We start from the raw sequence: 56,890 nt of genomic DNA, 5'->3' as shown, positions 1-56,890 counted from the left end.
ACCGTTGACGCGAACACGGTCACCACCCAGACCCCTGACGGGGTGCCGTTGCTGTTCATGGAGGGCGCGGACGGTGCTTGGGCCGAGGTGGAGACGAACGCCGTCGACGGTGAATACCGAGTCGATCAGGGCGGCCCTCGACGGTTGTGGGACCAGGTGGAACAGACACACCAGTGGTGGCAGGAACACGGACGTCCGGACTGGAGTGCCTTCGGTATCACCGCCACCCCAGAGAGTCAGACCGTTTGGTTCGAATCACCGGACGGGCCGGACCACTGGGCGCTGCCGGTCCCTGTGACGTCCACCCCATAGGTCTCCGCCCCGCAGTAGTCACACACGCAAGGGCTTCGCTCGGTCATCCGGGTGAGGCCCTTCGTTCTGCACGACGACCACGGCTGACCACCGGGCCCATGGAGGCGGTACTCCCCCACGGGACGCTTCCCTTCTCCCTGTCCTCACATGGCACTGCACGCCTTGAACAAATGACATTAATTCTGACATCGGGGACTGTTGGGACAGAGTGACAGGGGAAGCGAGGACCCTTTTACTTGCACCCTGACCTGCGATGATGAAGACCACCCGAGATTACCCCGGAGTAACTCACAGAAAGGTTCGCATCCGCTCCAGTCCTGCTCTAATCTGGCAGCGTTCCCACAACTCAATCCACACAATGACCCCGCGACGGTTAGCACCGTCCGGGGCCGTGGCCAGCAACTTCCAACCTTTTAGAGCAAGGATTGCCGACATGCGCAAGTTTAGCGCTGCGGTCCTGATCCGTGCCATCGGCATGGTCAAGGCCCTCTTCGCCTCCCCGTGCGGACGCCACTCCTCCGTCTGTGGCCGTCGCCGCCGCTCCACCCGGGTCCGCCGCTACGTCCCGGTTCCCGCCCCGGTCGAGGCCACCACACCTCCCATGCGGACCAACCGGGCCCCCGAGCACTCCAAGCTCCCCGCTCCCGTCCCCGCGCCCCGCCTGGCTCCGCCGAGCGAGCGGTTCCCCGCCGACGACATCGCCCTGGTCCGCCCCTACTACGAGGCCCGGGAGCGCGAACTCGCGCGTGTCCGACCCGAGGCGACCACCCGCCCGTACCGCTGGCCCAACGGGGACCTCCCGCCCTCCGGCGACCTCCTCGCGGCCGGACCCATCCCGGCTCCGAGCCCCGAACCCCTTCCCGTACCCGCCCCGCGCGCCCCGTCACCCGCATGCGAGGACCCCGAGGACTGGCGTACGTTCACCCGCCTCACCCGGGTCTGGCTCGACCAGCAGCAACGGCGGACGCGGCAGCCCCAGCAGCGGCCCGGTCAGCGGCACCACCGGCAGGTGGTCCCGGCATGACCTTCCTGACCATGCCCAGGGTTCCGCGTCCCCTCGTCCTCTGGGAGCACCGCGTCTACCCCGGAAGCCTCGCCCAGCTCGCGCGGGTCCGAGCCGACCTCGCGACGGACCTGGCCGGTTTCGAGGAGGACCTCGTCGAGACCGTGCGGCTGTGCGCGAGCGAGCTCTTCGCGAACTCCGTCAGGTACACCGAATCGGGCGGGCGGGGCGGCGAGGTCCTGCGCGCGCTGTCGATGCCGAACGCGCGGACCCTGCGGTTCTCGGTGAGCGACTGCGGTGGAGGCGGTGGCGTCCCGGCCGTCCCGGAGGAACGGACAGAGGACGAGTGGAGCTGGGCCGAGGGCCAGCGCGGTCTGCTCCTGGTCGAGAACCTGTCCAGGCGGTGGGGCCACTTCCGGCTCGCGCCCTGGGCTGATCTGGGCACCCACGTCTGGGCCGCCTTCGACGTGGCGGCGGGCACGGCTCCGCCCGACCCGCGCCCCTACGTCTTCACCAGCGAAACCGTCTGAACAAGGGCGGGGAGGCGGTGGGCCTTCGCCTCGCCGCCCTTCGCCACGCTCATGGGAGCGCTTCCACTGAATGTCCCGTACATGCCCCTTCTTCGCCAATGGGACCTTCGACACCCTTCCGTATCCCTTGGGACACAAGTCCCTACCCCCCACTGGCGTCTGTGGCTACTCGGTAGTAACATCAGCTTGTTACTAGTCGGTAGATCCGCGTGTACAGACACCGCGGCCGGGACACACAGCGGAGCTGTCCATGACGCATTACAAGAGCAACCTGCGCGACATCGAGTTCAACCTCTTCGAGGTCTTCAAGCGCCAGGACGTACTGGGCCAGGCCCCCTTCGAGGAACTCGACGAGGAGACGGCCCGCACGATCCTGGACGAGGTCAACCGCCTCGCCACCGGTGTCGTCGCCGAGTCCTTCGAGGACGCGGACCGCAACCCCCCGGTCTTCGACCCGAAGACGAACACCGTCGCCACCCCCGAGAGCCTGAAGAAGTCCTACAAGGCCTACATGGACGCCGGCTGGTACAACCTCGACCTCCCCCAGGAGCTCGGCGGCCTCGGCGCCCCCCGCTCCCTGGTCTGGTCCGCCGCGGAGCTGGTCCTCGGCTCCAACCCCGCCGTCCACATGTACTCGGCCGGTCCCGGCTTCGCGAGCATCCTCTACTCCGAGGGCAACGAGAAGCAGAAGGAGTTCGCCAAGCTCGCCATCGAGCGCGGCTGGGGCGCCACCATGGTCCTGACCGAGCCGGACGCGGGCTCGGACGTCGGCGCCGGCCGCACCAAGGCCGTCGACCAGGGCGACGGCACCTGGCACATCGAGGGCGTGAAGCGCTTCATCACCTCGGCCGAGCACGACATGTCCGAGAACATCTTCCACCTGGTGCTCGCACGCCCCGAGGGCGCGCGCCCCGGCACCAAGGGCCTCTCCCTCTACCTGGTGCCCAAGTTCCTCGTCAACGAGGACGGCTCGCTCGGTGAGCGCAACGGCGCCTACGTGACCAACGTCGAGCACAAGATGGGCCTCAAGGCCTCCACCACCTGCGAGCTGACCTTCGGCGACAAGCACCCCGCCATCGGCTACCTCGTGGGCGACAAGCACGACGGCATCCGCCAGATGTTCCTCATCATCGAGTACGCGCGCATGATGGTCGGGACGAAGGCGATCGCCACCCTGTCCACGGGCTACCTCAACGCGCTGGAGTACGCCAAGGAGCGCGTGCAGGGCAACGACCTGGCCGGGGAGAAGGACTCCCCCAAGGTGACCGTCACCCACCACCCGGACGTGCGCCGCAGCCTCATGACGCAGAAGTCCTACGTGGAGGCCATGCGCGCCCTGGTCCTGTACACCGCCACCCAGCAGGACGCGATCCAGATCGCCCACGAGCAGGGCCAGGACGTCACGGAGCTGGAGGCGATGAACGACCTCCTCCTGCCGATCGTCAAGGGCGTGGGCTCCGAGCGCTCCTACGCGCTGCTCGCCGAGTCCCTCCAGACCCTGGGCGGCTCCGGGTTCCTGCAGGAGTACCCGATCGAGCAGTACATCCGCGACGCCAAGATCGACACCCTCTACGAGGGCACCACCGCCATCCAGGCCCAGGACTTCTTCTTCCGCAAGATCGTGAAGAACGGCGGCCAGGCGATGGGCAGGCTGGCCGGTGAGATCAAGGCCTTCGCGCAGAGCGAGGCGGGCAACGGCCAGCTCAAGGAGGAGCGCGCGCTGCTCCTTGAGGGGGCCGAGAACGTCGAGAAGATCGTCGAGCTCATGGTCGGCCACGCGATGGGCTCCGCCGAGGACAAGCGCGAGCTGTACAAGGTGGGCCTGAACTCCACCCGCCTGCTCATGGCCTTCGGTGACGTCGTCCTGTCCTGGCTGCTGCTGCGCCAGGCCGAGGTGGCCCTGAACAGCATCGACGGCGCCGGCGACGAGGACAAGGACTTCTACACCGGCAAGATCGCGGCGGCGCGCTTCTTCACCGAGCAGTTCCTGCCGCGCATCGCCTCCGAGCTCCGTGTCGCCGAGGGCGTGACCCTGGACCTGATGGACGTCCCGGAGTCCGCCTTCTAGGGCACCGCCTCCAGGACACACAGGACCCCGCGACGGGCGGGGCGGCCTCCGGGCCGCCCCGCCCGTTTCGCGTGTCCGGCCGCCACCGCGCGCGTGCGGCCACCAGCGCGCCGGGGCCCGACAATGGGGGGATGGACCGTCCGGAGATGGCGCTCTTCGTGGGGCTGCAGGCGTCGGGCAAGACCACCTTCTACCGTGCCCGTCTCGCGGCCACCCACCTGCACGTCAGCAAGGACGACTTCCCCAACGCCCGGAGGCCCCAGCGACGCCAGATGCGCATGGTGCACGAGGCGTTGGGCGCGGGGCTCAACGTGGCCGTCGACAACACCAATCCCTCTCCCGCGGAGTGGCGGCCGCTCGTCGGGGCCGCCCGGGAGCACGGTGCGCGGGTGGTCGGTTACTGGTTCCCCCCGGACCTGCCGCTCACCCTGGAGCGCAACGCGGAGAGGCCGGGCCGGCGCCGGGTCCCCGACGTGGGGGTCTACGCCACGGGGAAGCTCCTGCGCCGCCCCACCCCGGCTGACGGCTTCGACGAGGTCCACACGGTCGTCTCCGACGGTGCCGGCGGATTCACGGTCCGGCCGGACCGGCCGTGACCGCGCACGCCCAGGTACCCGGCGGGACCCAGACGTAGGGGGTCGTGGTGGTCACCGCCTCGAAGCCCGGGCGGCGCGGGACGGGCGCGCTGTCGTCGGAGGCGTCCACTTGGAGGTAGCGGGCGCCGCGGGCGGCGGCTATGCGCGCGCGTGCGGCCACCAGCGCGCGGTAGGTCCCCCTCCCCCGCCGTTCCGGCGGTGTCGGGCTGTCCCGCCCGCCTCGCGCCTTCCGTGATCACACGATCCCGAGCCGCTCCACCGGCTGACCGGTGACCTCCGCGATCAGTTCGAAATCCTTGTCGAGGTGGAGAACGGTCAGTCCTGCGCGCTCAGCCACCGCAGCGGTCAGGAGGGCCGGGACTCCTGGAGCCCGGTGCCGCCCCCTGTCTGCGAGCACTGCCTGCACCTCGACTGCTCTGTCCTCCATCGCGGGAGTGAGGTGTTCGACAGGCATCACCGAGAGCGGGGGGCGTCCTGCGGCATTGCGAAGGTCGCCTCCGGACTTCGCGGAGAAACCTACCTCCAGCCGGGTGACCGTCGAGATCCGTACCAGCCCTCGTTCGATCCGTGCCGCCCACTCGGTCGCGTCGGGGCTGGCGGCCAATCGCACCAGCGCGGACTTGTCGACCAGCCAGGTCACTCCCAGGCCCTTTCCGTGACGTCTGGATCAGCGAGACCTGCAAAGGCCTCGGAGAAGCGCGCCAGATCGTCCACCGTCACCGACCCACCGGAGGCCTGCGCCGTGCGCTCAAGAGTGCGCCTCAAGTACTCGCTCCGAGACAGTCCCTGTCTCTTGGCGTCCGCATCGATCGCAGCCATGACACGGTCCGGCACGTGGCGAATCAGTACGTCTGCCATACGACCGCCTCCCTTTGATATCCCACGATATCAACATGCGCCCCGGGCCCACGTGTACGGGAGGTCGCGCTGGGTAGCCGCACCCCCGAGCACATGCGCCGCCGGGAGGCGCACGGAAGGGGGCACAGGCATGGCACGACCCAACGACGACCGCGTCGAGGGTGCGCGCGCGTTCGACGACTACGACCGTGTGGCGCTGGTGACCGGCGCGGACAGCGGGATCGGCCGGGCGACCGCGGTCCGCCTCGCCCAGCAGGGCTTCGACATCGGCGTGACCTTCGAGCGGGACGAGGAGGGCGTCAGCCGGACCGAGGCCGAGATCCGCGAGCTCGGCCGCCGGGTGTCGATCCGCCAGCACGACCTCACCGACCCCGTGCGGGGCTCACAGGCCATCACCGAGCTGATCGAGGACCTCGGGGGCGTGGGCGTCCTGGTCAACAACGCGGGCACGGGCTCCGGTGAGCCACTGCTGGAGACGGACTACGAACGCTGGCGCGAGGTCCTGTCCGTGGACCTGGACGGATCCTTCCTCTGCTCGAAGATCGCGGCGACGCACATGCGCGACGCCGGCCGCGGCGGACGCATCGTCAACATCACCAGCGTCCACGAGGAGTATCCGAGGGTGAACGCCGGCGCCTACTGCGTCGCCAAGGGCGGTGCCAAGCTCCTCACCCGTGTCCTGGCCCTGGAGCTGGGGCTGTACGGCGTCACCGTGAATGCGGTGGCACCGGGCGAGATCGCCACTCCCATGACCGGCCAGCACGAGGAGGAACCCGTGCTGGACTCGCGCGCCGGATACCCGCTGTCCCGGCCGGGGCACGCCTACGAGGTGGCCGAGGCCGTGGCCTTCCTCGCCAGGCCGGAGGCTTCCTACGTCACCGGGGCGTCGCTGTTCGTGGACGGCGGCCTGTCGCTGATGGGCCCGCAGGCCGGAGGCGCGCTCCAGGACGCCACCTGGCGAGCGGGCTGACCGCACGGATCGCCCGCCGGACCGCCTCCCGCCCGTCCCGGGTCACCGGTCCGGCCGGTCGGCCGCCTCACGCATCGACCATCCCGCCCAGCGGTGGATCTCGACCAGGATGATCGCCTCCCCGGGCGGCTCGGCACGGTACTGGGAGTACCGTTCGGCGAGCCGTTCCCGGGCCTCGTCCCAGGCGGGACCCGAGTGCTGGACCAGCGCCTCGCCGTCCGCCCGGGCCCACCACAGCCGGTCCCAGTCGTCGCTGTACTCGTCGGCGAGCAGTGACACCCGGGGGTCGCCCTCGATGTTGCGCACCCGCTTGAGCCTGTACGTGGCCTTGGGCTTGTGGTCCACGGGGATCGCGACCGTGTTGTCGTAGGCCGCGAACACCACGGGCACCAGGTGGGGCTGCCCGTCGTCGTCCACCGTGGCCAGTCTGGCGACGCGGCTCCTCGCGAACCTCTCCCTCGCCTGCTCCGGACTCCACCTCATACGGAGAAAGTCCCACGCGGCCGGAGAAGACACAAGGGGGCCGCCGCGGTCCGGATCCGGCGGTCCCGCGGTCCGGCGCGGACCGGAGCCCCCGGAGCCCTCCGCGCTACGTGCGGGAGCGTCGCAGGATGAAGAGGTAGAGCACCGCGGTCGCGCACGCCGTCGTCACGCACATCGGCACGAACGCCAGCTGGTACGACTCCGGCTCGTCCGGCAGCGCCTGCAGGATCGTACCGGCCGCCACGGTGCACACCACGGCGGTGGTGAAGCCGCTCATGTTCACCAGCCCGGAGGCGACCCCGGTCCGGCTCGCGGGGATGCCGTCGCGCGCGAAGTCGAAGGAGATCGTCGGCGCCAGGGTCTGCCCCATCGCGCTGACCGCCATCACCGTCAGTCCCAGGGCCACGGGGGCTCCGCCGGGCCACACCACCAGCAGCAGCCAGCCCAGGCTCAGCACCGTTCCCAGCGTGAGGGCCAGCCCCCGGCGCACACCGGGACTGCGGCCGATCACGATACCCGCCACCGGAGCCAGCCACAGCCCGCCCGCGGCCAGCGCCGTGAGGGTGAGGGCGGCCGTGCCCTCGGGCAGTCCCAGGCCGCCCACGAGGAACGGGTAGCCCCACAGCACCATCATCATCGTGAACGGCGCCATGACGGCCGCGTGGTGGGCCATGCCGATCAGCGGACCGCGTGTGCGCAGCGCCTCCTTGAGCGCGGCCCACACCGAGATCGGGTCGGCGACCGTGGACCGCCCCGCCGCACCGGTCGGCCGGTCGCGCACGACCACCAGCATCAGGAGGGCCATCAGCGCGGTCAGAGCCGCGGTGGTCAGGAACGCGGCCACCCAGCCGATCCCGCCCAGGGCCCACGCCAGCGGCGCGGCACTGGCCACCTGCCCGGTCCCGCCGACCACACCGGTGAGCCCGCTGATGAGGGCGTAGCGCGCACGCGGGAACCACAGAGCGGCCAACCGGATGACGTTGAGGAACACCAGGGCGTCGCCGAGTCCGATGAGGAACCGGCCGGCCACCGCCACCTCGATGCCGGGGGCCAGCGCGAACAGGCACGACCCGACCGCCATCGCCACCATGCCCATGACGAGCGTGTAGCGCGGACCCAGCCGGTCGGCGAGCAGCCCGGCGGGTACCTGGAGGAGCACGTACACCAGGAGTTGCAGCATCGGCAGCAGGGACAGCAGCGCGGGGCCGACGTCGAAGCGCGCCTGGGCCTCCAGGGCGGCCACGCCGAGGCCGTTGCGGTGCAGCATCGCCAGGAAGTACCCGCCCACGGCGACGGCCCATACGAGCCAGGCGCGGGCACCGCCCCCGGGCTCGGCGGGAGCGGCGTTCCCGGACTCGGTAGTCCTGTCACCGGATGTTTCGGTCTGTGCCACTGGGCGACTTCTCTCCGTTTCGTACGACCTCTCCAGTGTCCTCCAAGCAGCGGACCGCCTCATACACCGGGGCGGGAGGGGCGGGGAGACCGGACGGAGCACCGGTGGCACAGCAGGGCACGGGTCCGGCAAAGCCCATGTTTGGCCGGGTCAAGGCTGCGTAACCTGCACAGAGTCACACAGAGCGATACAAAATAAGCCAAGAGTCGTCAAAACAGGTGAGACTCACGACATCCCGAATGCAAGCGGACATGTTTTCCCCAGCACTCCCCAGGCGAACACGCGAACGAAATACACACGCTGACCTGGTGGTTCTTGGAGATGCGCAGTTGATATGGTTTCGTTAAATGTGATATTGGTCACCCCAAGAAGCCTCGACTACCGGGGGTCAGTTGCTGCTAGCATCCGGAGCGCAAAGAATAACTACGAGGTAACGACATCGTTCGGGCCTCACCAACTTTGTGGAGGGAATCCGCCAACTGGCGGTGCACCTCGACCGCGGCGACGTGGCCGCACATGCGGCACAGTCACCACCGCGGCAACCTAGACCAATGGAGACGACCTTGAGTCACTGGCGCCTGAACAACCCCCGGGCCTCCCGGGCGAAGTCGGCCCTCGCCAGGCGAATCAAGCACAAGCCTCGCCACTCCTTCTGCGCCGAGCGCGCGATCACGGCACTGCTGAGCGAACTCGCCTCCCTGACTCCTCGCCAGTTCTACTGGTCGGGTACCTCGGAACTGGCCGTCGTCTCGGTCCAGCGCGATGTCAACGTCTGGTGCCGCGACGGCCGCTTCTTCTGGAACGACCTGTTCCACGGCGGCCCCGTCTCCCACCCCGCGAGCGACCCCGTCGGCGCGGCGGAGCTCCTCAACCCCTTCGCACGGGGACCGGAGCCGGTGTACGGACACGGATCCCTCCTCGACCACACGGTCGCCGCCTGACGCCTTCCCGGTGCCCCTGAGCCGGCTCCGGGGCACCGGCGACGACTCCCGCCCGCGTCCCGGCCCTCCGCCCGCGTCCCGGCCCTCCGCCCGGGTTCCGTACCGGCGACGGGAGAAGGTCCGTACCGCGCCGGGCGTCCCCCGCCCGGCACCTCCCGCCAGCCGCCCCCGCACAGGCTGGGCGGCACTCCTCCGACCGGTGACGCACGAACACCGTCCCGGTCCCCGCGCCCCTCGCACCCCTCGCGCCACCGGGAAGACGGCCCGCGGCACGGGCGCGTCGCGTCACGGGCTCCGCTCGACGCGGAGGCGGAGGAGCGGGCATCCGTCGGAACAGATCTTCCGACCTACGGCATCAAAACCCCACAGACGGGCATACAACCCCTCCGGGCCGTCCACGATCGTGCCCCACGCGGAGCGCCCACGGGTTACGGTGACTGCTGACACAGCTCCGGGCACACGCACCGGCCCGAACCCCGGCGGGCCGTCCTCGATCACCCCCTGAACCACCTCAGAGGACCCATGCGCCCCCTCAACCCCGGCGAACCCATCGGCCCCGGGGGCTTCCGTCTCAGCGCCCACCCCGGCCCCGGCGGCGTACCGAACGGCTCCGGCGCGCCCTCCGCCGGCTCAGGGCTCCGGCGGGGACGCCGCACCCTGGTGCGCGCGGCCGCTCTCGTCGGCGTGGCGGTCCTCCTCGCGGGCGCGGGCCTGTACGCCTTCACCGCCCCGCCCCTGGGCCCGGCGGGAACGGCGGACACCGGCCACGAAGGCTGCTCCGCGTCCGCGCACACCTTCTCCGACCGCCTCTCGCCGTCGGACGACCCCCAGGTCACCTTCTCCGACGACGTCCCCCTCAGGCTGTCCTTCTCCCCGGACGGCTCCGTCCTGGCCGTCTCCCAGATCGACACGGTGACCCTGTGGGACTGGCGGGAGTCACGGGCCCTCGCCCGGATCGACCACGAGTCCTCCGCCGTGCCGCCGACCCCCGCGGCGTTCAGCCCCGACGGGTGCATGCTCGCCTACGGCACCCTGCACGGCGCCGTCGTCGTCGACCTGGCGACCGGCGGGAGGAAGACCGTCGCCGAGGACCGGGTCGTACGGTCCGTCACCTTCAGCCCGGACGGCTCCTCGCTCGCGGTGGGCGTGCAGAGCGACCCCGAGGGCCGGCTCCTGCACCTGTACGACACCGGAGCCTGGGAGCTGGAGGACCGGCTGTCCGGCTCCGCCACACTGGGCTCGATCCGGTACTCGCTCGACGGCGGCGTGGTGGCGGGCGGCGAGGACGGCGGCGGGGTCACCGTGTGGAATACCGGCCTCCGCTCCCCGACGGGCCTGGTCCTGGACCGCGCGGGTGTGGGCGCGGACGCGTTCGACCTCCTCCCGGACGGCTCGGGCGTGCTGCTCATCCGCTCCGGCAGGGTGCTCCTGGTGGATCCGGGCACCGAGGAGGTCAGGCGCGAGTACGTCCCCGACACCGACGGGGGAGTCCTCGTGGACGTCGCCTACAGCGCCGCGAGCGGCCGGGTGTTCGCGGCCCGCCTGAACCCCGTCAGCGACACCGGCGACATGGTGGCGTGGGAGTACGGTGCGGCGACCGAGGTGGCCCTGGGCCCGGACCTGCCACGCGTGTTCCCCATGGCCCTGTCCGGGGACGGCTCACGGGTGGCGGGCCTGCGGACGGGAACGGGCGACATCGCGGTCTACGACACGGACCTGTCCCTGCTCAACGTGCTCACCGGCTGATCCGGAGCGCACCCTCCGCGCGGCGCGCGGGACCCGGCCCCGGACGACAGGAGACGGCACGGTGCCGGAACGCGCCGGAGGCCACGGCTGCCCCGAGGCGCCGCGTCCGCGCTATAGCGTGGAGTCCCGTGTCCGTCCCCGGAGGGATCCCACCATGCCAGGCACCGCTCCCCACCGCCTCGACCGCCGCAGTACCGCCGTGTCCGCTCTGGTCAGGATGGTCGAGAACACCGGTGCGTCGGCACGGTCCGCGTCGGTGTTCGGCGACCCCGTGGTCTCCGGCGGCACCACGGTCGTGCCCGTGGCCCGGGTCACCGCGCTGACCCTCATGGGCGGGGGCACCGGCCACCTGTTCCCCCGGTCCGGCGGGGACGGCGCCGGGGGCACGGGTTTCGTCCGGGTCCGGCCCGCGGGCTTCCTGGTGCTCGACCGCGACGGGACCCGGTTCCAGGCCGTCCGGCAGCCGGCCACGATGCTCGCCATCCCCCTGGCCGTGGTCGCGGCCGCCGCGGCCACCCGCATCGTGGGCGTCTCGGTGCGCGGGGCGCGCCGTCGCCGCGACCGGGCCGCCCGGGAGAGGGCGCGCGGGGAGGAGCGCTCCGGCTGACCGGGCCTCCGGGGCGGCGTTCGGACCAGTCCGGCCGTCCCCGTGGCACCCTCCTCAGGGACCACGATCGCTCCGGAACGCGTGGGCGGGAGCACCGCCGGTACTAGGCGGACATCCGCTGCACGAGGTCGAACAGGCCCATCGCCCACGCGAAGACCGCGCACATGCCGATGATCACCAGCACCTCGCTCCAGTTCAGGAGGCGGCGCAGCGAGGCACGGGGCACATCGGTCAGGCGCACCCAGCTCAGGACTCCGAGCGTGATCCCCGCGGCCAGGACCAGCAGCGGCATCCAGGGCGCCATCACCGCGTACTCGCCGATGACCGCCGCACCCGTGGCGCCCAGCCCGAGGACGCCCGCCAGCCGCAGCGGCAGCACGTGCCGGATCCGGTCGAACAGCCGGGAGCGCAGCACGAGCAGGACGGACAGCAGCCCGGACAGGAGCAGGTCCGGCAGCCCGTCCGCCAGGAAGGCCGACAGGACCGTCACGGCACCGCCGCTGACGGCGGTGCCCAGGGTGACGCCCAGCAGCAGGTGGTCGCTGGTGGTGAAGGTGTCCTCGAACCGCTCCGTGGCGACCTGGCCCGTGCGGCCCACCTCGTAGTCGAGCCCGGACAGCCCGCCCATCACCATCGCCACGCGCGGCAGCGCCCCGACGCACAGGGCGAGGGCCAGTCCCATGGCCCGGACGCCCTGCAGGGGTTCGGTGAAGGCGCCGACGGCCACCAGCACCCCCGCGGTCAGGGTGACGACGCCGAGCGCGGCGATGTGGGCCAGCCCCGTCTCGTGCAGCGCCCAACCGATCCCGGCCACGAGCAGCGCCCCCGCCAGCCCGAACGCGGCCTGGACGAGGAGTCCCGTGTTGGTCACCAGTCCCACCGAGAGCACCACGGTCAGCGCCCCCCACGCGCAGGAGGTCGCGAACAGCACGTGGGCGACGACGGGCAGTGGCCGCCGGGCGGCGAGCAGCATGACGGCGATGGTGAAGAGCGTCCCCGCACTCGCCACGCCCAGGTGGCCGACGGAGGGGCTGAGCCACGTCATCGGGAGGAGGAACGCCAAGGGGCCGATTCCGGCCACGAGGAGGCCGAAGGACAGCGTCGTCGTGGGGTTCCAGATCCGCGCGGTCTCGTCGACCTGGTCCTCCACGGCTCCCCGCACGTCGTCCACGTGCGCGGGTCGGCTCGGAGCGGTCTGCCGTCCCAGCATGAGGATGTCGCCGTCGTAGACGCCGGAGGCCTCCAGCGGTTCCTCGAGCCGCACCGGGTGACCGTCGACGGTCGTCAGCTCCCAGTGCGCGGGCTCGGTGCCCTCCTCCTGGGAGGAGCACACCTCGACGATGCGCGGCATCAGGGAGGCCACCGGCACGCTCCCCGGAAGAGCCAGATCAGCCCAGCGGTCCGGTCCGGTGACGGTGACCCGGCAGTATCCACTCACACCAACAGTTCCTTTGCCGTAGTGGTCGGGGGCAGTAGCCGCCCAGGGGTGCGGGAGTATGCGAATTAGGTGATTCGCGGGGATCGCGGGATCATTCCTAGCGTAGTCACCCAGACACCAGCCCCCGTAGGCGGACCGAAAGAGACCCCTGTGGCGACGAGACCTGTCCCCCGCCCGGCTCGAAGCGTCCCGACTGCCCCCGGGAACACCCCGCTCGTCATCGCGACTCCACCGCAGATGCCGGAGAACCCGCCCGCGTCGAGCTCCGGCGCGATGATCATCATGCCGATCATCACCGGCTCCGGTTCCCTGCTGATGTCCATCACCATGGGGCACCGGCCGCTGATGGCCGTCGCGGGCGTGATGATCATGATGGCCAGTGTGGTCGTCGGCATCATCATGTTCGTCGCCCAGCACAACGGCCCGCGCAAGCGCATCCGCGAACAGCGCGAACGCTACGTCGACTACCTCGACCAGCTGCGCGAGATCGTCCGGGACGTCGCCGCCACCCAACGCGCGGACAACGCGTTCCGCCACCCCGATCCGAAGCTGCTCACCGAGCCGGCACGCTCCCGTGCCCGACGGTGGGAGCGGCGCGCCTCGGACCCCGACTTCCTGGACGTGCGCACGGGTTCGGGGATCCGCCCGCTGGCCCGCGGGCTCAAGCTCAAGGTCGACAACTCCAACCCGCTGATCGTCTACGATCCCGTCTGCCAGGGCGCCGCGGACCAGCTCATCGAGCTGTACGCGGACGTGCCCGAGATGCCGCTGGTGGTCCCCCTGCGCGAGTTCGGTGTGGTGTCGGTCGTCGGCGACCGCGAGGCCGGACGTGCTCTGGCCCGGTCGATGATCGCCCAGTTGGCCACCTTCCACTCACCGCACGACCTGCGGATCGGGGTGGTGCGCGACACCCGGCTGCGTCCCCTGTGGGAGTGGCTGAAGTGGCTGCCCCACAACACCTTCGACAACGCCGAGGACGGGCCGATGCCCGCCCGGTTCGTGTCCGGGAACACCGTCCAGGTCGCCGACCTGCTCTCGGAGGAGATCGAGCGCCGCACCGTCGACCTTCAGCGGCGGCGCGGCAAGGCGCCCGGGCCGGGCACGCAGCGGCTGGTCGTGGTCCTGGACGGCGAGCACCAGTCCACGTTGTCCGGCCTGCAGGCCGAGCCGCCCGTGACGTCCCTGGCCTCCCTCGGCGTCCACGTCATCGCCCTGGTGGCCGACCGCCGTGAGGAACCCGAGGCGGTCGACCTGCGGCTGACGGTCGGCACGGACGGGAACCTGTCCGAGGACACCGAGAACCCGGGCGCGGACGGGGACACCGGTCGCACGCCGCTGAGGGGCAGGGCCGACCGCGCGAGCGTCGCCCACCTGACGAGCCTGGCGCGCCTGCTGGCCCCGTACGGGATCGCGGTCACCGACAGCGACGACGCCATGCACGAGACCGTCGGGCTGCCGGAGATCCTGGGGGTTCCCGATGTCGCCCAACTGGACACCCGGCGGACCTGGCGCAGGCGCAGCACCGGTGACTACCTGCGGGTGCCCATCGGCATCGGCCCGAGCGGGAACACGGTGCTGCTGGACCTGAAGGAGTCGGCGTTCGGCGGTATGGGCCCGCACGGACTGGTGGTGGGCGCGACCGGTTCCGGCAAGTCGGAGATGCTGCGCACCATGGTGGCCTCGCTGGTCGTCAACCACTCGCCCGAGAACCTGGCACTGCTGCTGGTGGACTTCAAGGGCGGCGCGACCTTCGCCGACACCGACCGGCTGCCGCACAGCGCGGGTCTGATCACCAACCTGGCCGATGACGACAGCCTGGTGATGCGGTTCCGCGAGGCGACCTTCGGCGAGCTGGTCCGGCGCCAGCAGATCCTGAAGAACGCGGGCAACCTGCCCAACCTGCACGCCTACGAGGCGGCCAGGGAGGACGACCCGGAGCTGGAGCCGCTGCCGCACCTGCTCATCATCATCGACGAGTTCTCCGAGCTGCTGACCGCGCACCCGGACTTCGCGGAGCTGTTCGTGGCGATCGGGCGCATCGGCCGCTCCATCGGCGTGCACCTGCTCCTGGCCACCCAGCGGCTGGAGTCGGGCAAGATCAAGGGCCTGGAGTCGCACCTGTCCTACCGCGTGGGGCTGCGCACCTTCTCCGAGGCCGAGAGCCGGGAGGCGATCGGCGTGGGCGACGCCTACCACCTGCCGCCCGAACCGGGTTCCGGGTACCTGAAGGTGGACACCTCCGTCTTCGAACGGTTCAAGGCCGCCATGGTCTCCCAGCCCTACGAGCCGCCCCGGCAGGAGGAGGAGAAGGACGAGGCCGACCCGATCCTGCCCCTGCTGTCCTACAACGGCCTGGCGAAGGTGACGGGCGCGGGCTCGCTGGTGGACTCGCTCGTGGGCTCCCTCAAGGCCAAGGAGGAGAGCAGACCCCAGCGGAGGAAGCGCACCACCCTCCAGGTCGCCGTGGACCGGCTCGCCGCCTCGGGCGCGGCCCCCGTGCGTCCGGTCTGGCTGCCGCCGCTTCCGGAGGCGCTCCCCTTCGACTCCGTCCTGGCCGACCTCGGCGAGGCCGACGACCTGGAGGGGCAGGGCACCGAGCCGGATCCGGCCGAGTGCAAGGCGGTCATCGGCCTGACCGACATCCCCCGCGAGCAGCGTGTGATCCCGGCGGAGCTGGACTTCACCGGCGGTGAGGGCAACATCGTCGTCCTGGGCGGTCCGCAGTCCGGCAAGTCGACGCTGCTGCGCACGGCCATCACGAGCCTGGCGTGGCGGTACCCGCCCGGCCGCGTCGCGGTGTACGCGATCGACTTCGGCGGCGGCGCGCTCCAGGCGATGGACGAGCTTCCGCACGTCGCGGGCGTGGCCGGCCGCGCCGACCCCGAGCGGGTGCAGCGGATCCTCACCGACGTGTCGGGGCACCTGGACCGCCGGCAGAGGGTGTTCAGGAAGCACAAACTGGACTCCCCCGCGGCGCTGCGCCAGGCGCGGGCCGAGGGAAGGCTGCCCGACAGCGTGGTGGGCGACCTGTTCCTGATGATCGACGGGTGGTCCGCGGTCCGCGACTCCTTCGACGCGGCGGACGAGTTCCTGATGGACATCGCCACGCGGGGGCCGTCCCTGGGCGTGCACACCGTCCTGACCGGAGCGGCGTCGTCACAGGTCCGCTCCCGCCTGCAGGCGCTGTTCGGCGGCCGGTTCGAGCTGCGGCTCAGCGACCCGATGGACTCGGGGATCGGCCGCAAGGCCGCGGAGGGGATCCCGAAGGACACACCGGGGCGCGGCCTGACGTCGGAGGAGCACCACACGCACGTGGCGCTGCCGCGCGTGGACGGGGTGGCCGACGACGAGGACGTCACGGACGGGATCCGCGACCTGGTCAAGCGGATCCGTGAGCGCTGGCCCCAGAAGGCGGTGCAGGGCGTGCGGACACTGCCCTCCCGCATGGAGCTGGACGAGCTTCTCAAGGGTCGCAGGAGCAGGCGCAAGGAGCTCGTCCTGGGCATGGCCGAGAGCTCGCTCGCCCCGGTCACGACCGACCTGGACCAGGACCCGCACCTGGTGGTGTTCGGCGACCCGCAGACCGGCAAGTCGACGCTGCTGCGCGGACTGGTCAGACAGATCACCCAGCGGCCCCCGACCGAGCTGGGCGTGGTGATGGTCGACTCCCGGCGCACGCACCTGGAACTGGTCCCCGAGGAGCACCTGCTGGCCTACTGCACCACCGCGGAGCAGACCAAGGCGGTCGCGGACAACCTGGCGGGGTCGCTGAAGCAGCGCCTGCCCGGACCGGACGTGACACCCAGGCAGCTGCGCGAGCGCAGCTGGTGGAAGGGCCTGGACCTGTACATCGTGGTGGACGACATGGACATGATCGCCTCGCGCAGCAACCCGCTCGCGCCGCTGGCGCCCTACATCCCGCAGGGCGCGGACCTCGGTCTGCACGTCATCGCGGCACGGCGCACGGGCGGCACGGCCCGGGCCATGTTCGAACCCGTCCTGCAGGCGCTCAGCGACATGGCCACACCCGGCGTGCTGTTCTCCGGCGACCGGATGGAGGGGCGCCTGGCCAACGGCGCGGCCTCCAAGGCGCTGCCGCAGGGCCGCGCGCAGCTCGCTCTGCGCGGCAGGCGCCCGGACCTGGTCCAGGTCGGTTGGAGCGAACCTCCGGCGTAGGTCCGCCCCCGCACAGGCCGCGCGTCCCCGTCCCCCTCCTCCGAAAGGCAGATCCATGCGGCGTTCCCTCGCCCTGGCCTCGGCCGTGTGCCTGGTGGCCGTCACCGCCTGCGAAGGCTCGCCTCCGGGTCCGGACGACCCTCCGGAGACGGCGGAGGAGATCACCGAGCAGGACTTGGCCGGGATCGCCCTGCTGCACCGCGGCTACGAGGGCGGAGACCCGGAGACGGACCAGGTCCTGGTGTTCCACGACCCCGAGACCGGTCGGCCCCTCCACGAGCTGGGCCTGCCCGAGGGGGCCGTGGACCCCATGGCCCCGGACCTGCCGGTGCACGCACAGTTCTCCGAGGACTGGCGGTTCCTCGCCTACGCCACCGACGAACCGTCCGCGATCACCGTCGCGGCGCTGGCCGAACCCGAGGAGGACGGCGCCGTCCCCGGGGAGGACGAGGAGGAGGCGGCCGTCGCCTACCAGCCGGTGGAGTCGGTCAGCGCCGCCCCCGGCGAGGTGCTGTCCCGCCCGGTCATCCACGGCGAACGGCTCTGGTACGTCTCCACCGACGAACAGGCCGCCCGGCCTCCGCAGGTGGTGTCGGTTCCGTTGGACGCCCCCGGCGGCACCCCCGACCAGGAGGGCACGCTCTCCCTGGGAGAGCAGCAGCGCCCGAGCGACTGGGCGCTCACACCGGACGGTGCCCTGCACGTCCGTAACAGCGTGCCGACCCGGCAGGTGCCCGGGTCGGACGGCCCGGTCCTGGTGGTGCGCGAGACCGACGGCAGTGTCGTCAACGCGTCCATGAACACGGGCGAGGGCCTGTGGCTGACCTTCAACGACGCACCCGTCTGGGGCGGGGGCACCGCCGTGCTGGGCCCCGACCCCGACGGGGCCCAGCCGGCGGCGGGCGCCTACCTGGTGACCGTCGACGGGCAGAGCCACACGGCCGCCCGGCTGCTGGAGGACGGCGGCGGCCCGGTACTGCAGTACACGCCCTCGTCCGAGCGCGACGCCCTGCTCCTCCAGACCGAGGAGGCCTGGTACCGCGTCGATCTGGAGGAGGGCGAGGTCACCGGAACGGAGGAGCTCTTCCCCCGGTTCCACGACGCGTCCGTGGACGGCTATCCGCTGGTGGTGCGCTGGTCCCAGGAGGCGCCGGAGGCCGATCCCAGCGCAGGCCCCTCCGACTGATCCGTCAGGGGCGGACGGTGGGAGGGGCCGGTCCCCCATGAGCAGAAGGGAACATCCGGGAGCGGAGGGTACACGCGCGGCGCCTCTCTCGGTACTATTCTCCCCGTTCACGGGAACCGCGGAACTCCTGCCCCCGCCCGCGCGTCCCACCCGTCATCCGGACCCGGTCCACCCGAGTCGACGACCGTGAACGGGCCTGCCGTGCGTGGAGGGCGTCGCCCCGTCCCGGCGGGTTCCGCGTTCGAGAAGAGGAGACCCCCACATGAGCACCGAAGCGGGCGGCAACCCGGTCGAGGGGATGCGGGGCGGCGAGTACGCCGAAACGCTCGCGGCCGCCATGGCCGGGCTCGCCGACGCGTTCGACCTCCTCATGGAGGACGCCGAGGGCGCCGCCGGCCACGACGACGTCAGAGCCGGGTTCAGCACGTTCAAGGAGGACACCGCCCAGGCCCTCATCGACGTTCAGTCGCTCGGTCTGGCGCTGGCCGACAACGTCCAGGCGGGCGCGGCGGAGATCGCGCGCAACGACCTGGACAGCTCGGAGGGCTTCGACCACCCCTGGGAGTCCCACCGGGACATCAACTTCGAGGACTGACCGCACCGCCCGCCGCCCTGCCCCGCGCCCGCTTCCCCTCCCCCTTCCGCCGTCCCTCCAAGGAAGACCGTGGCCACCTTCTCCGTCATCTTCGTCCCCCGCGACTTCTACTACGGGTCCAAGCCCATGTACGACTGCGCGGCGGACCTGGAGATCCTCAACGCGCGCGTTCTCGGCCGAGCCGACGACCTCAGCGGGGGTTTCGACTCGGCCGCCGGCGAGTTCACCGACGTCATCGCGTGGAATATCCGGAGCCTCTCCGAGGAGGACGTGCAGAGCTGGCGGGACGCCGCCGTCTCCGTCACCTACGCCGCCTCGGTCGCCGAGATGTGGGCGGACGCCGTCAAGGCGTTCCACGAGGAGCGCGACGCCCAGATCACCACCTGGGAGAGCAGCAGGACGGAGAAGGAGAACACCGTCCCCGCCAAGTACCAGGACGACCACATCACCTCGTCCCACCCCCAGGCCGACGGCTTCCTCTGGACGGACCTGGGCGCCGGGGACGAACGGCGGTGCCGGACCCTCTACGACGAACTCGTCACCGTGCAGGAGGGACTCATCACCCGCGAGCGGACCAACTGGCAGGGGCTCCAGGACGGCGCCGAGGAGGTCCGGACGATGCTCGAGCAGGGGCCGACCCCGGACAACGTCCGCAAGCTCGTCGAGGCGGGCAACGCCAACTGGGCGTTCCTCAACCTCGACCCCTCCCGCTACTCCTCGCTCATCGAGGACAGCGATCTCACGCCCGAGAACGCCGAGGAGTACGCCGAGGAGCTCGCCGCCTACTGGTCCGGGGAGAGGCCGCTGGACGACCGCTACCACGAGATGATGCTCGTGCTCTCGATGGTGGGGACCGGCGCCCGGCAGAACCAGCAGAACGGCACGGAGCTCAGCTCAGAGGAGATCGCGTTCCTGGAGGAGTTCTACGCCCACCTGGAGGAATCCCTCCCCAACACCAGGGGGCTTCCCAACCAGGGAGTCCTCTCCATCCCCACCCTCATGGAGAACGCCGAGTTCTCCACCGAGGACCGGGAGTCCGTCCTCGGCGCCATCGGTGACGGTCTGCTCGCCCTCTCCGACCCCAGGCTGGGCGGCGGCTACGACATGCTGCCCGAGTCCGTGCGCCACGGTGTGGAGGGGATCTACCTGAACCGTGACGACGAGGACAAGATCATTCCGCTGGAGATCGACGCCTGGGAGCACTGGAGCACGCTCTCCGAAATGCTCTCCCACACGGACGGCGACCTGGAGGGCGGCTACACACTGTCCACCAACCTCCACCTGTCCAGCGGCCTGTACCTGGAGGCCTGGGGGGACATGGGCAGGGAGGGCGCGCCCACCCAGGAGGAGATGGGGACGCTGCTCAGCGTGGCCAGCCGCAACGAGGACGCCAACTACTACATGCTCACCGGCGATCACCTCCACGAGGACCCGGGCATGGAGGCCAACGACGACTACCGAGAGCGCGCCCTCCAGGGCGTGTTCACCACTGAGTGGAACGACGACGGCCTCACCGCGCGCCAGCTCACCGACTGGCTCGCCGAGGACCTCCACAGCGAAGACCCCGAGGTGAGCCGGCGCGCGGGGGACGCCTTCGCCGGGTTCATGGAGACCCTCACCGAAGCGGACATGCACGAGGCCCTCGTCAACACCGGCGTGGACGTCACCGAGGGGGACAACGAGTACTCCGACGCCTCGTTCACACAGTTCAACGGGGAGCTGGCCGACAGCCTCGCCGACGTCTTCGACGCCCACATCTACAGTTTCGCCAACACCGACATCCTGGACCGCAACGAGAACCCCGTGACGGGTATCGGCGACTTCGACCCGGAGACGGGCACCGTGCGCCTGGGCGCCGATGAGCGCGCCATGTACATGCAGCTTCTCGTGGGCAACGACGAAACCGCCGGACGCATGGTCAACACGGTGGACGCCTACCAGCAACTGGAGTCCATCGCGTTCCTGGAGACCGGTAACGAAGCGACCGCCGCACGTGGTGCGGGGCAGCTCCAAGGGTTGTTGGAGCGGGCACTGTACTTGGATTCGGAGGACCGCGGCGCCGACCTGGACGAGACCATCGAGCGCAAGACACAGATCGCCGAGTTCGTGGTGGGCGAGGCCGGAGGCCTGTCCGAGAAGATCCCGGTCATCGGCAAGGCCCTGTCGATGGGGATGGGTCTGGCCGAGGACAGCATCGTGAACGCGATCGTGGATGGCGAGTACGACATCTCCCCCCGCCACCCCGTCTACACCGGCGAAGAGACCACCACGCGCGCTTTCCAGGCGGCGACGTTCGACTTCCTCGCCCACAGCGACCCCGAAGCGTTCAACGACGTGGAGCGGGGCGACCTCAGGACGCTGGTCGACGGTGGTGCGCTCACCATCGAGCAGAACGGCGAAGTGCTCAGTGCGGCCGACCTCCCCAACGACTTCGTCATCGACGACTCCGTCACGATGAGTTTCGACACGGACCCGAACCGGTGGCCGGACAACGAGGACGACGCGCTCGCCGGGATGGACGACGCGCTCAGCAGCGTCATGGGCAGCACCGCCATCGACATCACCTACGAGGACGAGCACGGGTATTCGGTCGATCACAGCACGCCCGCCCACGAGGGGGTGGAGCAGTTCACCGAACAGTACATGGGTGGCTACCACGAGGCGGAGTCCTACTTCGGAGGCAAGCTCGAAACGTTCGGGAACGCACCCGAGGGCTCCTGACCCGCTTGGCCGCCGCCACCCGTACCCCCACCCATTCTGGAGGTCCTGTGACACACCGTGAAGGCCGTGCGTCCGCCTTCCTGGCGATCTCTCTGTCCGCGTGCCTGGCCCTAGCCGCATGCTCCACGCCCGAGCCCGAATCCGAACCCGAAGGAGGCCTCCCACCGGACTACGTCTCCCGCTTCTGGGTCGAACGGGAAGTCATGGTGCGCACACTCGACCGCATGCTCACCGAGAACGACCCCGAAGAAGTCGTCGCGAACATCAGCGGCAGCCGGGGCGGACTCCTCGACAGCCGCGTCCTCCAGGAGACCGAGGACGGATACGTCGTCGAACTCGACAAGGACGCGTGGCGCACCGAGGAGGTCGGCGGCCTCGCAAGAGTCGATGACGCCCTCATCGACGCCATGGAGTCCAACGAGGTCACCTGGTGCGAGGAGACCGTCAGCGGCGAGGAGTTCGTCGACGCCTACATGGACGAGTTCTGGGACACCCTCGACTCCCACGACGAATACACGGCCAGCATCGCCGACTACGTCGACTGCGGAGACGGTGAACCGTGACCGGAACCGGCCAAACCCGGGGACCGGTGGCTTCACCGATCCCGCTGGGACGCCTCTCCGTCCATTCGCGTTCTCCCAGATGGAAGAGGTGATCAGCGCTCTGTGAACCGTGTGGCGGAAAGTGCGCGAGCATTGACCCGCCGTCGATCCGCTTACTATCGTCCGTATCCTCCCCTCCTCCCGTGTTCCGCACCGCGACGGACACCCTGCCCCCGCGGAGGACGGGTTCAGCCCAGTGACACACCCACCCCCGAAAGGGTTCAGATGTCCCAGCACGCTGGTCTCGAAAACGTCAACGCGCTCTCGACCGGTGGTGAGAACCTCGGGATGGAGTCCGACGGTCTCCGCACCCAGATGAACCAGCTCATCCAGGACATGTCCAACGACGGCGACTCCCTGCAGGGCCAGGCGCTGCACGACTTCCGCCAGGCCCGTGAACAGCTCACCGAGCGTTTCGACGAGCTCATGAGCTGGTGCAGCCAGAACGGCATCAAGCTGAACGAGGGCCAGCAGCAGTTCAACATCACCGACACCGACTCCGCCGCCGACCTCTCGCAGGCCGGAAACGACCTCGGCGGGCTCTCCCGCCCCGTCAACGCCTGACCCCACCCCCTTCACGCGTCCACAGAAAGGCGTGCACCATGCCCGCTCAGTTCGACGTCTACGGCGATGTCGGAGGCCTGGAAGGACTCGCCTCCGACCAGCAGGCCCACCTCTCGCGCTTCACCGCGATCATGAGCCAGATCAACGAGCAGTCCGAGAGCACCGTCAGTCAGTGGGAGGGCTCCGGAAGCACCCAGTTCCAGGCCAAGGCCCAGGAATTCGACGCACAGTTCTCCGAGGTCAACGCCGCATTCTCGAAGATGATCACGGCCACCAGCGACACCGCTGACAAATACGGCCGCCTCACCCGGTACCTGGACGGACTGTTCTAGTAAGCTGATCGCCGATGTCCACCCCCTCGCCGTCCCCTCCGCCCTCCGCGGATCCGGAACCGCAGCTCCCCGAAGCGTTCCACTACACGCCCGACGAGGAGAAGTACGTCCTCCAGGCGGACGCCCTGCGGCACCGGCAACTGCGGTCGGCGCTGCTCTACGGCTCCAGCCGCTACTGGCGGCGCCGTCAGCAGGTGTGGCCGGCGGTGATCGGCGGTCTCATCCTCATCGCGCTCATCTGCGGGGTCATCGCCCTCATCGGAGCGTTCGGCCGACAGCAGGAGGTCAACGAGGAACGCGGGTTCGGAAACTACGGGCAGCAGATGATCCACGGCCCCGCGTCCGAGGAGCCTCTGCTGCCCGGTCGGCTGTGACCCGCCGCACCACCATCCCCCGCGCCTGACGGCCGGGGCCGCCACCACGAACGGGGGTCGCTCGCGCATGTCCGGCTCCGAGCACGCCTCATGGGCACCCGGATACGAGTCGCTCACCGTGCTGCGCGAGGGACCGCGCGCCCGAGTCGTCCGTGGTCGGCGCACCACCAGCGGTGCGGACGTCGTGCTCAAGGTCCTGCCCCGGGCCGCGGGGCGGGCCGAACTCGACCGGTTGCGCGACCTCGGCGGGGTGCCGGGAGTCGTGCCCCTGGTGGACGCGGGCACCACGGCCGAGGGGGACCTCTTCGTGGTGCTGCCGTTCTACGCGGACGGCTCCTTCTCCGACATGCTCGTACGCAGGGGCCCCGCTCCGCTGCAGGAGACGGCGGCGATCGCCCGGAGCGTGGCCGCCGCCCTCAGCGCGATACACGGCCGGGGCCTGGTGCACGACGCCGTCAGCCCGGGGAACGTCCTGAGGGCGGGCCGTACCCCGGTTCTGACCGGTTTCGGCTCCGTACACCCGATCGGGGCGACCACACCCCTGCCGGACCCCGGGACCGACGCGTTCCCGCACTCACCACCCGAGGCGCTGCGCGGGGAGCCGCGATCGCCCGCTTCGGACGTGTACCGGCTCGCGTCGACCATCTGGACGATGTTCGTCGGCCGGCCGCCCTTCGCCCCCGAGGACGGTTCGGCGCTCCACCCCCGCGACTACGCCCGCCGGGTGCTCACCGAGGACGTCCCGCCGGTCACCCGGCAGGACGTGTCCCGCAAGCTGCGGGGCGTGCTGACGCGCGCCCTGTCGAAGGTGCCGGAGGAGCGCTACGACAGCGCCGCCGCGTTCGCCGTGGCGTTCGAGCAGGCGCGTGTGCCGCAGGCCCCGCACCCCGGCACAGGACCACAGGCCCCGCACCCCGGCACAGGACCGCAAGCCCCGCACCCCGGCACAGGACCGCAGACGCCTCCCGTCAACCCCCACACGGCCTCCAGCGCCCCTCCGGGCCCGGCGGGCGGCCCGGGATTCGTACCCGCACCGCCCTACGCGGTGCACGACACGCCCCAGCCGCCGGCACCGCCCGGCGCGTATCCGGGCACGGGGCCCCGGGACCCGCTGAGCGGCCCCCAGGAACCGCCCGTTCCCGCCGCCCGGCTGGACAGCGCCCAGCGGCTGCGCGGCGAGCCGCCGGTACCGCCGGAGGACGGGCGGGCGGGCAGCCGACTGCCCGCCTCGGACGCGGGCAGCACCGCCGAGATCATGATGGCCAAGCTGCGCGGCGAGGAGATCTCGCCGCGGCTCGCCTGGTCCCGTGTCGAGGGATGGAGCGGCACAGCCGAGTCCTCCCGCCTGCCCTACGACGAACCGGAAACCGAGCAGGAGGACGAGGCCCCCGAGTGGTCCGTCCTCGACGAGCCCGTGCGGAGCGGGGCACGCTGGCGCGAGCATCTGCACATCGCCGTGACCGTGGGCGGCATCCTCGTACTCACCGCGGTGTCCGGAACGCTCGCGGCGACCGGCTCCCGCACACCGGTGTCGGCCGCCTCCGGGGCGGAGGGAGCCGCCGAGGAGTCGAGCGCCCCCTCCGGCGAGGACCCGGGCGGGGGAGCCGGCGAGGAGGCCGAGGACGTCGGCGGCCGGGGCGAGGTGGTCGAACCCACGGCACCGCCCGAGGTATCCGCGCCCTCGGGGGTCGCGCTGGTGGACAACCTCGGCGCCGTCGAGCTGACCTGGACCGACAACAGCGGCGGCACCGCCTCGTTCTTCGTGCTGGGCGGTCCCAGCGGTCACGATCCCCTCACCCTGGCCCGGACCGGCCCCGGCGCGGTCTCCGCGCAGATCGTCACGGACGACACGGTCATGGAGTACTGCTTCACGGTGGTCGCCGTGGAGGGCTCCTCGGCCGCGGCCGAGGAGGTGTGCACGACCCGCGCCGCCGACCGGGCCGAAGCCGAGCGCCAGGCCGAGGAGGAGGCCGCCGAGGAGGCCGAGGAGGAGGCCGAGGAGGCCGATCCCTCCGCGGACCCCTCCGCCGATCCCAGCCCGCCCGCCGAGGACTGACACCGCGACGGCGCCCGGACCCCGCCCCCGCCCGGGACGGTGTGATCTGCGCCGTATCGTCACGAAGCAACCTCGGATAGCGTTTCCACGGTCGTGTCGCGCGTTCGCAGTGGGGGCGCCCCTTGTCCGGGGTCTTGATCGGTTTCGGCGTCATCACCAGCGTCGTCGTCATCGGTTACATGCTCGGAAGGCTCCCCCTCCTGGGCCCGGGGGCCAAGGAGGTGCTCACCAGGCTCGCCTTCTACGTGGCCAGCCCCGCCCTGCTGTTCACGATCCTGGCCGACGTCGACCTCTCCGTGCTGGTGTCCGCACCGGTCCTGGTCAGCGTGCTCAGCGTGGCCTGCGTGGCCCTCGCCTTCATCGTCCTCGGGCTGGTGCGGCGCTGGGGCGTGGGCCGGACCACCGTCGGCGCGCTCGCGTCGTCGTACGTCAACGCGGGCAACCTCGGCATCCCCATCGCCGTCTACGTCCTCGGCGACGCGTCCCTGGTCGCGCCCATCCTGCTGACCCAGCTCCTGTTCATGGCCCCCGTCGCGCTCACCGTCCTGGACCTGGGCGACGGCGGCGCGCGCGGGGTGGGGCCCGTCCTGCGCCGGGCGCTCGGCACACCGGTCCGCAACCCCGTGGTGATCGCCTCCCTGGCGGGCGTGGCCGTCTCCGCCTCGGGCCGGACGCCCCCGGAAGCCCTGATGGAGCCCTTCCACCTGATCGGCGGCATGGCGGTCCCGGCGATGCTGCTGGCCTTCGGGATCTCCCTGCACGGCAGCGCGTTCCCCGGCCGCGGCCCCGAGCGCGTACCGGTCCTGGTGGCCGTGGCGCTCAAGTCCGTGGTCCAGCCGCTGGCCGCGTGGGCCCTGGGCGCCCTGGTCTTCGACCTGAACGCCTTCACCCTGTTCTCCGTGGTGGTGCTGGCGGCCCTGCCCACGGCCCAGAACGTGTTCAACTTCGCCGCCCAGTACCGCACCGGCGAGGTGATGGTCCGCGACGTGGTGCTGCTGACCACCCTCCTCACGGTCCCCGTGCTGTTCGCCGTCACCTTCCTGCTCGGATAGCCGCGCCCGGCGCTCCCGCCTCCGCGCGACGGCCCCGCCTCCCGAGGGACCTGCCCCCGGGAGGACCGCGCCCCGCTCGGTACAGCTACCTGTAGTGAGAGGACGCCCGTCCGTGCCAGTGCCCCGGAGGACGCCGGCTCCTAGTTTCGAGGGGTAGCGAGAACTCACCCCGGGAGCACAGATGCCACGAACCCCACGCGTCCTGCCCATGCTGGCCGCACCCCTGATGATCATCGCCACCCTGGCGCCCGGGGCGGCCTCGGCCACCACCGCGCCCGGGGAGGCCTCGGCTCCGGCGGACACCCCGTCCGCGGCCGCACCGCTGACCCCCGAGACCGCCCGGGAGTTCGCGGACACCCGCGTCGCCGAACTGCTGGAGGAACACGGGGCACCCGGTGTCGCCGTGACCGTCGTGGCCGGCGGCGAGCAGATCGCCTCCGCCTCACACGGGTACGCCGACCTGGCGGATGAGACACCCATGGACCACACCGTCCACACGCTCCCCACGGGTTCGGTGTCCAAGTCCTTCACCGCGGCGGCCGTCCTCACCCTGGTCGAACAGGGCGGGATCGACCTGGACGAGGACGTCAACACCTACCTGCCCGAGGAGGCCCGGCTGCCCGTGGACGGCGTCACGACGCACCAGCTGCTCACCCACACCGCCGGGTTCGAGGAGGTGGTCGACTTCCCCTCGGTCGAGGACACCGACCTGCACTTCACCCTCGAAGAGCTGTTCCGCACCCGCAAACCCGAGCAGCTCCACGAACCCGGCCGGTTCACCGCCTACTCCAACCACGGCAGCGCCCTGGCCGGGTACATCGTCCAGGAGGTGAGCGGCGTGCCCTTCGAGGAGTACGTCGCGCAGAACGTGTTCACGCCGCTGGGCATGGAGGGCAGCGAGTTCCTCCAGGTCTACGACGCCCGCGAGTCGTACGAGATCCCGACGTTCCACCTGTCCGACGGCGGCGAGGCCGAACCGATGCACATCACCCCCGTGCCCGCCGGGGCCTCCGTCGCCTCGACCGACGACATGGCCCGGTTCATGCTGGCCCTGCTGGGAGAGGGTGAGATCGACGGCGAGCGCGTGCTCCCCGCCAGGGTCGCCGAGCAGATGCTGGCCAGCCAGCACGAGGTTCACCCCGAGACCGCCGACATGGGTTACGGCACCTACCAGTGGCGGGGCGGGGACTCCCCGGTCATCGGCCACGGCGGCGACCTGGTGGGCATGCACACCGCCTACGTCCTGATCCCGGGGATCGACGCCGGGATGTTCGTCGCGGTCAACGGCGACGACACCATCGCCGGGAACCCCCTCCAGGACCTGCGCATGACGGTGGCCCGGGAGTTCGCCGACACGTTCGACCCCCAGGAGCCGCCGACCGGCCGGGCCGACACCGGGGCCGACACCGGGGCCGACATGGGCGCCTACACGGGCACCTACGTCACCAGTCGGCGCGCCGCCAACGGACCCGCCCAGATCGTCCCCCTCTTCGACAACATGGTCGTGCGCGAGGTCGACGGCGCCCTCTCCGTCAGCGGCATGATGGCGCTGGACGACCGCTGGCTGCCCGTCGGCGGAGGACGGTTCGTCGCGGGGAACAGGGAGGACCAGCTGGTCTTCATGGAGGAGGACGGCGAGGCCGTCGCCCTGGCCGTGAACAGCAACCCCACCCACGTCTACGAGCGGACCACACTGCTGACCAACCCCGTCACGCACGGCGTGGTCGCCGCCGCGGGCCTGCTCGTCCTGTTCACCGCGTTCCTCCACTTCCGCCGCCCCAGGGACCGGTTCACCCTCGTCGCCCGCGTGCTGGCCGCGCTGACCGCGCTGAGCTGCTTCGCCGGCCTCGGGCTGATCGTGTACGGACTGCTCAACAGCCACACGCTGGAGCAGTGGATCTTCGGTGAGTCCCTCGCGCTCACCCTCCCGCTGGCCCTCGCGATCCCGCTGGCCCTGGCCACCGCCGCCGTGGCCGTGACGGCCTGGGTCAGGGGGTGGCTGCGCCCGGTCGGCCGGATCCACCTCACCCTGGTCGTCCTGGCGGCCGCCGCCGTCATCCTGACGGGCGCCCAGTACGGCTTCGTGTGGATGGTCTCCTGATCCCGGGTCCGGAGCCCCGTCCTGGTTCCGGGCCCGGCCGCCGCCCCGAGGAACGGGGTACCACGTGTCGGTGAAAACACACGGGGAACACTGAGAGCGTGGGGGCCGCCCTCCTCCCCCTTTGGGGGCGGCCCTCCTCGCGGGCAGGGGCCGGTGCGAGTTCATCGCGCCGGCCCCTGTTTGACTCCGCCGCCTCAGCCCCAGGCCAGGGCGGTCAGCTCCGGGTCCTCCAGCGCGGTACCGATGTCGCGCAGCACCTTGGACCCCAGTTCCCCGTCGACCAGCCGGTGGTCGAAGGACAGCGACAGTGTCGTCACCTTGCGGATCTTCAGCTCTCCCTTGTGCACCCAGGGCATGTCCCGGATCTGCCCGAAGGCGAGGATCGCGGCCTCGCCCGGGTTGATGATCGGGGTGCCCGCGTCCACGCCGAACACGCCGACGTTGGTGACCGTGATGGTGCCGCCGGACATGTCCGCCGGGCTGGTCCTGCCCTCCCGCGCGGTCTCCGTCAGCCGCTTCAGCGCGGCCGAGAGCTCCGGCAGGGCCATGGCGTCGGCGTCCTTGATGTTGGGCACCACCAGGCCGCGCTCGGTGGCCGCCGCGATCCCCAGGTTCACGTAGTCCTTGACCACGATCTCCTGGTTGTCCCCGTCCCAGGAGGCGTTGACCTCCGGGTGCCGCCGGACCGCCATGAGCAGGGCCTTGGCCACCAGCAGCAGCGGGGACACCCGCACCTCGGCGAAGTCGGGCCGCTCCCGCAGACGCGCGACGGCCTTCATCGTCCTGGTGACGTCCACCTGCAGGAACTCGGTCACGTGCGGCGCGGTGAACGCGCTGTCGACCATCGCCGCCGCCGTGTGCTTGCGCACGCCCTTGACGGGTACGCGCCGCTCACGCGAGGAGCGGTCGGTCCGGGGCGCCGTCTCGGGCTCCGGGGCCGCCGGGGCCTGGGCGGCCCCGGCCGCGGCCCGGACGTCCTCCCGGGTGACGACGCCGCCCTCCCCCGTGGGGGTGACCGACGCCAGGTCCACACCGAGGTCCTTGGCCATCTTGCGCACCGGCGGCTTGGCCAGTGCACGGCCCGACGCCGGTACCGGCCCGGGAGCGGTCTCCTCCACGGCGGGCGTGTTGGCCGGCGCGGGCTCGGTGGGCCGTGGCACGGGCGGCGACACCGGCCCGGAGGGGGCCGGGCGGCGGCGCGGGCGGCGCTGGGTGGAGGCCGTCCTCTCGCCGTAGCCGACCAGCGGCTTCTCCCGCTCCTCGGTGGCCGGGGCCGCCTCGGCCGGGGAGCCGCCTCCGGTGCCGTCGTCCACGGTGATGATCACCGAGCCGACCTCCACCGTCTGGCCCTCCTCGGCCAACAGCTCCCGCACCGTGCCCGCGAACGGGCTCGGCAGTTCGACGACCGCCTTGGCCGTCTCGATCTCGCAGATCATCTGGTTGACCTCGATCTCGTCACCCGGTTTCACGTACCAGGTGAGGAGCTCGGCCTCGACCAGGCCCTCCCCGACGTCGGGCAGTTTGAACGACTGCACGCCGCCGACGGCGGGCTCACTCTTGTGAATCGCCATATCCTTCGGTTTCCCCGTTCCCCTAGTACGCGAACGCCCGGTCAACACCGTCAAGAACGCGGTCAAGGTCCGGAAGGTAGTGCTCCTCAAGACGCGACTGCGGATACGGCGTGTCGAAGGCGGCAACACGGATCACCGGCGATTCCAGGTGGTAGAAGCACTCCTCGGTGACCCGGGCCGCGATCTCGCCGCCGGGTCCGCCGGACAGCGGTGCCTCGTGGGCCACGACCATGCGCCCGGTCTTCCTCACCGACGCGAACAGGGTCGGGTAGTCCACCGGGGACAGCGAGCGCAGGTCGATGACCTCGATGGAGCGGTCGGTGTCGGCCTCGGCCGCCTGCAGGGCGGTCTTGACCATGGGCCCGTACGCCAGCAGGGTCACGTCCGTGCCGGGGCGGGCCACGCGGGCGGCGCCCATCGGGACCGCCTCGGCGAAGGAGGCCCCGGTGTCGACCTCGGCCTTCTCGTAGTAGCGACGCTTGGGCTCCAGGAAGATGACCGGGTCGTCGGAGCGCACCGCCTGCTGGATCATCCAGTAGGCGTCCTCGGGGTTGGCGACCGTCACCACGCGCAGGCCCGCGGTGTGCGTGAAGTACGCCTCGGGGGATTCGCTGTGGTGCTCGACGGCGCCGATGCCGCCGCCGTAGGGGATCCGCATGACCACGGGCATGCTGAGCTTGCCCGCCGAGCGGCGGCGCATCTTGGCCAGCTGGGTGAAGGTCTGGTTCGTGGCCGGGAAGAAGAAGCCGTCGAACTGGATCTCGACCACGGGTCGGTAGCCGCGCATGGCCATGCCGATCGCGGTGCCGACGATGCCGGACTCGGCGAGCGGGGTGTCGATGACCCGGTCGGCGCCGAAGTCCTTGTACAGGCCGTCGGTGACCCGGAAGACGCCGCCGAGCCTGCCGACGTCCTCGCCCATGATCAGGGTCTTGGGGTCGTGTTCCATGGCGGCGCGCAGGCCCGCGTTGATGGCCTTGCCGATGGTGAGGTTGGTTCCCATGGCCTAACGGCCCCCTTCTGCGCCGACACCCTCGAAGGAGGCCAGGTACTCGGCGAACTCGGACCGCTGGTGGTCGATCTGGACGTTGGGCTCGGCGTACACCTCGTGGAAGATGTCGAGGGGCTCGGGATCGGGCAGGGCACGGCACTCGGTGCGCACCTGCTCGCCCAGCTTGTCGGCCTCGGCGTCGACGGAGGCGAAGAACTCCTCGTCCGCCAGGCCGCTCTGCTCCAGGTAGCGGCGGACCCGCAGGATCGGGTCCTTGGCCTTCCACTCGTCCAACTCGCCCGACGCGCGGTAGCGGGTGGGGTCGTCGTTGGTGGTGTGGGCGCCCATCCGGTAGGTGAACGCCTCGATGAGCGTGGGGCCGTTGCCCTCGCGGGCGTTGTCCAGGGCGGCTCGGGTGACGGCGAGGCAGGCCAGGACGTCGTTGCCGTCCACGAGCAGGCCGGGGAAGCCGAACCCGGCGGCGCGCCGGTAGATGGGCACGCGTGCCTGGCGCTCCGGCGGTTCGGAGATGGCCCACTGGTTGTTCTGGCAGAAGAAGACCACGGGGGCGTTGTTGACCGAGGCGAAGTTGAACGCCTCGTTGGTGTCGCCCTGGCTGGTGGCCCCGTCGCCGAAGTAGGAGATGACGGCCGTGCCGTCCTCGCCGACGGCGCCGTCGCGCTGGACGCCCATGGCGTAGCCGGTGGCGTGCAGCGCCTGGCTGCCGATCACGATCGTGTAGAGGTGGAAGCCCCGGTCGTGGGGGTCCCAGCCGCCGTTGGTGACGCCGCGGAACATGCCGAGCAGTTCCTTGGGCTCGATGCCCCGGCACCAGGCGACGCCGTGCTCACGGTAGGAGGGGAACGCCATGTCGTCCTCGCGCAGCGCGCGGCCGGAGCCGATCTGGGCGGCCTCCTGGCCGAGCAGTGAGGCCCACAGGCCCAGTTCGCCCTGGCGCTGGAGGGATACGGCCTCGCTGTCGACCCGGCGTACCAGGACCAGGTCACGGTAGAGGGCGCGGATTTCCTCCGCGCTGATGTCCAGGGGATAGTCGGGGTGCTCCGTCAGCTCCCCTTCTGGTGTCAGGAGCTGGACGAGCTCCTGCTTCTCGTGCGCGGTGGTATCCGACACGTCGCTCCTCGGGTTGTCGGGGCCGACTTCGCGTGGGTGAACGCTGATCGGCCGAATCACGGTCCGCCCTCACCCGGGGTGGTGGGTGAGGGTGGACAGCCCTCCCCATATCGTGACAGACCTCACCATGGAGAGCGCAAGCCCTCAGCATCACCTTTTGGCTGCGGCCCCCATGATCCTCGACCGCCCGGCAGGGCGTTTAGCAGGGCTTCCTAGCATCGTCGAGGGCTTTCCGGCAACGTTGTGGGCGCGGTACGGGAGCGGGGCGCTGCTCGGCGACGGGCGCACGACGACGGCCCCCGCGTGCGCGTGGGGTCCGCAAGGCGCGTCGGAAGTGCTGGTGCGGTCGTGGGGAGGCGGGGGCCCGGGCCTCGCGGGCGGATTCCCACCGGACGGGGACGGGGAGACGGGGACGCGGCGGAGGACGCCGCGGACGGGGGATCGGCGGGGAGCGCCCCGGGCGGGGCCGTCGGCCCGCCCTGGCCGTTGGGGAGCGCCTGGGACGTGTGCGCCGGATACGCCCTAGTGGGCGGCGGAGACACGCACCCCGCGGTCGCGCGCGTAGTCGGCGAGCATCTCGCGGAGCTGGCGGCGGGCGCGGTGCAGGCGGGACATCACCGTTCCCAGCGGGGTCCCCATGCGCTCGGCCACCTCCTTGTAGGCGTAGCCCTCGATGTCGACGAGGTAGATGACCTCCTGGAACTCCTCGGGCAGCCGGGCGAGCGCCTGCTTGATGTCGGAGTCGGGCAGGTGGTCCAGGACCTCGTTCTCCGCCGACCGCATACCGGACGACGTGTGCGCCTCGGCGGCGGCGAGCTGCCAGTCCTTGATCTCGTCGGTGGTCTCCTGGCGCGGTTCGCGCTGCTTCTTGCGGTAGCTGTTGATGAAGGTGTTGGTCAGGATTCGGTAAAGCCAGGCACGCAGGTTGGTACCCGCACGGAACTGGTGAAAGTTCGCGAAGGCCTTGGCGAAGGTCTCCTGTACGAGATCCTCGGCGTCGGCGGGGTTGCGGGTCATCCGCAGGGCCGTGGGATAGAGCTGCTCGGCGAACGGTGTCACCGCGGTGGCGAAGTCCAGTGCCTGCTCTTCCGGCTGCTCTTCGCCGCGGGTCTCACCAGTCGTGGAGGCCTGGTCCATTTCGATAGTCGTCAAGATTCCCCCTCAGGACGACCGGACGATCACTTCCACCCTGTTAGACGCCACCGCGCACTTCTAATGATGACATCAAGCCACGTGATACGGGTCACGGGAGCCCCGTTGTAGTCGCCGGTACTGGTCAGTGTGCGGTAAAGACGCGGCGCGCCTCCTGGTCAGGACGCCTACCCACTCTGACGTACCGTACGCTTGCGTCGCCCCCTCCGGTCCGACGGGGGGTGGCCCGCCCGCCGCAGGCATGTGCGGCACACACCGTTTCCTTGTGGAGGACCCTGTGGCCCGCGTCGTTGTTGACGTCATGCTCAAGCCCGAGATCCTGGACCCCCAGGGCCAGGCCATCGCCGGGGCCTGCTCACGTCTGGGCTTCGAGGGGATCAAGGAGGTCCGCCAGGGCAAGCGCTTCGAGGTCGAGGTCGAGGGCACGGTGGACGAGGCCGGGCTCGCCGACGTCCGCCGCCTGGCCGAGACCATGCTCGCCAACACCGTCATCGAGGACTACGAGGTCCGCGTGGAGGAGTAGGACGTGTTCGGCGGGCGCGTGCCCGCCGGACGCCCCGGCCCGGAACCCACCGGTGGCGCCTTTACCATCGCGGGATTCACGGAAAACGAAAACTTTCCGGAAAGCAGGGATTCCCGGCGGTCTCCGCCCCCGGTCGAGTATGACACAGACCACACCGGTCGCCGGTTTCCCCCCGTGACGGCCGCATTGCTTCGGGGCGGACGGGAAAACCGTGAATTCGTTTGCATGGTGTCCGACGTGCCGGAAGTGCCGGAAAACTCCAGCCGTGTCCCTCAAGGGGCACGGCTGTTCGTTTTACTCCGTCCGCCTCCGGGGAAGGTTCTCTCATAAGCCGGGCCGAACACGACAACGGAGCACGAGAGGTGTACGAATGGACGCCGTTTTCTCGATCTCCCTCCCCAGACAGGCGTACACGGTCTCCGTCACACGCGATGTCCTCGGCACTCTCCTCGTCCGAGGGGGCGTGTGCCGGGACTGCGTCGACGACATCCTCCTGGCCGTCTCCGAGGCCTGTAGCAACGCGGTGGACCATGGCGAGCCCGCCCACGACTACATGGTCGAGGCCGAGATGGGCGGACGGTGGTGTGAACTACGGATATCCCATACCGGAAAGGCGCCCGATCCCGCGGCGCTGACCGCGAGGTTCACCACCGACCACATGCCCCTCCCGGCTCTGGACTCAGAATCGGGCAGGGGTATTTTGCTGATGCGTTACCTCATGGACGAGGTCGACTTCGAGGAGGAACCGCGCACGACGGTCCTTTTGCGCAAGAGGCTCACCGTGTGCGACGGACCGCCACAGGAGCAGGAGGCCGGGCGGATACCGGTCCAGCGCTACGCCCTTCTGTGAAACGACCGCCTCCGCGATCCGTCCGCGCGGAGTGCGGCGGTCCACACGGCGCCCCTCGGCCCGCTGGAAGGCCCGGTGACGGAAACCACAGGTCCGGTCGGCCCCTCGGCGCCCCGTACGCGACGCGCACCGCGGTGCTCGCCTCGGCGCCCGCCGCATCAGGCGGTGAGCCCCGTCGTCCCTGTCGGATCGCACACGGGCACGGGCGCGGGACGGACCCCCCGTCGGGAGGATCCTCCCAAGCGGCGGTTCCCCGAAGGGTCCGCCGTCGTACCGGAGCACAGGTGAGCGGGTACGCTGCGAAGTGCGGACGCACCGTCCTCAGCGACGGGGCCAGGCACCGGCATCTCCTCGCCGAACGCTCCCCGCGCCCGCGGGGATGGATCCGACCCAACCTCCCGGAGTGTGCTCATGACAGCCCGTGTGGGCGTCGTCACCTTCCCCGGCTCCCTCGATGACAGGGACGCCGCGCGCGCGGTCGCGCTGGCGGGTGCCGAACCCGTATCCCTCTGGCACGCGGACGCCGACCTCAGGGGCGTGGACGCCGTGGTCCTGCCCGGCGGCTTCTCCTACGGCGACTACCTGCGCTGCGGGGCCATCGCCCGGTTCGCCCCGCTGATGTCGGAACTGGTCCCGGCCGCCCGGTCGGGCGCGCTGCCGGTCCTGGGCATCTGCAACGGCTTCCAGATCCTGTGCGAGAGCCACCTGCTCCCCGGCGCGCTGACCCGCAACTCCTCGCTGCGGTTCGTCAACCGCGACCAGGTGCTGCGTGTGGAGAACACCGGTACCGCGTGGACCGGCTCCTACGCCGAGGGCCAGGAGGTCCTGGTGGTGCTCAAGAGCGGCGAGGGCAGCTACGTCGCCGACGAGCACACCCTGGACGAACTGGAGGCCGCCGGCCGGGTCGTGGTCCGCTACGTCGACGGCAACCCGAACGGCTCCCGCCGCGGCATCGCCGGGATCACCAACGAGCACGGGAACGTCGTCGGCCTCATGCCGCACCCCGAACACGCCGTGGAGGCGCTCACCGGCCCCTCCACCGAGGGCCTCGGGTTCTTCACCTCGATCCTCACCCATCTGGCCGCCGGTTCGCCGGTGAACGCCTGACCCGTACACCCGACAGGGGGTTTGGCCGTTGATGACACTGCTGCGTTCCAGAAAGACCATGTTCGTCCTCGTCGGACTGGTCGTCGTGGGCTTGGTGGTGTCCGCTGCCGTGGGTCTGTTCAACGCCATCGGGACGGCGCCCGTCGCCACGCCGCCGCAGGGTCAGGGCCAGCAGGACGGGGGCCAGGGCACCGGTCAGGCCCCGGGTTCGCCGCCGGACGCGGACGTGCTCGGCCAGGCCCCGTCCGGACTGTCCTACGTCTCCGACCCGGAGGCCGACGTGTACTGCGAGCAGGACGAGTGCGTCCGGCTGGTGATGGTCATGACCCAGGACGGGGAACTGCCCGAGGACTCCCGCGGGGTCGTCGAGACGGTGGCCTCCCACCTCACCGAGCGGGGCTGGGAGGAGCAGCAGCCCCAGGGCGCGCCCGCGGGCCAGGTCTTCCTCAGCGACGGCGAGCACATACTGGCCGACACCTCCGCCCACGAGGACCCCGAGTCCCCTCCGGTGCTGATGCTCGGTGACGCGGGCGAGGCCGTCACCCCCTGACCATGACCTTCCGCGCCGTTCGGCGGACGCCACGGCCCGGCCCACATCCGCACATCCCGAACGGAACCACGCATGTCTGAAGTACCTGGTCTCGACACCGTCGACGTGGCGCACGACAGCCCGGACACACCTCAGCCGTACGCCGAACTGGGCATGGCCAAGGACGAGTACGAGCGGGTCCGGGAGATCCTGGGCCGCCGTCCCACCTCCGCCGAGCTGGCCATCTACTCGGTCATGTGGAGCGAGCACTGCTCGTACAAGTCCTCCAAGGTGCACCTGCGCCAGTTCGGGGAGAAGGCTCCCGAGAACGACGCGCTGCTCGTCGGCATGGGCGAGAACGCGGGCGTGGTGGACGTGGGCGACGGCCGTGCGGTGACTTTCAAGATCGAGTCGCACAACCACCCCTCCTACGTGGAGCCGCACCAGGGCGCGGCCACCGGCGTGGGCGGCATCGTCCGCGACATCCTCACCATGGGCGCCCGCCCCGTCGCGGTGATGGACGCGCTGCGGTTCGGCCCCGCCGACGCCGACGACACCAAGCGGGTACTGCCCGGCGTGGTGTCGGGCATCTCCTTCTACGGCAACTGCCTGGGGCTGCCCAACATCGGCGGCGAGATCGGCTTCGGCGCCGGATACGTCGGCAACCCGCTGGTCAACGCCCTGTGCGTGGGCGTGATGCGCCACGAGGACATCAAGCTGGCCCAGGCGCCCGGCCCGGGCAACAAGGTGGTCCTGTTCGGCTCCACCACCGGTCCAGACGGGATCGGCGGCGCCTCGGTGCTGGCCAGCGCGACCTTCGACGACGAGTCGCACGCCAAGCGGCCCAGCGTGCAGGTCGGCGACCCGTTCATGGAGAAGCTGCTCATCGAGTGCAGCCTGGAGCTGTTCGAGAAGGACCTGGTCGTCGGTATCCAGGACCTGGGCGCGGCGGGCGTGTCCTGCGCCACCACCGAGCTGGCCGCCGGCGGCACCGGCGGCATGCGTGTCCAGCTGGACCGGGTTCCGCTGCGCGACCCCCGGCTCACTCCCGAGGAGATCCTCATGAGTGAGTCGCAGGAGCGCATGATGGCGATCGTCGAGCCCGCGAGGATGGACGAGTTCCTGGCCGTCTGCGACAAGTGGCAGATCCTGGCCGCCGAGATCGGCGAGGTCACCGACGTGGCCCCCGAGGAGGCCGAGCGCGGCGGTCGCCTGGTGATGACCTGGCACGGCGAGACCGTGGTGGACATGCCGCCGCGGACCGCCTCCGACGAGGGGCCCGTCTACCAGCGCCCGTACGCGCGCCCCGACTCGCAGGACGCGCTGCTGGCCGACGACGCGGCCAAGCTCCCCCGCCCCGGCACCGACGCCGAACTGCGCGAGCACGTGCTCCGCGTGCTGGGCGCACCGGGCGTGGGCGACCCGACGTGGGTCACCCAGCAGTACGACAGCTACGTGCGCGGCGACACGGTGGTGTCCACCCCGCACGACGCCGGGATGATCCGCGTCTCCGACGACTCCCACAAGGGCGTGGCCCTGGCCACCGACGGCAACGGCCGATTCACCCGCCTGGACCCGTACACGGGTACCCAGCTGGCGTACGCGGAGGCCTACCGCAACGTCGCCGCGACGGGCGCGCGGCCGCTCGCGGTGACCAACTGCCTCAACTTCGGCTCACCGGAGGATCCGGGGGTGATGTGGCAGTTCGCCGAGTCCACGCGGGGCCTGGCCGACGCCTGCCAGCAGCTGGGCACACCGGTGACCGGCGGCAACGTGAGCTTCTACAACCAGACCGGCGACGTGGCGATCAACCCGACCCCGGTGATCGGCGTGCTCGGCGTGATCGACGACGTGCGCATCCGCCTGCGGACCGCCTTCGGCACGGACGGCGCCCAGGTGTTCCTGCTGGGTGAGACCCGGCCGGAGTTCGGCGGCTCGGCGTGGGCCGACACGGTCCACGGCCACCTGGGCGGGCCGCCGCCCAAGGCGGACCTGGCCGCCGAGGCCGCCCTGGGCGAGGTGCTGGCCACCGCCGCCGAGCGCGGTCTGGCCGGAGCCGCGCACGACCTCTCCGACGGCGGACTGGTGGTCGCGCTGGCCGAGTCGGCGCTGCGCGGAGGCCTCGGCGTACGGGTGTCCGTGGGCGGTGACGCGTTCACCGCCCTGTTCAGCGAGTCCGGAGGCCGCGCCGTCGTCGCGGTGGAGCCGGGCCGGGAGGAGGACTTCGCGGCCCTGGCCCGGGAGCACGGCGTGCCGGTGGAGCGGATCGGCGCGGTGGGCGGCGACGCCCTGTCGGTCACCCACCCCGGCGGTGCCGTGGAGATCCCGCTGGCCGAACTCCGCGAGTCCTACGAGTCCGCCCTGCCCGCCCTGATGGACGGCGTGTAGCACCACGCGCGTACGGCGGGGGCGCCCCTTCCCAAGTGGCGCCCCCGCCGCGTTTCGGGCCGGCCCTCCGTCCCCGCTCAGGGGCACGCCGACCGCCTCTTCCACGGCTGTCGACTCACGCGAATTCCGTCATCGTCGCTCCCGGTGCGCCTCCCTCTGATGGGTAGGGGTCGGGGAGGAAGACGAGCGGGACGTACGGCACGGAGGGAGTGGACGTCATGCGACGGGGCAGGTTGAAGGGGCCTCTGGGCAGCCACGAGCGTCCGGCGAGCGCCCTGGGGTTTCGCGTGGTGCTGGCCGTGTTCGGCGCCCTGGTGCTCCTGGCCGCCACGGTCTGCGCCTACCTGTTGACCGACCAGACGTGGCTGGTCATCCTGTTCGGCGCGGGGTTCGTCGCCGCCTGCGTGAACGTGTACTGGGTGGGACGGCGCCGCAGGTACGAGCACCCGCCCGCCTGACGCTCCGACGTTCGGTCCGCGGGTGTCAGCGTGACGGCCGCCGGCCGGCGATCGGCGGTCGGAGTGGGGCACGTCCGGGTTCTCCCCCGCCCAGACCTCTGCGGCTTCGGTCGGATCGAGCTCCTCGTCGGCGTACCGCCGCCGGACCTCGGTGATCTGCGAGGCCTCCGAACCGGCGTAGACGATCTCCAGGTCCAGGTCGAACGCGTTGATCATCCCCTGGTCCTGGATGAGGAACCCGGGCGCACGTGGAAGGACACGTCGCGCACCGCCACGGTGCACCCGGTCTCCTCCCTGACGCGGTCCCGGTCGGCGTTCTCCGGTCCGGTGCCGATGACCTTGTCGGCGTTCCCGCCGAAGATCTTCCACAGGTCGCGGACCGAGAAGGTGACGTCGGCGGTGCCGCCGCGTGTGCCGGCGGTTTCGGTTACCGGGGTCACCGGTGTACTCATCCAGCGTCCTCCGGGGTCAGGGCGTCCTCGCGGACGAGGTCCGCGGCGCGTTCGCCGAGGGCCAGGACCGTGACCATGGGGTTGGGGGTGGGCAGGGTCGGGAACACCGACGCGTCGGCGACGCGCAGACCGCGCAGGCCGCGCACGCGCAGCCGGGGGTCGACGACGGCGGTGTCGTCATCGGCGGCGCCCATCTTGCAGGTGCCCGCCGGGTGGTAGACGGTGTGGGCGGCACGGCGGCCGTACTCCGCCAGCTCCTCGTCGCTCCGGACACCGGGACCGGGAGCGACCTCGCGCTTGATCCAGGACCTGAACGGCTCGGTGGCGGCGACCTCGCGGGCGATCTTCAGCCCGTCCAGGATCGTCCTCTCGTCGTGGCCGTCGGGGTCGGTGAAGTACCGGAAGTCCAGCGCGGGTTTGGCCTGTGGGTCGTCGCTGGTGAGGTAGAGCTTGCCGAACGAGCGCGAACGGGGGATGTTCGGTGTCATGCACACCGCGTACCCGTCGGGCGGGGACTCGTAGCCCAGCCGCTTCGTGTTGTCGTCGAAGGGGATCTGGTAGATGTGGAACATCAGGTCCGGGCGCGGATCGCTGTCGTCGCGCCGCACGAACAGGGCCGCGTCGGAGTCCATCACCGTGTTCCGCGGGACCGGCCTGTCGGTCTCCCACATGATGATCGACTCGGGGTGGTCGAGCAGGTGCTCGCCGACGCCGGGCAGGTCGTGGCGGGGCTCGATGCCCACCTCCCGCAGCTCTCCGGCGTTGCCGATCCCCGAGAGCATGAGCAGCCGGGGGGAGTCCACGGCACCCGCGGACAGGATCACCTCGCGCCGGGCGTTGACGGTGACGCGTGTGCCGTCCCCGGCCGTGGCGCTGACGCCGGTGGCGCGGTCGCCGTCGAGGAGCACCCGGTCGACCCAGGTCTCCAGCATGACGGTGAGGTTGTCGCGCACGTCCATGATCGGGTGCAGGTAGGCCACCGAGGCCGAGGAGCGGTATCCGGTGTAGGGGTCGTAGGAGATGGACAGGAAGCCCGCCCCCTCCGAGAAGCCGCCGCCGTGGGAGGTCAGGGCGTTGAAGTCCTCCACCACCGGGACGCCCGCCGCCTCGGCGGCCGAGGACACCCAGTCCTTGACCATCGCGTTGCGGTCCTTCTCGGCGACCGGGACGATGTTGCACTTGATCCGGTCGGCGTAGGACTGCACCGTGGCGTTGTCCCAGCCGTCGGCGCCCGCCGCGACCCAGTCGTCCAGGTCCTCGGCGAAGGGCCGGAAGCTGATCAGCGTGTTGTGCGAGGAGCACCCGCCGAGCACGCGGGCCCGGGAGTGCAGGATGTTGGAGTTGCCGCGCGGCTGCTCGACGGTGGTGTAGCCGTAGTCGAGCTCGCTGTCCAGGACGCTCAGCCAGTCGCGCAGGCGCAGCACGTGCTCCAGGTCGCGGTCGTCGGGGCCGCCCTCGATCAGGCACACGGTGGTGCCGGGGTCCTCGGTGAGCCGGTTGGCGATCACCGAGCCGGCGGTACCGCCGCCGACGATCACGTAGTCGTAGGTGCTCTCGGTCGGAGCCACGGTCCGATTCCTCTCGTTGTCTCTGCCCAAGGGGATGCCGGGGGGAAACCGACCTGTGCGGGGCCCTCTTCTCGTGTCGGCCGAGGACGTCGCCACGGGACGCCCGGCGGTGCGGAGGACGGATCCGCGCCGCCGGGTGTTCGGGTGTCCCGGGCCGCCCGGGGCGGTCCGGAAGGGTGCTGTGTCAGCCGAACCAGCGCTGGGGCTCGGGTGCCAGGTTGCGGTAGATGTGCTTGGCCTCGCGGTACTCGTCCAGACCCTGCAGCCCCAGCTCGCGGCCGATGCCGCTCCGGCCGTAGCCGCCCCACTCGGCGCCGGGGATGTAGGGGCCGAAGTCGTTGATCCAGACGGTTCCGTGCTGCAGGGCCGCCGCGACCCGCTCGCCCCGGGCGGTGTCGTCGGTCCACACGCCGCCGGAGAGCCCGTAGTCGGTGTCGTTGCCCAACCGGATCGCCTGCGCCTCGGTCTCGAACCGCTCCACGGTCACGACCGGACCGAAGACCTCGGTCTGGACGATGTCCATGGAGTGTTCGCAGTCGACGAACACGGTGGGCCGGTAGAAGTAGCCCTCGGAGAGGGCCGGGTCGTCGGGCCGTTTGCCCCCGGCGATGATCCGGGCGCCCTCCTCGACGCCGCGCGCGACGGCGGCCTCCACCTTGGCGCGGTGCTCGGCCGAGACCAGCGGGCCGCAGCGCACGCCCTCCTCCTGGCCGCGACCGATGCGGATGGCCTCGGCGCGGCGGGCGAGTTCGGTGGTGAAGGCGTCGTGGATGTCGTTGTGCACGATGAGACGGGCACCGGCCGAGCACACCTGGCCGGAGTGGAAGAACGCGGCGATGAGCGCGTAGTCCACCGCGGTGTCCAGGTCCACGTCCGGGAAGATGATGTTGGGGTTCTTGCCGCCGAGTTCCAGGGCGGTCTTCTTGATCGTCTCGGAGGCCGCCGACATGATCCGCCTGCCGGTGGCCAGCCCGCCGGTGAAGGAGACCAGGTCCACGTCGGGGTGCTCGGACAGCGGTGCGCCCGCGTCGGGACCGCTGCCCAGGACCAGGTTGACCACGCCCGCCGGGATGCCCGCCTCGGCGGTGAGCTCGACGAGTTTGGCGGTGGTGACGGGAGTGATCTCGCTGGGCTTGACCACCATGGTGTTGCCCGCCGCCAGGGCCGGGGCCACCTTCCAGGCGAGCTGGAGCAGCGGGTAGTTCCAGGGCGTGATCATGCCGCAGACGCCGACGGGCTCGTAGACCACCTTGCTGTGCACGCCCTCGGGAGCCGACACGAGGCGTCCCGCGTCCTTCCCGGCCAGGCCCGAGTAGTAGCGGAAGACGTTGGTGACGTCGTCGACGTCGATCCCGCCCTCCTCGATGGTCTTTCCGGTGTCGAGGGACTCCATGACCGCGATCTCCTCGCGGTCGCGCTGGAGGAGGTCGGCGATACGTCCGACGAGTTCGCCGCGCTCGTCGTCGGAGACGCCGCGCCACTCCCCCTCGTCGAAGGCGCGCCGGGCGGCGGCGATGGCGTCCTCGGTGTCGGCTCGGCCGCCCTCGCTGACGATGGTCAGGACGGAGGCGTCCGCGGGGTCCAGGATCTCCCGGACCCGGCCGTTGCGGGCCGCCTTCCACTCCCCGTCGATGTACAGGCTGGTAGCGGTGGCCGACCCCGGTTCCGACAGGTACGGCACGGTCGGCAAGGTTGCGTAGGGCTCGTTCACGGAGCCGGTTTGCCCAAGATTGGTAGTCACAAACAGCCTCGTCTCATAAGACGCGTAAGTCACAGTTTCCCCATGCCACGCCCTGGTCCGGGGAAACGCTCGGCCGCGACAGGACTCTTCGTGGCGCTTCCCGCGTCACACCTGGGACATGACTACTTCGCACAGCGCGCGGGTCGGTCCAGGACATCCCCGCCTGGGGAAGACGAGGAAGAGAATTTGACGTACATTGAGGTATGCCTAAGTAGTTGAGGCATACCTAAGTAGGTTCGTCCGGACCCTCCGCGCTCCCCTCCGAGGAAGCATGCTGCTCGAACAAGAACGCCGGGACGTCTGCCTGGCCGCCCGCGCGATCGCCGCGGGCGCCGGTGCCGCTCCGGGCGAGTCGGGAACCGTCAGCGTCCGCAACGGCGACCTGGTGGTCGTCACGCCGCACGGCGTCGCCCTCGACCAACTCCAGCCCGCCGACTGCCCGGTGATGTCGCTCGACGACCGGGTGCTCGAAGGGCGGCGCGACCCCGCGGCCGAGGCCACCCTGCACATCGCCGTGCACCGTCTGGCCTTCGAGCACGAGCGCGACGTCTTCGCCGTGGTGAACGCCTTCACCGCCGACACGGTCGCGGTGTCCTCGGTCCTGGCCGAGCTGCCCCCGATCCACCACCGCGCCGCCGCCCTGGGCGGGGCGGTCACCGTCACCCCGTACACCACCTACGGCACGGGGGAGATCGCCGACCACGCGGTCAAGGCGCTCAAGGGACGCGACGCCGCGCTGCTCGCCGACCACGGAGGGCTGGCCCTGGGCCGGAGCCTGGACCACGCGCTGGAGAACCTGCGGCTGCTGGACTGGCTCAGCGCCGCGTACCTGAGGGCCCGCCGGATCGGCGAGCCCCGCGTGCTGTCCGAGGACGAGCTGGCCCGGATCCGCGAGCGCGACACCTACGGCTGGGCGGGCCCGGACATCCTCTGACGCCCGCGTCGGGGATCAGACGTCGTCCCACGGGTTCCTCACCCCTCCCTCAGGCCTGCTCCTCCTCGTCGTCGGAGACCTCGTCGGGCTGGGTCCAGGCCAGGTAGAGGGCGGGGACCGAGGCGTGCACCATGAGGATCACCCACAGCACGGGCATGAACAGCTTCTCGGGGAAGGACACGGACTCGGGAGACGGGCCCTCCAGGACGGCGAGTACGAGGAACACCGCCAGCATGAGGCCCGCCGTCAGGTGGTGGCCGATCCGCGTGGCCCGGTCCAGCTCGAAGCGCTGGCGCTCGTCCAGGTTCCGGTAACGGTAGTTCGCCCCCGTGGCCCGGCCCAGCTGCGTGTTGAGCACCAGGATCACGGCCATCACCACGAGGAAGACGGGCGTCAGGACGGCCAGCGCCACGCTCGTGCCGGAGCGGAAGTTGATGACGCCCAGGAGCGCCGTGGCGGCCAGTGTGGCCAGCACGACCAGGACCGCGTAGACGCGCCGTCTGCCACGGGAGGCCCGGAGCCTGCGAAGCCTCGGGCTCTCCTCGGGCCCGCGGAACCCCGGGCCGTCCGCGCTCGGGCGGGCGGCGCGTTCGCGGTCCTCCCGGATCTGGGTGGAGCGCCGCTTGGGGAGGATTCTGGACAGGGGCATGAGGACTCCTTGGGCTCACTGGCCGATGCGGGGGAAGGGCTCCGTGGAGAAGACGACCTCCACCGGGACCTCGAAGTAGCGCGCGATACGCAGCGCCAGGTGGAGGCTGGGGCTGTACTCGCCCCGCTCCAGGTAGCCGACCGTCTGGTAGTGCACGCCCAGGGCCTCGGCCAGCTGGCGCCGGGACACGTTCCGCTCGGCCCGCAGCATCGCGATCCGGTTGTAGATGGTCTCGCCGCTCCCGGCCGCCGCCCGAGGGCGGCGGCCGGGAGCACTCCTGCCGTTCTCAGTAGCCACGCTTCATCGCCTTCTCCCGGGCCGCCTGGACCCTCGACCCCGACTCGCGCCGGGCCATCCTCCGCAGCACCCACTGGGCGGCGGCGAACCCGACGAGGGCCCACAGTGCCAGAACCCCGGCCACCTGCGGCAGTTGCCAGGTCCCGGCCAGTTCCAGGGCGGCGTAGTCGGCGGGCATCAGCGCGGCGCGCACGCCCAGGCCGATCCAGTAGACGGGGAAGAACTGGGCGGCGGTCTGGATCCAGTCGGCCATGACCGTGATGGGCATCATGACGCCCGAGGTCATCACCAGGCCCAGTACGGGGACCATGATCAGGCCCACGCCGGTGCGCGGATTGGACAGGGTCGCGCCGAGGATCGCGCCGACGGGGGCCAGGGCCAGCATCGCGAGCACGAACACCCACAGCAGGGTGAGCGCGCCGCCCACGCCCCGCAGGGCGAACCCGTCGACCAGCAGCAGTCCCGGCACCACCATCAGCAGCAGGGCCACCGTCGACATGGTCAGGATGTGCCAGACCTTGCCGACCCCGTAGCCGAGCATGCCGTGCGGCGTGGCCCTGGCCCGCAGCAGCGTCCCGTCCTCGCGTTCGGTGCCGAGCACCTGGGCGACCGTGACCGCGCCCAGCATGACCATCTGCATGGTGACTCCGGCGGCCATCATCACCGTGCCGGTGGAGACCTCGGCTCCCTCCACCGGTTCCCGGCCGAGGAAGACGGCGAGGACGACGAAGACGGCCGGCATCATCAGGTAGCCGCCGGCGAGCTCCTGGAAGTTGGTGAAGGATCCCCGGAACTCGGTCCATCCCCGGGAGAACCCGGCTCTGACGGCGTTGGCCCTGGCGTTCATCGGATCTCCTTCGTGAACTCGGCGGCGGCGTTCTCGGCGTCCCCGGACTCGTGGCGCTGGACCATGGCCATGTACACGTCCTCCAGCGAGGGCCGGGTGACCTTCAGGTCGGTGACGCCGTCGCCGTGCTCCGCGTACAGCTCGGCGACGTGGCGGGCGGGGCTGTCGGTGCTGTGGACGTGCCGCCGCCCCTCGGCGGTCCAGACGACCTCGCTCTCCTGGACCAGCAGGGAGGCGAGGTGGTCGGCGGTGCCGTCGGCCACGATCACCCCGCCCGCGAGGATGAGGATGCGGTCGGCCAGCTTCTCGGCCTCGTCCAGGTCGTGGGTGGTCAATAGGACGGTGGTGTCGTCCTCGTCGGCGAGCCGGTGCACCAGTTCGTGGAAGCCGTGGCGGGCCACCGGGTCGAACCCGGCCGTGGGCTCGTCGAGGAAGAGCAGCTCGGGGCGGCCGACGACGCCCAGGGCCACGTCCACGCGGCGGCGCTGGCCCCCGGAGAGCTCGCGGACCCTCTTGTGCGCGTGTTCGGTGAGGCCGACGGTCTCCAGGAGTTCGTCGGTGTCGTGGGGGCGTGTGCGCCCGGGCTCGGAGAAGGGCGCGTGGAAGCGGCCGAAGTGGTGGACCAGCTCGCGGACCCTCCAGGCGCCGTGGTCGCGCCAGGACTGCAGGACCACGCCGATCCGGGAGCGCCACGCCTCACCGCCGCGCTCGGGGTCGCTCCCCAGCACCTCCACCTCGCCCGCGGAGCGCCTGCGGAACCCCTCCAGGATCTCGACGGTGGTGGTCTTGCCCGCCCCGTTGGGGCCGAGGAGGGCGACCACCTCACCGCGCCGGGCGGTGAGGTCCACTCCCCTCAGCACCTCGGCGGTGCCGTAGTTCATCCGCAGGTCGCGGACCTGGAGCACGGTCTCCTCCGGTGTCCCCGACGCCTGGGCACTCGCCCTGGACGTCGCTCGGACCGCTGAATCCATCACATCAGTCCTCCATATCGTCTCGTCTCTGCTGCCATCGATAGTACATATACTACATTCTGGAGAACAAGAGCTACACAAGAGCGAAGACGCGCTACGACATGCCGCGGAACGCCCGCCCGACGGGACAGGCGCGGACCAGGGCGCGCACGGGGGAGGACGGCCGGTTCCGGCCACACGGCGACGGTCCGCCCCGGATCACCCGTGGCGGAGGCGCGGGTTTCGGACACGGCACCGGGGACAGATGAGAGATCGGGTACGGATACCCGAGCCGTCCGCGAGTCCGGAGACGGGACAATGGTGCGGACGGCGACACCGACCGGCTGGAGACCCCATGCGCTGCACCAACATCAGGCTCCTCGTCAACGACTACGAGGCCTGTTTCCACTTCTACTCGGAGGTCCTCAAGCTCCCCCTGCTGAGGGGCGACGAGAACAGCCGCTACGCCGAGTTCGACGTGGACTCGGGAACACGGCTGGCCATCAACCAGCGCGAGGTGATGGCCGAGGCGCTGGAGACCGACACGGCCGACCCCAAACTCCCCCACCAGGACCGGCTCGCGGTGATCTTCGAGGTGGACGACGTGGACGCCATGGCCGCCAGGCTGGTCTCGGACGGCGCCCGCCAGGTGATGGAGCCGCGGGACTGGACGGCCTGGGGTATCCGCGCGGCCCACTTCCGCGACCCCGACGGCTACCTGTTGGAGATCAACTGCCCCCTGCTCCCCGTGGCCGCGGTCTGACCCCCGGCCCCGTACCCCCTCACCGGGCCACGTGCTCCACCAGGAGCTCGTTCACCCGGTCCGCCCGCTCCACCCCGAGAAGGTGTGCCGCGCCCGAGACCACCTCGAACCGGGAACCGGCGATCCCGTCGGCCAGCCTGCGACCGTACCCGGGCGGCAGCAACGGGTCGTGGGCGGCCGACGCCACCATGGTCGGCACCCGCACCCCGGAGACCAGGTGGCGCTGGTCCATCCCGGCGACCGCGTCGCACGCCGAGGCGAAGCCGCCCGGGTCGAGTCCGCCGAAGTCCTCGGTGAACCTGGCCACCACCTCCGGGCGCTCATCACACATGTCCGGGGTGAACCAGGGCCGCACCACGTCGGCGGTCACCGATTCGAGGCCCGCCGCGCGCACCCGCGAGGCGACGTGGCCCCACTTGTGCGTTCGGGGCGTGCGGGACGCCGCCGCGAGCAGCGCGAGGCGGTCCAGGGTGCGCGGCGAGTTGGCCGCGATCCACAGCAGCAGTGAGCCGCCGAACCCGGCACCGACCGCGGAGACCCGGGTGAGGCCCTGCGACTCCAGCAGGCCGAGCAGGTCCAGGGCGAGTTCCTCGACGGTGTAGGGGCCCGGGGGCGCCGGGGAGGAGCCGTGACCGCGGTGGTTGACCCGCAGGACCCGCCGGTTGCGGGTGAGCTCGGGCATCTGCGGCTCCCAGACGGACATCTTGGTGCCGAAGGGCGGCACGAGCAGTACGACGGGCGCGTGGCCGGGCCCGTCGAACCGGTGCTGGAGCGGAATCAAGGTCATGGCACCTCCGAGTCGCCAGAACGCCAGGCTATCGGCCAGGCCTTATCCGAAGTTTCAAAGCTTTCCCCGGCTCCCGTCGAGTGGAGGACAGAACCTGACCGCCTTGCTTCCTAGAGTCCCCTTACCGAGTCGGACACGAAGAAGGCGGTGGCCATCATGACGGCGACGACGGAGAACACGGTCCTGGACGCCGAGCGCACGTCCCTCCTGCGGTTCCTGGCGGACCAGCGCGACTTCCTGCGCTTCACCCTCAAGGGTCTGGACGAGGAACAGGCCGCGCAGCGCACCACGGTGAGCGAGCTGACCCTCGGCGGTCTGGTCAAGCACGTGACGCAGGTCGAGCGCAACTGGATCCGCTTCATCCGGGAGGGGGCGACGCACGACGCCGAGGTGGACTACGAGGACCCGGCCACCTTCGAGGAACACACGAAGAGCTTCCGGCTGCTCGGGGACGAGACCCTGGCCGGCGCTCTGGAGGACTACGAGCGGGCCGCCGGGGAGACCGAGCGGTTCGTCGCGCAGCTGCCCGACCTGGAGGTCGGCCGGGAGCTGCCGAAGGCGCCGTGGTTCCCCGAGGGCGCCTCGTGGTCCGCGCGCGACGTGCTGCTGCACCTGATCCGCGAGACCGCGCAGCACTGCGGCCACGCCGACATCCTGCGTGAGGCGCTGGACGGCCAGAGGACCATGGGCTGACACATCGGCGCACACCCTCTCACCGATCCACGCGGGCACCGGATCCAGGGCATCCCCTGAAGGCCGAGACGCCCGGCCCGGGACCTGCGAACGCCGACGGGGGCGTCCCCACCGACCGGTGGGAACGCCCCCGCCTACGAGGTGGCGAGGGTCGTCTCCGCATCCCCCCTCAAAGTACGGAAACGACCCTCGCGCTGGGAAACGGCCAGCGGCTCCTCCCCCCTGGAGTCGCGGCCTGGAAGGCCTGCCGCGGAATCGACCCTGTCGTCCCGCGTTGATAGAGACACTACCCACCCCACCACCGAAGAACAACCCTGAGTCACAGTAAACTACTTAAAGTGATCACCATTCCTTGGCAGCGCGGGACCAAGTCCGTGTGGGCAGCGTCAATCAGGGGTCATGCCGGTGCGCTCGAGGGGCGCGCATAGCCTGGTCCGGTGAGATCACCACTCCTCAGCCCTCGGTGGCTCGGCATCCACCTGCTGGTGGTGCTGGTCGCCGTCGTCTGCACCGCCGGGACCTCGTGGCAGTTCGTCCAGGCCTTCGAGCCCGACCGGGAGGTCATCACCAACCCGGTCGAGGACCTCGCCGAAGCCGTGCCCCTCTCGGGCCTGCTGGAACCGGGCGAGTACATGCACCCCGACTTGCTCGCCAACAACGCCGTCGAGGCCACGGGCCGCTACGACGCCGAGGCCCAACTGCTGGTGCCCCGGGTCTCCGACGGCGTGAGCGGACACGACGTCATCGTCCCCCTCGTCACCGGTGACGACGTCGCCGTCACCGTGAACCGGGGCTGGGCCGAGGAGGGCCAGGACGTCCCGCCCGTCCCCGGGGGCGAGGTCACGGTCACCGGATGGCTGCTGCCGCCGGTGAGGGCCGAGGGGATCGTGCCCGTCGAGGTCGCCGAGGGCCAGGTCGAGCGCATCGCCACGTCCGTACTGGTCAACGAGTGGGACTACCGCCTCTACGAGGGCTACGTCATCCTGCCCGAGCAGGACCCCGCCACCGCCTCGCTCATCCCGGCACCGCCGCCCGAGCCGCCCACCGAGACCAGGATCAACTGGCGCAGTCTCAGCTACACGGTGCAGTGGGCGATGTTCGGCGTCTCCGGCGTGGTCTTCTGGATCCTCCTGATGCGCCGGGAGCTCAAGGAGGCCCGCTCCCGGCGGGAGGGGGCCTCACAGGACGGGGAGGATCAGCCCGCGGCCGCGGGCTCCTGAGCCCGTCCGGCCTCACGGTCCTTGGCCTGCTCCGACCTGACGATCCGGTGCTCGACCACGAACCCGAGCACGGGGATCGTGCCCGCGAGCGCCACGCCCAGCGTGCGCCCGGCGCCCCAGCGGCGGTCCAGGGCGACCCACAGCACCACGAACACGTAGGCCATGTAGACGTAGCCGTGCGGCATCGCGATGAACAGCATGAGCGGCGACTCGGGGCCGAACCAGTGCTCCATGCCCTGGGGCGCGCCCACCAGGGAGAACCGGGCGGTCTCCCCGATCAGGTACTTGGCGGGCATGGCCACGAAGGTCAGGCCCAGCAGGAAGATTCCGGTCACGTACGCGAGCACCCGGTACGACGCGAACGACACACGCCTCTTGTCCACGGCTGATCCACACCCCCATCCGACGACTGTGCGCCCACCCCGGTCCTCGCGTGTCGCGGTCCGTGAGCGGGCGAGATCAGCCTAGACGCTGTCCGGCCCCGCGGGCTCCCGGGGTGGGCGGGGCCGGACGATCTCACATCCACACGGGTGGGATCACCCGCCCGAGACGCGGCCGGGGCTGCTCCACCGGCCGTCGGACCTGGTGGTCCACGCCCTGGGGATCATCCGCAGCGTGAGGTAGGCGTCCACCAGCCGGATCGGCAGGAAGAGCAGTCCGTAGAGCAGGTAGGACGGTCTCCGCCGGATCGCCGCCATCAGGCAGGTGAGCATGTAGTCCGGGATGAACAGGCCGATGCCGATCGCCAGCAGCGGCAGGAAGGCCGTCACCGCGGTGAAGGTCCCGCCGAAGAACGGCAGGCTCAGGAACGGCTCGCCGCCGACCGTCCCGGCGAGGACGAACAGTCCGACCACCGTGGTGGCCAGCAGCACCAGGGAGACCAGCACGACCTCCAGGACGTACAGCGACAGGCACGCCCAGAACAGGCTCGGCCACACCCGGTGCCGCCGGATCGTCTGCCAGAAGCCCAGGGTCCACCGGCTGACCTGTCTGCAGTAGTCCCGGAAGGTGAAGGGATCCTGGCTGTAGGCCTTGGTGTCGGGGTTCATCGAGACACGCCCGAGGCGCTTGTGGTGCACCTCGAAGGTCATGTTGAAGTCCTCGATCACCAGCCCCTCGGGGTTGACCTCGATCTCCCTCAGCGCCTCACTGCGGTAGACGCTGGCGAAGCCCGGCACGATGAAGGCCGTGTTGGCGTGTCGCCAGGTCTGTCCGAAACGCATGAGGTACTGGAGCATGAAGTACAGGCGGTCGCGGTAGGCGGAGATCGTCCGGCCGACGAAGGACCGCTGGCGCGGCTTCCACTCCGAGACCACGAAGCCCGCGACGGCCGCCACCGACGGGTCGGCCAACTGCCGCCTGGCCCCGTCGACGTACCCGGGGTCGAGCTCGGTGTCGGCGTCCAGGATGAGGACGCCGTCGTAGTTGTCGGTCAGCGCGAACTCCTCCAGGACCGCCTCGATGGCCCCGGCCTTGCCGCGGTTGGTGAGGAGTTCGAGGACGTTCACGCCGGTCCGGGCCGCGATCGCGGCGGTGGAGTCCCTGGAGGCGTCCGAGACCACGTAGACGTCCCAGCGCTCGAACAGCCCCATCGCCGAGGCGAGGGCCCCGCTGATGACGGGCTCCTCGTTGTGCGCGGGGATGATCACGGCCAGGGAGGCGGCCCCGGAACCGGTGCCGTCCGGCCGCTCCGCCGGGGCGCGCGCGGACTCCCCCTCGGCGGTGTCCGCGTCCCGTTCCGCGCGGACGGCGCCCGCGCCGACCAGGACGCGTTCGCCCGCCTCCCCCTCGACGGGCCGGCGCCGGGACCCCCGTGGCCGGACCACGGCGCGCACCGAGTCCTCACCCAGGCGCACGAGCCCGACGACGGTCCACAGCAGCAGGTTGGCGCCGAAGGCCAGCCACAGGAACGCGTAGCCGAGGGTGCCCAGACCCGAGGCCGCGGCCATGTCCGTCGCGAAGCCGAACCAGTAGACAAAGAGTGCGACGGCCAGGGCCAGGGCGATCAGCCCTGTCAGCAGGCCACCGATGAAACGTGCGGTACGCACAGCGTTAGGACCTCTCCGAAGTTATCGATTTCGGACCAGCATTAATCCACAAAGCCGGTGTTATATTGACGCCTTACGACACCGAGAGGTTCACCCGGTTTCACGTCCTATGTAGGCCACGCAAATCGTATGCACGAGCTTGCGTGAGGTGGTACCCATAAGATGATATTTGTGAGCCGCGAGCGCGGAGCGACACCGCTTTCTCCCGGAACGTACATGTCCTGGAAAAATCCGCGCAAAGCAACATACGGAGAGAAGGGGGAATGCTCGTCGTGACCGGCGTACCGTCATCCTCATCGCCCGGTCGTGCCGACGGCCCCCGGGACTCCGAGCCGGGGAGCCGTACCGACACGACCAGTGACAGGGCCGCCGGAGTCACGGTGGCGCTCCACCAGCCGCACTACCTTCCGTGGCTCGGACTTTTGGACAAGATTGACCGTTCCGACCGTTTCGTCATGTTGGATAACGTCCAGTTCGAGCGGCGCGGATGGCAGAACCGAAACTATGTGGCAGGAAGCGGAGAACCCGTCCTGCTCACCGTCCCGGTCGTCCAGGGAAGCCGGGATGACCGCATACAGGACAAAGTTGTTGACAACAGTCAGAAATGGAAGCACAAACACTACAAGGCACTCGCGGAACACTGTTACCGCAAGTCCCCGTACTGGGGCGACTACCGCGACGAGGTCGCCCACTTGTACGAGCAGGAGTGGAACGGTCTCACGGAACTGGCCATCGCGACGACACGCCTGCTGATGCGGGGACTGGGCATCGACACCCCGCTGCTGCTCGCCAGTGAGATGGGGGACTTCCCCGGGCACAAGAGCGAACTCCTCGCCCAGGTCTGCGCCAAGGCGGGGGCCACCACCATGCTCTCCGGCGACGGGGCGAGGGACTACCTGGAGCCCGAGACCCTGCGCCGCTACGGCATCGACGTCGAGTGGCAGGGCTTCCGGCACCCGGTGTACCCGCAACACGCACGCGGCCCGGGCGACTTCGTGCCCCGCCTGTCGGCGATCGACCTTCTTCTCAACACCGGTCCGGAGGCGCTGCACGTGCTCCGGCGGGCGAGAACCCAGAACTGACCCGGACGGGTCCACGACGCTTCCGCGCCACCGGGCGCGATCCCGCTCTCAAGGTCCTGGCAACCATCGATCGCCCTCTGGGCAAAGAACGGAAACCGCATGACGACGGACTGGTCACAGGAACGCATACTGGTGTACGCACCCCATCCCGACGACGAGATGCTCGGCTGCGGCGGCCTCCTCGGCAAGGCCAAGGCGGCGGGCGCGCAGGTCTTCGTCCAGTTCCTCACCGTCGGGGACACCGCCGACCTGTCTCCCAAGGGCTTCTCCACCGCCGAGGAGCGCTACGCGGAGATCAAGAAGGTCGCCGACCACTTCCGCTGGGACGACTGGCACATGGCCTTCCCCGGCGACCAGTACCACCTGCGGCTCGACTCCGTCGCCCGGGTGGACCTCACCCAGCTGATCGAGCGCGAGAGCCCGCTGGCGATCGAGCGGGTCCGCCCCACCGTGGTGCTCACACCGCACCGCGCCAGCTACAACCAGGACCACCAGGCCACGGCCGAGGCCGTGCACACCGCTCTGCGCCCGTCCAACGCCGCGCTGCGCCACCATCCGCGGCTGGTGCTGGCCTATGAGGAGGCCGCCGACCACTGGCGCTCGGAGCCTCTGTGCCCGCCGAACCTCATCGTGGAACTGGACGAGGTCCAGATGGCCGACAAGCTCCACGGCATGGAGCTGTACGGATCGCAGAGCCACCAGCACCCGCACACGCGCTCCGAGCTCACCCTGCGCAGCCTCGCCGTCCTGCGGGGCATGCAGGCCGGGGTCGCGCTCGGGGAGGGCTTCCACGTACACCGCTGCCTGGCCTGACCTCCCCGGGACCGCGTCCCGGCACAACGTTCCCGTCCCAGCGCGCGGCCCGCCGGCCGTGCACGCACCCGTCCCAGTGAAGAAGACAGAGGAACACCGCAAGTGGAGGGAAACCATGAAAGCTGTAGTCACCGGTGGAGCCGGTTTCATCGGCTCGCACCTGTGCGATCACCTGGTCGCCCAGGGGCATCGGGTCACCGTCCTGGACGACCTGTCGACCGGTTCCCCGGAGAACCTGGTCCACGCACAGGAGTCACCCGGATTCCGTTTCGTGGAAGGAGACGTCCTGGACCGTGACCTGGTCGACTCCCTGGTCGCGGAGGCGGACACCGTGTTCCACCTGGCCGCGGCCGTGGGCGTGTACAACATCGTCGACAACCCGCTGCGCTCCCTGAGGATCAACCTGCACGGGACGGAGAACGTGGTGGAGTCGGCCGTGGCGCACCGGGTGCCCTACATGGTCGCCTCGACCAGCGAGGTCTACGGCAAGAACGACGCCGACGGGCTCAAGGAGGACGACGACCGCGTCTACGGCCCGGCCACCAAGAGCCGCTGGTCCTACGCCGCGGCGAAGAGCCTGGACGAACTGGTGGCCTACGTGCACGGCGTCGAGTCCGGCGTGCCGTGCGTCATCACCCGCTTCTTCAACGTGGTCGGTCCCCGCCAGACGGGCCGCTACGGGATGGTGGTGCCCCGCTTCGTCGACCAGGCGGTGTCGGACGAACCCATCACCGTGTACGGCACGGGCACACAGCGCCGCTGCTTCGGGTCGGTGTTCGACGTGGTGCCCGCGCTCCTGCAGCTGATGGACGCCCCGGAGGCCTACAACCAGGCCGTCAACCTCGGCGGGCACGAGGAGGTCTCCATCAAGGGGCTCGCCGACCGGGTCGTGGAACTGACCGGGTCCGGGAGCCCGGTCACCTTCGTCGGCTACGAGGACGCCTACGGCGAGGGCTACGAGGACATGCAGCGCCGCTGCCCGGACACGTCGCTGGCCGCGCGGCTGATCGGGTACCGGCCCGAGCGCGACCTCAACGACATCATCCGCTCGATCATGGAGCACCGCCGCGCGGCGGGATCCGTCCCCGAGCCCGTGTGAGATGAGCCGCGGTCCGGCCCGGGCGCCCTCTCCGCCTCGGCTGGTCCACACGACCCGTGAACGAACGGGTACGGAGCCAGGTCCCGTCCCCTCTCACGGAAGAGGTGGCCGCGCGTCCCGGAACACGGTGCGCACCGCGCCCGCCGAGGGCAGCCGCACCGGCCACCCGGCCACACGCCCGACCAGGGCACAGGACCCGCCGGACACACCACCGGTCCGGCGGAGCGAGTCCCCTGCGGTGAAGCCGCCTCCCCCGGCGGCACGGAGAACACGACGGCACCGGATCGGCGCGGACGTGTTCCGGACCGGCCCCGTTCTCAGAAGCCCAGAAGCACCGTCAGCATCAGAACGCCGCTGAGGACGAGGACGCCCGCGCACAGAACCGCCATGGCCCACGGCCGCGCCACGTGCAGCGGCGGTCCCCCCGTTCCGGGAGCACGCTTACCGTGCTCACTGCCGCGCCACCGAAGCCCGAGGTGCACGCCCAGGACCAGTCCCAGGACCAGCAGCACGGTCATCGTCGCCACGCGCAACACGAGAGGCGCCTCCGGGACGTTGTCGTCACCGGGTACCAGCGAACCGCGCAGGAACAGCAGGCCCACCACGACCATCAGGGCGATCGTGCGCTGCCAGGCCAGCAGTGTGCGCTCGGGCTGCAGGCCGAGGCCGTCGAGATCGGTGGAAGGCTCAGCGGAGGACCCGCTGGAGGACCCGCCGGGAGGCTCGCTGGAAGATCCGTTGGGAGACTCGGCGGGAGGGGTCACAGCAGATTGCCCAACAGCACCAGGGCGCACACCAGTCCCACCGCGAAGGTGGTGATCACCGGGAGCAGGCTCATCTTCAGGGGCCCGCCCCGGCTCATGATCCGCTGCACGCGGTACCAGCGCAGCGGAGCGTAGACGGTGATGACCCCGGCCAACGCCGCCAGTACGAGGCCGACCGCGGTGCGCGGCACCTGGGCCCAGTCGAGCGGAAGCAGGTGCAGGACGGCGACGGCGCCGGCGAGGATGGCCAGCGCGGTGCGGATCCAGGCAAGGAAGGTGCGCTCGTTGGCGAGGGTGAAACGGTAGTCGACGGACCGCTTCGTCCCCCGTGTGTCCCCCGGGCCCGTCTCGGAACCCAATCTTCCACCCCCTTTCCCCAGGGAAAACGTGCGTCCGGCCCTACCTGGCCCGAAAGGGCCGCCGTGCCGGACACGTACCCCCCCGACACTAGCTACCACCCGCCTCTCCCCCAAACCAGCATGGACAGCACGTCAGGGCGGAAAACGACCGGTCGATCAGCACGGTCCGTAGCCTGCGGGACGCATGCGGAACAAACGAGTGGGCACGACCGCTGTAGTCACGAGAGATGGCGGTTGGCCGACGGTCGACACCAACCAACGAACAGATACAGGAGACCACGTGCCCACGGTCGAGCTCACCAAGGACAACTTCGCGGAAACGCTGAAGGACAACGATTTCGTCCTCATCGACTTCTGGGCGGACTGGTGCGGTCCCTGCCGGCAGTTCGCCCCGGTGTTCGAGACCTCCTCGGAGAAGCA

At 70.6% G+C, this 56,890-nt stretch carries 55 protein-coding genes and 2 pseudogenes (2 of these 57 only partly in view); 34 read left to right on the top strand and 23 right to left on the bottom strand.

What is annotated here, in order from left to right:
* From tgmC to FYX01_RS11230, 5 genes are all read left to right on the top strand, one after another.
* A protein-coding gene (gene tgmC / locus FYX01_RS11250; RefSeq protein ID WP_223830408.1) for an ATP-grasp peptide maturase system methyltransferase crosses the window boundary here: on the top strand, positions 1-312 show its final stretch. It extends 858 nt beyond the left edge of the window; 312 of the gene's 1,170 nt are visible here — the last part of the coding sequence; its start codon lies off the left edge, out of view; its stop codon occupies positions 310-312.
* A gap of 433 nt (positions 313-745) precedes the next feature.
* Complete coding sequence (locus FYX01_RS26105; RefSeq protein ID WP_190394275.1) at positions 746-1,336, top strand: hypothetical protein; 591 nt, start codon at positions 746-748, stop codon at positions 1,334-1,336.
* A complete protein-coding gene (locus FYX01_RS11240) occupies positions 1,333-1,845 on the top strand; it encodes an ATP-binding protein (RefSeq protein ID WP_150240330.1) in 513 nt (170 codons plus the stop codon). Before FYX01_RS26105 ends, FYX01_RS11240 begins: the two co-directional genes overlap by 4 nt.
* A gap of 250 nt (positions 1,846-2,095) precedes the next feature.
* Positions 2,096-3,913, top strand: coding sequence for an acyl-CoA dehydrogenase (locus FYX01_RS11235; RefSeq protein WP_150240328.1), 1,818 nt, complete (start codon positions 2,096-2,098; stop codon positions 3,911-3,913).
* Between the two features lie 131 nt (positions 3,914-4,044).
* A complete protein-coding gene (locus FYX01_RS11230) occupies positions 4,045-4,509 on the top strand; it encodes an ATP-binding protein (protein ID WP_223830407.1) in 465 nt (154 codons plus the stop codon).
* On the opposite strand, the gene FYX01_RS11225 is transcribed toward FYX01_RS11230, so the two are convergent.
* The 3 genes from FYX01_RS11225 to vapB form a co-directional block, all read right to left on the bottom strand.
* The gene (locus tag FYX01_RS11225; protein WP_223830406.1) at positions 4,484-4,669 is read right to left on the bottom strand and encodes a hypothetical protein; all 186 of its coding nucleotides are present in this window, start codon (positions 4,667-4,669) and stop codon (positions 4,484-4,486) included. The two genes, FYX01_RS11230 and FYX01_RS11225, sit on opposite strands and share 26 nt — an antisense overlap.
* Before the next feature lie 75 nt (positions 4,670-4,744).
* The gene (locus FYX01_RS11220) at positions 4,745-5,149 is read right to left on the bottom strand and encodes a PIN domain nuclease (RefSeq protein ID WP_150240326.1); all 405 of its coding nucleotides are present in this window, start codon (positions 5,147-5,149) and stop codon (positions 4,745-4,747) included.
* On the bottom strand, positions 5,146-5,367 hold the full coding sequence (gene vapB, locus FYX01_RS11215) for a type II toxin-antitoxin system VapB family antitoxin (RefSeq protein WP_150240324.1): 222 nt from the start codon (positions 5,365-5,367) through the stop codon (positions 5,146-5,148). Before vapB ends, FYX01_RS11220 begins: the two co-directional genes overlap by 4 nt.
* A gap of 130 nt (positions 5,368-5,497) precedes the next feature.
* Between vapB and FYX01_RS11210 the strand changes: the two genes are divergently transcribed.
* A complete protein-coding gene (locus FYX01_RS11210) occupies positions 5,498-6,337 on the top strand; it encodes an SDR family oxidoreductase (protein ID WP_150240322.1) in 840 nt (279 codons plus the stop codon).
* 42 nt (positions 6,338-6,379) lie between these two features.
* On the opposite strand, the gene FYX01_RS11205 is transcribed toward FYX01_RS11210, so the two are convergent.
* Complete coding sequence (locus FYX01_RS11205; RefSeq protein WP_150240320.1) at positions 6,380-6,820, bottom strand: TIGR03668 family PPOX class F420-dependent oxidoreductase; 441 nt, start codon at positions 6,818-6,820, stop codon at positions 6,380-6,382.
* Positions 6,821-6,926: 106 nt separating this feature from the next.
* The gene (locus tag FYX01_RS11200) at positions 6,927-8,213 is read right to left on the bottom strand and encodes an MFS transporter (RefSeq protein ID WP_150240317.1); all 1,287 of its coding nucleotides are present in this window, start codon (positions 8,211-8,213) and stop codon (positions 6,927-6,929) included.
* Positions 8,214-8,776: 563 nt separating this feature from the next.
* On the opposite strand from FYX01_RS11200, the gene FYX01_RS11195 reads away from it, so the two are divergent.
* The 3 genes from FYX01_RS11195 to FYX01_RS11185 all read left to right on the top strand — a co-directional run bounded on the left by FYX01_RS11195 (position 8,777) and on the right by FYX01_RS11185 (position 11,507).
* A complete protein-coding gene (locus tag FYX01_RS11195; protein ID WP_150240316.1) occupies positions 8,777-9,154 on the top strand; it encodes a hypothetical protein in 378 nt (125 codons plus the stop codon).
* Positions 9,155-9,676: 522 nt separating this feature from the next.
* A complete protein-coding gene (locus FYX01_RS11190; RefSeq protein WP_223830405.1) occupies positions 9,677-10,900 on the top strand; it encodes a WD40 repeat domain-containing protein in 1,224 nt (407 codons plus the stop codon).
* Positions 10,901-11,054: 154 nt separating this feature from the next.
* On the top strand, positions 11,055-11,507 hold the full coding sequence (locus tag FYX01_RS11185) for a GerW family sporulation protein (protein ID WP_150240314.1): 453 nt from the start codon (positions 11,055-11,057) through the stop codon (positions 11,505-11,507).
* Between the two features lie 103 nt (positions 11,508-11,610).
* Here the strand turns inward: FYX01_RS11185 and eccD are convergent, their stop codons facing one another.
* Entirely contained in the window at positions 11,611-12,945 is a 1,335-nt protein-coding gene (gene eccD, locus FYX01_RS11180; RefSeq protein WP_150240313.1) for a type VII secretion integral membrane protein EccD, read from the bottom strand.
* A gap of 219 nt (positions 12,946-13,164) precedes the next feature.
* On the opposite strand from eccD, the gene eccCa reads away from it, so the two are divergent.
* From eccCa to FYX01_RS11125, 11 genes are all read left to right on the top strand, one after another.
* On the top strand, positions 13,165-17,121 hold the full coding sequence (gene eccCa, locus FYX01_RS11175; RefSeq protein ID WP_394350459.1) for a type VII secretion protein EccCa: 3,957 nt from the start codon (positions 13,165-13,167) through the stop codon (positions 17,119-17,121).
* Positions 17,122-17,176: 55 nt separating this feature from the next.
* Positions 17,177-18,307, top strand: coding sequence for a hypothetical protein (locus tag FYX01_RS11170; RefSeq protein ID WP_150240308.1), 1,131 nt, complete (start codon positions 17,177-17,179; stop codon positions 18,305-18,307).
* A gap of 262 nt (positions 18,308-18,569) precedes the next feature.
* Complete coding sequence (locus FYX01_RS11165; protein ID WP_150240306.1) at positions 18,570-18,902, top strand: hypothetical protein; 333 nt, start codon at positions 18,570-18,572, stop codon at positions 18,900-18,902.
* 69 nt (positions 18,903-18,971) lie between these two features.
* Positions 18,972-21,623: a TPR repeat domain-containing protein gene (locus tag FYX01_RS11160; protein WP_150240304.1), complete on the top strand. Its 2,652-nt coding sequence runs from the start codon at positions 18,972-18,974 to the stop codon at positions 21,621-21,623.
* A gap of 47 nt (positions 21,624-21,670) precedes the next feature.
* Positions 21,671-22,186 (top strand): hypothetical protein, encoded by a 516-nt coding sequence (locus FYX01_RS11155; protein WP_150240302.1) that lies wholly within the window; start codon positions 21,671-21,673, stop codon positions 22,184-22,186.
* Positions 22,187-22,450: 264 nt separating this feature from the next.
* Positions 22,451-22,789, top strand: coding sequence for a hypothetical protein (locus tag FYX01_RS11150; protein ID WP_150240299.1), 339 nt, complete (start codon positions 22,451-22,453; stop codon positions 22,787-22,789).
* A 38-nt stretch (positions 22,790-22,827) separates the two neighbouring features.
* Complete coding sequence (locus FYX01_RS11145) at positions 22,828-23,121, top strand: WXG100 family type VII secretion target (RefSeq protein ID WP_150240298.1); 294 nt, start codon at positions 22,828-22,830, stop codon at positions 23,119-23,121.
* Between the two features lie 14 nt (positions 23,122-23,135).
* On the top strand, positions 23,136-23,495 hold the full coding sequence (locus FYX01_RS11140) for a hypothetical protein (protein ID WP_150240296.1): 360 nt from the start codon (positions 23,136-23,138) through the stop codon (positions 23,493-23,495).
* Between the two features lie 67 nt (positions 23,496-23,562).
* The gene (locus tag FYX01_RS11135) at positions 23,563-25,551 is read left to right on the top strand and encodes a serine/threonine protein kinase (protein WP_150240294.1); all 1,989 of its coding nucleotides are present in this window, start codon (positions 23,563-23,565) and stop codon (positions 25,549-25,551) included.
* A gap of 122 nt (positions 25,552-25,673) precedes the next feature.
* Complete coding sequence (locus FYX01_RS11130) at positions 25,674-26,603, top strand: AEC family transporter (RefSeq protein WP_150240292.1); 930 nt, start codon at positions 25,674-25,676, stop codon at positions 26,601-26,603.
* A 181-nt stretch (positions 26,604-26,784) separates the two neighbouring features.
* Complete coding sequence (locus FYX01_RS11125) at positions 26,785-28,704, top strand: serine hydrolase domain-containing protein (RefSeq protein WP_223830404.1); 1,920 nt, start codon at positions 26,785-26,787, stop codon at positions 28,702-28,704.
* 194 nt (positions 28,705-28,898) lie between these two features.
* Here FYX01_RS11125 and FYX01_RS11120 read toward each other — a convergent pair whose 3' ends face one another.
* The 4 genes from FYX01_RS11120 to FYX01_RS11105 form a co-directional block, all read right to left on the bottom strand.
* The gene (locus FYX01_RS11120) at positions 28,899-30,275 is read right to left on the bottom strand and encodes a dihydrolipoamide acetyltransferase family protein (RefSeq protein ID WP_150240290.1); all 1,377 of its coding nucleotides are present in this window, start codon (positions 30,273-30,275) and stop codon (positions 28,899-28,901) included.
* A gap of 22 nt (positions 30,276-30,297) precedes the next feature.
* A complete protein-coding gene (locus tag FYX01_RS11115) occupies positions 30,298-31,278 on the bottom strand; it encodes an alpha-ketoacid dehydrogenase subunit beta (RefSeq protein ID WP_150240288.1) in 981 nt (326 codons plus the stop codon).
* 3 nt (positions 31,279-31,281) lie between these two features.
* Positions 31,282-32,397 carry a pyruvate dehydrogenase (acetyl-transferring) E1 component subunit alpha gene (gene pdhA, locus FYX01_RS11110; RefSeq protein ID WP_150240286.1) on the bottom strand — a complete coding sequence of 372 codons (1,116 nt, stop codon included), beginning with the start codon at positions 32,395-32,397 and terminating at the stop codon, positions 31,282-31,284.
* A gap of 522 nt (positions 32,398-32,919) precedes the next feature.
* A complete protein-coding gene (locus FYX01_RS11105) occupies positions 32,920-33,534 on the bottom strand; it encodes a sigma-70 family RNA polymerase sigma factor (RefSeq protein ID WP_190394288.1) in 615 nt (204 codons plus the stop codon).
* Between the two features lie 292 nt (positions 33,535-33,826).
* On the opposite strand from FYX01_RS11105, the gene purS reads away from it, so the two are divergent.
* The 6 genes from purS (at position 33,827) to FYX01_RS11075 (ending at position 39,404) form a co-directional block, all read left to right on the top strand.
* Entirely contained in the window at positions 33,827-34,072 is a 246-nt protein-coding gene (gene purS / locus FYX01_RS11100; RefSeq protein WP_150240282.1) for a phosphoribosylformylglycinamidine synthase subunit PurS, read from the top strand.
* A gap of 370 nt (positions 34,073-34,442) precedes the next feature.
* Positions 34,443-34,922, top strand: coding sequence for an ATP-binding protein (locus tag FYX01_RS11095; RefSeq protein ID WP_150240280.1), 480 nt, complete (start codon positions 34,443-34,445; stop codon positions 34,920-34,922).
* Positions 34,923-35,333: 411 nt separating this feature from the next.
* Positions 35,334-36,029 carry a phosphoribosylformylglycinamidine synthase subunit PurQ gene (gene purQ / locus FYX01_RS11090; RefSeq protein WP_150240277.1) on the top strand — a complete coding sequence of 232 codons (696 nt, stop codon included), beginning with the start codon at positions 35,334-35,336 and terminating at the stop codon, positions 36,027-36,029.
* A 31-nt stretch (positions 36,030-36,060) separates the two neighbouring features.
* Entirely contained in the window at positions 36,061-36,579 is a 519-nt protein-coding gene (locus FYX01_RS11085; protein ID WP_223830403.1) for a hypothetical protein, read from the top strand.
* A gap of 72 nt (positions 36,580-36,651) precedes the next feature.
* Positions 36,652-38,946, top strand: coding sequence for a phosphoribosylformylglycinamidine synthase subunit PurL (gene purL, locus FYX01_RS11080; protein ID WP_150240273.1), 2,295 nt, complete (start codon positions 36,652-36,654; stop codon positions 38,944-38,946).
* A gap of 218 nt (positions 38,947-39,164) precedes the next feature.
* Positions 39,165-39,404 carry a cbb3-type cytochrome c oxidase subunit 3 gene (locus tag FYX01_RS11075; RefSeq protein ID WP_190394274.1) on the top strand — a complete coding sequence of 80 codons (240 nt, stop codon included), beginning with the start codon at positions 39,165-39,167 and terminating at the stop codon, positions 39,402-39,404.
* 120 nt (positions 39,405-39,524) lie between these two features.
* Here FYX01_RS11075 and FYX01_RS26610 read toward each other — a convergent pair.
* The 4 genes and pseudogenes from FYX01_RS26610 to FYX01_RS11055 all read right to left on the bottom strand — a co-directional run.
* Positions 39,525-39,659 (bottom strand): annotated as a pseudogene (locus tag FYX01_RS26610) (glycine/betaine ABC transporter substrate-binding protein); the annotation flags it as partial.
* Positions 39,641-39,856 (bottom strand): annotated as a pseudogene (locus FYX01_RS11065) (glycine/betaine ABC transporter ATP-binding protein); the annotation flags it as partial. The pseudogenes FYX01_RS11065 and FYX01_RS26610, both read right to left, overlap by 19 nt.
* Positions 39,853-41,424 (bottom strand): GMC family oxidoreductase, encoded by a 1,572-nt coding sequence (locus tag FYX01_RS11060; RefSeq protein ID WP_150240269.1) that lies wholly within the window; start codon positions 41,422-41,424, stop codon positions 39,853-39,855. The pseudogene FYX01_RS11065 and the gene FYX01_RS11060, both read right to left, overlap by 4 nt.
* Before the next feature lie 184 nt (positions 41,425-41,608).
* Entirely contained in the window at positions 41,609-43,135 is a 1,527-nt protein-coding gene (locus FYX01_RS11055; RefSeq protein WP_150240267.1) for an aldehyde dehydrogenase family protein, read from the bottom strand.
* 301 nt (positions 43,136-43,436) lie between these two features.
* Here FYX01_RS11055 and FYX01_RS11050 point away from each other — a divergent pair, with 301 nt between their 5' ends.
* On the top strand, positions 43,437-44,099 hold the full coding sequence (locus FYX01_RS11050) for a class II aldolase/adducin family protein (RefSeq protein ID WP_150240264.1): 663 nt from the start codon (positions 43,437-43,439) through the stop codon (positions 44,097-44,099).
* Between the two features lie 49 nt (positions 44,100-44,148).
* Here the strand turns inward: FYX01_RS11050 and FYX01_RS11045 are convergent, their stop codons facing one another.
* From FYX01_RS11045 to FYX01_RS11030, 4 genes are read right to left on the bottom strand one after another with little or no spacing between them, the layout of a single operon-like run.
* Positions 44,149-44,748 carry a hypothetical protein gene (locus FYX01_RS11045; protein WP_150240262.1) on the bottom strand — a complete coding sequence of 200 codons (600 nt, stop codon included), beginning with the start codon at positions 44,746-44,748 and terminating at the stop codon, positions 44,149-44,151.
* Between the two features lie 15 nt (positions 44,749-44,763).
* A complete protein-coding gene (locus FYX01_RS11040; protein WP_150240260.1) occupies positions 44,764-45,045 on the bottom strand; it encodes a helix-turn-helix transcriptional regulator in 282 nt (93 codons plus the stop codon).
* Positions 45,035-45,892, bottom strand: coding sequence for an ABC transporter permease (locus FYX01_RS11035; protein ID WP_150240258.1), 858 nt, complete (start codon positions 45,890-45,892; stop codon positions 45,035-45,037). The genes FYX01_RS11040 and FYX01_RS11035 overlap by 11 nt, the downstream gene beginning before the upstream one ends.
* Positions 45,889-46,863 carry an ABC transporter ATP-binding protein gene (locus FYX01_RS11030; RefSeq protein ID WP_150240256.1) on the bottom strand — a complete coding sequence of 325 codons (975 nt, stop codon included), beginning with the start codon at positions 46,861-46,863 and terminating at the stop codon, positions 45,889-45,891. The genes FYX01_RS11035 and FYX01_RS11030 overlap by 4 nt, the downstream gene beginning before the upstream one ends.
* 334 nt (positions 46,864-47,197) lie before the next feature.
* Between FYX01_RS11030 and FYX01_RS11025 the strand changes: the two genes are divergently transcribed.
* On the top strand, positions 47,198-47,605 hold the full coding sequence (locus FYX01_RS11025; protein WP_150240254.1) for a VOC family protein: 408 nt from the start codon (positions 47,198-47,200) through the stop codon (positions 47,603-47,605).
* Between the two features lie 19 nt (positions 47,606-47,624).
* On the opposite strand, the gene FYX01_RS11020 is transcribed toward FYX01_RS11025, so the two are convergent.
* On the bottom strand, positions 47,625-48,392 hold the full coding sequence (locus FYX01_RS11020) for an alpha/beta fold hydrolase (RefSeq protein WP_150240252.1): 768 nt from the start codon (positions 48,390-48,392) through the stop codon (positions 47,625-47,627).
* Between the two features lie 156 nt (positions 48,393-48,548).
* Between FYX01_RS11020 and FYX01_RS11015 the strand changes: the two genes are divergently transcribed.
* Both FYX01_RS11015 and FYX01_RS11010 read left to right on the top strand, forming a co-directional pair.
* The gene (locus FYX01_RS11015) at positions 48,549-49,085 is read left to right on the top strand and encodes a DinB family protein (RefSeq protein ID WP_190394273.1); all 537 of its coding nucleotides are present in this window, start codon (positions 48,549-48,551) and stop codon (positions 49,083-49,085) included.
* Positions 49,086-49,522: 437 nt separating this feature from the next.
* Positions 49,523-50,305, top strand: a complete 783-nt coding sequence (locus FYX01_RS11010; protein WP_150240250.1) for an SURF1 family protein — start codon at positions 49,523-49,525, stop codon at positions 50,303-50,305.
* On the opposite strand, the gene FYX01_RS11005 is transcribed toward FYX01_RS11010, so the two are convergent.
* Both FYX01_RS11005 and FYX01_RS11000 read right to left on the bottom strand, forming a co-directional pair.
* On the bottom strand, positions 50,281-50,688 hold the full coding sequence (locus FYX01_RS11005; RefSeq protein ID WP_150240248.1) for a DUF3817 domain-containing protein: 408 nt from the start codon (positions 50,686-50,688) through the stop codon (positions 50,281-50,283). The genes FYX01_RS11010 and FYX01_RS11005 overlap by 25 nt on opposite strands.
* Positions 50,689-50,841: 153 nt before the next feature.
* On the bottom strand, positions 50,842-52,353 hold the full coding sequence (locus tag FYX01_RS11000; RefSeq protein WP_150240246.1) for a glycosyltransferase family 2 protein: 1,512 nt from the start codon (positions 52,351-52,353) through the stop codon (positions 50,842-50,844).
* Positions 52,354-52,733: 380 nt separating this feature from the next.
* On the opposite strand from FYX01_RS11000, the gene FYX01_RS10995 reads away from it, so the two are divergent.
* The 3 genes from FYX01_RS10995 (at position 52,734) to FYX01_RS10985 (ending at position 55,347) form a co-directional block, all read left to right on the top strand.
* The gene (locus FYX01_RS10995) at positions 52,734-53,435 is read left to right on the top strand and encodes a WbqC family protein (RefSeq protein WP_223830421.1); all 702 of its coding nucleotides are present in this window, start codon (positions 52,734-52,736) and stop codon (positions 53,433-53,435) included.
* 99 nt (positions 53,436-53,534) lie between these two features.
* The gene (locus FYX01_RS10990; protein ID WP_150240242.1) at positions 53,535-54,248 is read left to right on the top strand and encodes a PIG-L deacetylase family protein; all 714 of its coding nucleotides are present in this window, start codon (positions 53,535-53,537) and stop codon (positions 54,246-54,248) included.
* A gap of 115 nt (positions 54,249-54,363) precedes the next feature.
* Positions 54,364-55,347: an NAD-dependent epimerase/dehydratase family protein gene (locus tag FYX01_RS10985; RefSeq protein ID WP_150240240.1), complete on the top strand. Its 984-nt coding sequence runs from the start codon at positions 54,364-54,366 to the stop codon at positions 55,345-55,347.
* A 317-nt stretch (positions 55,348-55,664) separates the two neighbouring features.
* On the opposite strand, the gene FYX01_RS10980 is transcribed toward FYX01_RS10985, so the two are convergent.
* A complete protein-coding gene (locus FYX01_RS10980) occupies positions 55,665-56,006 on the bottom strand; it encodes a DUF202 domain-containing protein (RefSeq protein ID WP_223830420.1) in 342 nt (113 codons plus the stop codon).
* A gap of 101 nt (positions 56,007-56,107) precedes the next feature.
* Positions 56,108-56,470 (bottom strand): YidH family protein, encoded by a 363-nt coding sequence (locus FYX01_RS10975; RefSeq protein WP_150240236.1) that lies wholly within the window; start codon positions 56,468-56,470, stop codon positions 56,108-56,110.
* A 280-nt stretch (positions 56,471-56,750) separates the two neighbouring features.
* On the opposite strand from FYX01_RS10975, the gene trxA reads away from it, so the two are divergent.
* Positions 56,751-56,890: the 5' portion of a thioredoxin gene (gene trxA, locus FYX01_RS10970; RefSeq protein ID WP_150240234.1), read on the top strand. The gene runs 244 nt beyond the window's last position; 140 of the gene's 384 nt are visible here — the first part of the coding sequence; the start codon lies at positions 56,751-56,753; its stop codon lies off the right edge, out of view.

The sequence above is a fragment of the Nocardiopsis quinghaiensis genome (assembly GCF_008638365.1).
Classification (GTDB): Bacteria; Actinomycetota; Actinomycetes; order Streptosporangiales; family Streptosporangiaceae; genus Nocardiopsis; species Nocardiopsis quinghaiensis.
Note: the sequence above shows the minus strand (reverse complement) of the source record. Positions and strands in the feature narration are given on the sequence as shown.

Coding starts and splice junctions, on each gene's coding strand:
- FYX01_RS11085 (WP_223830403.1), top strand. CDS start 36,061: ATGACACTGCTGCGTTCCAGAAAGACCATGTTCGTCCTCGTCGGACTG.
- FYX01_RS11015 (WP_190394273.1), top strand. CDS start 48,549: ATGACGGCGACGACGGAGAACACGGTCCTGGACGCCGAGCGCACGTCC.
- FYX01_RS11050 (WP_150240264.1), top strand. CDS start 43,437: ATGCTGCTCGAACAAGAACGCCGGGACGTCTGCCTGGCCGCCCGCGCG.
- FYX01_RS11095 (WP_150240280.1), top strand. CDS start 34,443: ATGGACGCCGTTTTCTCGATCTCCCTCCCCAGACAGGCGTACACGGTC.
- FYX01_RS11030 (WP_150240256.1), bottom strand. CDS start 46,863: ATGGATTCAGCGGTCCGAGCGACGTCCAGGGCGAGTGCCCAGGCGTCG.
- FYX01_RS11240 (WP_150240330.1), top strand. CDS start 1,333: ATGACCTTCCTGACCATGCCCAGGGTTCCGCGTCCCCTCGTCCTCTGG.
- FYX01_RS11020 (WP_150240252.1), bottom strand. CDS start 48,392: ATGACCTTGATTCCGCTCCAGCACCGGTTCGACGGGCCCGGCCACGCG.
- FYX01_RS11170 (WP_150240308.1), top strand. CDS start 17,177: ATGCGGCGTTCCCTCGCCCTGGCCTCGGCCGTGTGCCTGGTGGCCGTC.
- purL (WP_150240273.1), top strand. CDS start 36,652: ATGTCTGAAGTACCTGGTCTCGACACCGTCGACGTGGCGCACGACAGC.
- FYX01_RS26105 (WP_190394275.1), top strand. CDS start 746: ATGCGCAAGTTTAGCGCTGCGGTCCTGATCCGTGCCATCGGCATGGTC.
- FYX01_RS11145 (WP_150240298.1), top strand. CDS start 22,828: ATGCCCGCTCAGTTCGACGTCTACGGCGATGTCGGAGGCCTGGAAGGA.
- vapB (WP_150240324.1), bottom strand. CDS start 5,367: ATGGCAGACGTACTGATTCGCCACGTGCCGGACCGTGTCATGGCTGCG.
- FYX01_RS11125 (WP_223830404.1), top strand. CDS start 26,785: ATGCCACGAACCCCACGCGTCCTGCCCATGCTGGCCGCACCCCTGATG.
- FYX01_RS11025 (WP_150240254.1), top strand. CDS start 47,198: ATGCGCTGCACCAACATCAGGCTCCTCGTCAACGACTACGAGGCCTGT.
- FYX01_RS11205 (WP_150240320.1), bottom strand. CDS start 6,820: ATGAGGTGGAGTCCGGAGCAGGCGAGGGAGAGGTTCGCGAGGAGCCGC.
- FYX01_RS11105 (WP_190394288.1), bottom strand. CDS start 33,534: ATGGACCAGGCCTCCACGACTGGTGAGACCCGCGGCGAAGAGCAGCCG.
- FYX01_RS11190 (WP_223830405.1), top strand. CDS start 9,677: ATGCGCCCCCTCAACCCCGGCGAACCCATCGGCCCCGGGGGCTTCCGT.
- FYX01_RS11165 (WP_150240306.1), top strand. CDS start 18,570: ATGAGCACCGAAGCGGGCGGCAACCCGGTCGAGGGGATGCGGGGCGGC.
- FYX01_RS11230 (WP_223830407.1), top strand. CDS start 4,045: ATGGACCGTCCGGAGATGGCGCTCTTCGTGGGGCTGCAGGCGTCGGGC.
- FYX01_RS11075 (WP_190394274.1), top strand. CDS start 39,165: ATGCGACGGGGCAGGTTGAAGGGGCCTCTGGGCAGCCACGAGCGTCCG.
- FYX01_RS11150 (WP_150240299.1), top strand. CDS start 22,451: ATGTCCCAGCACGCTGGTCTCGAAAACGTCAACGCGCTCTCGACCGGT.
- FYX01_RS11235 (WP_150240328.1), top strand. CDS start 2,096: ATGACGCATTACAAGAGCAACCTGCGCGACATCGAGTTCAACCTCTTC.
- FYX01_RS10990 (WP_150240242.1), top strand. CDS start 53,535: ATGACGACGGACTGGTCACAGGAACGCATACTGGTGTACGCACCCCAT.
- FYX01_RS11185 (WP_150240314.1), top strand. CDS start 11,055: ATGCCAGGCACCGCTCCCCACCGCCTCGACCGCCGCAGTACCGCCGTG.
- FYX01_RS11045 (WP_150240262.1), bottom strand. CDS start 44,748: ATGCCCCTGTCCAGAATCCTCCCCAAGCGGCGCTCCACCCAGATCCGG.
- FYX01_RS11135 (WP_150240294.1), top strand. CDS start 23,563: ATGTCCGGCTCCGAGCACGCCTCATGGGCACCCGGATACGAGTCGCTC.
- FYX01_RS11210 (WP_150240322.1), top strand. CDS start 5,498: ATGGCACGACCCAACGACGACCGCGTCGAGGGTGCGCGCGCGTTCGAC.
- FYX01_RS11120 (WP_150240290.1), bottom strand. CDS start 30,275: ATGGCGATTCACAAGAGTGAGCCCGCCGTCGGCGGCGTGCAGTCGTTC.
- FYX01_RS11140 (WP_150240296.1), top strand. CDS start 23,136: ATGTCCACCCCCTCGCCGTCCCCTCCGCCCTCCGCGGATCCGGAACCG.
- FYX01_RS11115 (WP_150240288.1), bottom strand. CDS start 31,278: ATGGGAACCAACCTCACCATCGGCAAGGCCATCAACGCGGGCCTGCGC.
- purQ (WP_150240277.1), top strand. CDS start 35,334: ATGACAGCCCGTGTGGGCGTCGTCACCTTCCCCGGCTCCCTCGATGAC.
- FYX01_RS10985 (WP_150240240.1), top strand. CDS start 54,364: ATGAAAGCTGTAGTCACCGGTGGAGCCGGTTTCATCGGCTCGCACCTG.
- FYX01_RS11035 (WP_150240258.1), bottom strand. CDS start 45,892: ATGAACGCCAGGGCCAACGCCGTCAGAGCCGGGTTCTCCCGGGGATGG.